Source organism: Promicromonospora sukumoe 327MFSha3.1 (genome assembly GCF_000385135.1).
Taxonomy (GTDB): domain Bacteria; phylum Actinomycetota; class Actinomycetes; order Actinomycetales; family Cellulomonadaceae; genus Promicromonospora; species Promicromonospora sukumoe_B.
In genome coordinates this window covers 1-56,560 of sequence record NZ_ARQM01000016.1, presented here as the reverse complement: position 1 = coordinate 56,560, position 56,560 = coordinate 1, and the positions used below count along the sequence as shown (strand labels likewise).

At 72.9% G+C, this 56,560-nt stretch carries 50 protein-coding genes, 1 rRNA gene and 1 riboswitch; of the genes, 16 read left to right on the top strand and 35 right to left on the bottom strand.

Annotated elements, in window-relative coordinates; genetic code table 11:
• Window positions 1-42: 42 nt before the first annotated feature.
• The 4 genes from H291_RS0125130 to dnaK all read right to left on the bottom strand — a co-directional run bounded on the left by H291_RS0125130 (window position 43) and on the right by dnaK (window position 4,197).
• Window positions 43-495 carry a heat shock protein transcriptional repressor HspR gene (locus tag H291_RS0125130; protein ID WP_020017794.1) on the bottom strand — a complete coding sequence of 151 codons (453 nt, stop codon included), beginning with the start codon at window positions 493-495 and terminating at the stop codon, window positions 43-45.
• Window positions 496-583: 88 nt separating this feature from the next.
• Window positions 584-1,591, bottom strand: coding sequence for a DnaJ C-terminal domain-containing protein (locus H291_RS0125125; protein WP_020017793.1), 1,008 nt, complete (start codon window positions 1,589-1,591; stop codon window positions 584-586).
• A gap of 78 nt (window positions 1,592-1,669) precedes the next feature.
• Complete coding sequence (gene grpE / locus H291_RS0125120) at window positions 1,670-2,335, bottom strand: nucleotide exchange factor GrpE (protein WP_020017792.1); 666 nt, start codon at window positions 2,333-2,335, stop codon at window positions 1,670-1,672.
• The gene (gene dnaK, locus H291_RS0125115; RefSeq protein WP_026366118.1) at window positions 2,332-4,197 is read right to left on the bottom strand and encodes a molecular chaperone DnaK; all 1,866 of its coding nucleotides are present in this window, start codon (window positions 4,195-4,197) and stop codon (window positions 2,332-2,334) included. The genes grpE and dnaK overlap by 4 nt, the downstream gene beginning before the upstream one ends.
• Before the next feature lie 149 nt (window positions 4,198-4,346).
• Between dnaK and H291_RS0125110 the strand changes: the two genes are divergently transcribed.
• A complete protein-coding gene (locus H291_RS0125110) occupies window positions 4,347-4,889 on the top strand; it encodes a GNAT family N-acetyltransferase (protein WP_020017790.1) in 543 nt (180 codons plus the stop codon).
• Between the two features lie 165 nt (window positions 4,890-5,054).
• A complete protein-coding gene (locus H291_RS0125105; RefSeq protein WP_026366117.1) occupies window positions 5,055-5,327 on the top strand; it encodes a hypothetical protein in 273 nt (90 codons plus the stop codon).
• A gap of 1 nt (window position 5,328) precedes the next feature.
• On the opposite strand, the gene H291_RS0125100 is transcribed toward H291_RS0125105, so the two are convergent.
• The 12 genes from H291_RS0125100 to H291_RS0125045 form a co-directional block, all read right to left on the bottom strand.
• Window positions 5,329-6,468, bottom strand: coding sequence for a dipeptidase (locus H291_RS0125100; protein ID WP_020017788.1), 1,140 nt, complete (start codon window positions 6,466-6,468; stop codon window positions 5,329-5,331).
• A gap of 10 nt (window positions 6,469-6,478) precedes the next feature.
• The gene (locus tag H291_RS0125095) at window positions 6,479-6,874 is read right to left on the bottom strand and encodes a hypothetical protein (RefSeq protein WP_157237340.1); all 396 of its coding nucleotides are present in this window, start codon (window positions 6,872-6,874) and stop codon (window positions 6,479-6,481) included.
• Between the two features lie 103 nt (window positions 6,875-6,977).
• Window positions 6,978-8,390 (bottom strand): hypothetical protein, encoded by a 1,413-nt coding sequence (locus tag H291_RS33000; RefSeq protein ID WP_020017786.1) that lies wholly within the window; start codon window positions 8,388-8,390, stop codon window positions 6,978-6,980.
• A gap of 189 nt (window positions 8,391-8,579) precedes the next feature.
• Entirely contained in the window at window positions 8,580-11,714 is a 3,135-nt protein-coding gene (locus tag H291_RS32995; protein WP_026366116.1) for a S8 family serine peptidase, read from the bottom strand.
• 221 nt (window positions 11,715-11,935) lie between these two features.
• Complete coding sequence (locus H291_RS0125080; protein WP_020017785.1) at window positions 11,936-13,411, bottom strand: hypothetical protein; 1,476 nt, start codon at window positions 13,409-13,411, stop codon at window positions 11,936-11,938.
• A 193-nt stretch (window positions 13,412-13,604) separates the two neighbouring features.
• Window positions 13,605-16,700 (bottom strand): S8 family serine peptidase, encoded by a 3,096-nt coding sequence (locus H291_RS32990; RefSeq protein WP_157237338.1) that lies wholly within the window; start codon window positions 16,698-16,700, stop codon window positions 13,605-13,607.
• Window positions 16,701-16,829: 129 nt separating this feature from the next.
• The gene (locus H291_RS0125070) at window positions 16,830-17,192 is read right to left on the bottom strand and encodes an RNA-binding S4 domain-containing protein (RefSeq protein ID WP_020017784.1); all 363 of its coding nucleotides are present in this window, start codon (window positions 17,190-17,192) and stop codon (window positions 16,830-16,832) included.
• A gap of 26 nt (window positions 17,193-17,218) precedes the next feature.
• A complete protein-coding gene (locus H291_RS0125065) occupies window positions 17,219-18,823 on the bottom strand; it encodes a glycoside hydrolase family 43 protein (RefSeq protein ID WP_020017783.1) in 1,605 nt (534 codons plus the stop codon).
• Complete coding sequence (locus H291_RS0125060) at window positions 18,796-21,219, bottom strand: beta-glucosidase family protein (protein WP_020017782.1); 2,424 nt, start codon at window positions 21,217-21,219, stop codon at window positions 18,796-18,798. The genes H291_RS0125065 and H291_RS0125060 overlap by 28 nt, the downstream gene beginning before the upstream one ends.
• A gap of 78 nt (window positions 21,220-21,297) precedes the next feature.
• A complete protein-coding gene (locus H291_RS0125055) occupies window positions 21,298-22,173 on the bottom strand; it encodes a carbohydrate ABC transporter permease (RefSeq protein ID WP_020017781.1) in 876 nt (291 codons plus the stop codon).
• Entirely contained in the window at window positions 22,173-23,195 is a 1,023-nt protein-coding gene (locus tag H291_RS0125050) for a carbohydrate ABC transporter permease (protein ID WP_026366114.1), read from the bottom strand. Before H291_RS0125050 ends, H291_RS0125055 begins: the two co-directional genes overlap by 1 nt.
• Window positions 23,196-23,203: 8 nt before the next feature.
• Complete coding sequence (locus tag H291_RS0125045; RefSeq protein WP_020017779.1) at window positions 23,204-24,493, bottom strand: extracellular solute-binding protein; 1,290 nt, start codon at window positions 24,491-24,493, stop codon at window positions 23,204-23,206.
• Window positions 24,494-24,675: 182 nt separating this feature from the next.
• On the opposite strand from H291_RS0125045, the gene H291_RS0125040 reads away from it, so the two are divergent.
• Both H291_RS0125040 and H291_RS0125035 read left to right on the top strand, forming a co-directional pair.
• Window positions 24,676-25,779: a LacI family DNA-binding transcriptional regulator gene (locus H291_RS0125040; RefSeq protein WP_020017778.1), complete on the top strand. Its 1,104-nt coding sequence runs from the start codon at window positions 24,676-24,678 to the stop codon at window positions 25,777-25,779.
• 121 nt (window positions 25,780-25,900) lie between these two features.
• Window positions 25,901-27,037, top strand: coding sequence for a GNAT family N-acetyltransferase (locus H291_RS0125035; protein WP_020017777.1), 1,137 nt, complete (start codon window positions 25,901-25,903; stop codon window positions 27,035-27,037).
• 216 nt (window positions 27,038-27,253) lie between these two features.
• Here the strand turns inward: H291_RS0125035 and H291_RS0125030 are convergent, their stop codons facing one another.
• Window positions 27,254-29,761 carry a glycoside hydrolase family 3 C-terminal domain-containing protein gene (locus H291_RS0125030; RefSeq protein WP_020017776.1) on the bottom strand — a complete coding sequence of 836 codons (2,508 nt, stop codon included), beginning with the start codon at window positions 29,759-29,761 and terminating at the stop codon, window positions 27,254-27,256.
• A 66-nt stretch (window positions 29,762-29,827) separates the two neighbouring features.
• On the opposite strand from H291_RS0125030, the gene H291_RS0125025 reads away from it, so the two are divergent.
• Window positions 29,828-30,952, top strand: a complete 1,125-nt coding sequence (locus H291_RS0125025) for a GNAT family N-acetyltransferase (protein WP_020017775.1) — start codon at window positions 29,828-29,830, stop codon at window positions 30,950-30,952.
• A gap of 15 nt (window positions 30,953-30,967) precedes the next feature.
• On the opposite strand, the gene H291_RS0125020 is transcribed toward H291_RS0125025, so the two are convergent.
• From H291_RS0125020 to H291_RS0124990, 7 genes are all read right to left on the bottom strand, one after another.
• A complete protein-coding gene (locus H291_RS0125020) occupies window positions 30,968-32,461 on the bottom strand; it encodes a M81 family metallopeptidase (RefSeq protein ID WP_026366111.1) in 1,494 nt (497 codons plus the stop codon).
• A 139-nt stretch (window positions 32,462-32,600) separates the two neighbouring features.
• Window positions 32,601-33,023: a hypothetical protein gene (locus H291_RS0125015; RefSeq protein WP_020017773.1), complete on the bottom strand. Its 423-nt coding sequence runs from the start codon at window positions 33,021-33,023 to the stop codon at window positions 32,601-32,603.
• 125 nt (window positions 33,024-33,148) lie between these two features.
• The gene (locus H291_RS0125010) at window positions 33,149-33,814 is read right to left on the bottom strand and encodes a response regulator transcription factor (protein ID WP_020017772.1); all 666 of its coding nucleotides are present in this window, start codon (window positions 33,812-33,814) and stop codon (window positions 33,149-33,151) included.
• On the bottom strand, window positions 33,811-35,292 hold the full coding sequence (locus tag H291_RS31620) for a sensor histidine kinase (RefSeq protein ID WP_020017771.1): 1,482 nt from the start codon (window positions 35,290-35,292) through the stop codon (window positions 33,811-33,813). Before H291_RS31620 ends, H291_RS0125010 begins: the two co-directional genes overlap by 4 nt.
• Window positions 35,289-36,542: a phosphotransferase gene (locus tag H291_RS31615; RefSeq protein WP_020017770.1), complete on the bottom strand. Its 1,254-nt coding sequence runs from the start codon at window positions 36,540-36,542 to the stop codon at window positions 35,289-35,291. The genes H291_RS31620 and H291_RS31615 overlap by 4 nt, the downstream gene beginning before the upstream one ends.
• Window positions 36,543-36,636: 94 nt before the next feature.
• A complete protein-coding gene (gene pgi / locus H291_RS0124995) occupies window positions 36,637-38,352 on the bottom strand; it encodes a glucose-6-phosphate isomerase (RefSeq protein WP_026366110.1) in 1,716 nt (571 codons plus the stop codon).
• Window positions 38,349-39,113: a copper homeostasis protein CutC gene (locus H291_RS0124990; RefSeq protein ID WP_026366109.1), complete on the bottom strand. Its 765-nt coding sequence runs from the start codon at window positions 39,111-39,113 to the stop codon at window positions 38,349-38,351. The genes pgi and H291_RS0124990 overlap by 4 nt, the downstream gene beginning before the upstream one ends.
• Window positions 39,114-39,188: 75 nt before the next feature.
• Between H291_RS0124990 and H291_RS0124985 the strand changes: the two genes are divergently transcribed.
• Window positions 39,189-40,373 (top strand): PrsW family intramembrane metalloprotease, encoded by a 1,185-nt coding sequence (locus H291_RS0124985; RefSeq protein WP_026366108.1) that lies wholly within the window; start codon window positions 39,189-39,191, stop codon window positions 40,371-40,373.
• Between the two features lie 51 nt (window positions 40,374-40,424).
• On the opposite strand, the gene H291_RS0124980 is transcribed toward H291_RS0124985, so the two are convergent.
• On the bottom strand, window positions 40,425-41,537 hold the full coding sequence (locus H291_RS0124980) for a M20 family metallopeptidase (protein ID WP_020017766.1): 1,113 nt from the start codon (window positions 41,535-41,537) through the stop codon (window positions 40,425-40,427).
• A 55-nt stretch (window positions 41,538-41,592) separates the two neighbouring features.
• Window positions 41,593-41,946 carry a DoxX family protein gene (locus H291_RS0124975; RefSeq protein WP_020017765.1) on the bottom strand — a complete coding sequence of 118 codons (354 nt, stop codon included), beginning with the start codon at window positions 41,944-41,946 and terminating at the stop codon, window positions 41,593-41,595.
• Window positions 41,947-42,087: 141 nt separating this feature from the next.
• On the opposite strand from H291_RS0124975, the gene H291_RS0124970 reads away from it, so the two are divergent.
• Window positions 42,088-42,474, top strand: coding sequence for a winged helix-turn-helix transcriptional regulator (locus tag H291_RS0124970; RefSeq protein WP_020017764.1), 387 nt, complete (start codon window positions 42,088-42,090; stop codon window positions 42,472-42,474).
• On the opposite strand, the gene H291_RS0124965 is transcribed toward H291_RS0124970, so the two are convergent.
• On the bottom strand, window positions 42,471-42,905 hold the full coding sequence (locus tag H291_RS0124965; protein ID WP_020017763.1) for a DUF6069 family protein: 435 nt from the start codon (window positions 42,903-42,905) through the stop codon (window positions 42,471-42,473). The genes H291_RS0124970 and H291_RS0124965 overlap by 4 nt on opposite strands.
• Window positions 42,906-43,071: 166 nt before the next feature.
• On the opposite strand from H291_RS0124965, the gene H291_RS0124960 reads away from it, so the two are divergent.
• Window positions 43,072-44,256, top strand: coding sequence for a sensor histidine kinase (locus H291_RS0124960; protein ID WP_232216175.1), 1,185 nt, complete (start codon window positions 43,072-43,074; stop codon window positions 44,254-44,256).
• Entirely contained in the window at window positions 44,256-44,903 is a 648-nt protein-coding gene (locus H291_RS0124955) for a response regulator transcription factor (protein ID WP_033328024.1), read from the top strand. Before H291_RS0124960 ends, H291_RS0124955 begins: the two co-directional genes overlap by 1 nt.
• Before the next feature lie 15 nt (window positions 44,904-44,918).
• Here the strand turns inward: H291_RS0124955 and H291_RS0124950 are convergent, their stop codons facing one another.
• The 3 genes from H291_RS0124950 to H291_RS0124940 all read right to left on the bottom strand — a co-directional run bounded on the left by H291_RS0124950 (window position 44,919) and on the right by H291_RS0124940 (window position 48,408).
• The gene (locus H291_RS0124950; protein WP_020017760.1) at window positions 44,919-45,635 is read right to left on the bottom strand and encodes an ABC transporter ATP-binding protein; all 717 of its coding nucleotides are present in this window, start codon (window positions 45,633-45,635) and stop codon (window positions 44,919-44,921) included.
• On the bottom strand, window positions 45,635-47,332 hold the full coding sequence (locus H291_RS0124945) for an ABC transporter permease (protein ID WP_020017759.1): 1,698 nt from the start codon (window positions 47,330-47,332) through the stop codon (window positions 45,635-45,637). The genes H291_RS0124950 and H291_RS0124945 overlap by 1 nt, the downstream gene beginning before the upstream one ends.
• Window positions 47,329-48,408, bottom strand: coding sequence for a thiamine ABC transporter substrate-binding protein (locus H291_RS0124940; protein WP_020017758.1), 1,080 nt, complete (start codon window positions 48,406-48,408; stop codon window positions 47,329-47,331). Before H291_RS0124940 ends, H291_RS0124945 begins: the two co-directional genes overlap by 4 nt.
• Window positions 48,404-48,509, bottom strand: a riboswitch (TPP riboswitch). (Overlaps the previous gene by 5 nt.)
• A 37-nt stretch (window positions 48,510-48,546) precedes the next feature.
• On the opposite strand from H291_RS0124940, the gene H291_RS0124935 reads away from it, so the two are divergent.
• Genes H291_RS0124935 through H291_RS0124925 form a run of 3 tightly spaced genes read left to right on the top strand, consistent with a single transcriptional unit; the run spans window position 48,547 to window position 49,555 of the window.
• Window positions 48,547-48,828 carry a DUF4235 domain-containing protein gene (locus H291_RS0124935; RefSeq protein WP_020017757.1) on the top strand — a complete coding sequence of 94 codons (282 nt, stop codon included), beginning with the start codon at window positions 48,547-48,549 and terminating at the stop codon, window positions 48,826-48,828.
• 20 nt (window positions 48,829-48,848) lie between these two features.
• Window positions 48,849-49,319, top strand: coding sequence for a cyclic pyranopterin monophosphate synthase MoaC (gene moaC, locus H291_RS0124930; protein WP_020017756.1), 471 nt, complete (start codon window positions 48,849-48,851; stop codon window positions 49,317-49,319).
• On the top strand, window positions 49,316-49,555 hold the full coding sequence (locus H291_RS0124925; protein WP_020017755.1) for a MoaD/ThiS family protein: 240 nt from the start codon (window positions 49,316-49,318) through the stop codon (window positions 49,553-49,555). Before moaC ends, H291_RS0124925 begins: the two co-directional genes overlap by 4 nt.
• Window positions 49,556-49,593: 38 nt before the next feature.
• Here H291_RS0124925 and H291_RS0124920 read toward each other — a convergent pair whose 3' ends face one another.
• From H291_RS0124920 to H291_RS0124910, 3 genes are all read right to left on the bottom strand, one after another.
• Complete coding sequence (locus H291_RS0124920) at window positions 49,594-50,106, bottom strand: MogA/MoaB family molybdenum cofactor biosynthesis protein (protein WP_020017754.1); 513 nt, start codon at window positions 50,104-50,106, stop codon at window positions 49,594-49,596.
• Window positions 50,103-51,023, bottom strand: a complete 921-nt coding sequence (locus tag H291_RS0124915; protein WP_020017753.1) for a sulfite exporter TauE/SafE family protein — start codon at window positions 51,021-51,023, stop codon at window positions 50,103-50,105. The genes H291_RS0124920 and H291_RS0124915 overlap by 4 nt, the downstream gene beginning before the upstream one ends.
• A gap of 208 nt (window positions 51,024-51,231) precedes the next feature.
• Window positions 51,232-51,690, bottom strand: coding sequence for an RrF2 family transcriptional regulator (locus H291_RS0124910; protein ID WP_020017752.1), 459 nt, complete (start codon window positions 51,688-51,690; stop codon window positions 51,232-51,234).
• Between the two features lie 102 nt (window positions 51,691-51,792).
• Between H291_RS0124910 and H291_RS0124905 the strand changes: the two genes are divergently transcribed.
• The 4 genes from H291_RS0124905 to H291_RS0124890 are packed head-to-tail and all read left to right on the top strand — an operon-like array spanning window position 51,793 to window position 54,867.
• A complete protein-coding gene (locus H291_RS0124905; RefSeq protein WP_026366107.1) occupies window positions 51,793-52,203 on the top strand; it encodes a TOBE domain-containing protein in 411 nt (136 codons plus the stop codon).
• Window positions 52,200-53,015 carry a molybdate ABC transporter substrate-binding protein gene (gene modA, locus H291_RS0124900; protein ID WP_020017750.1) on the top strand — a complete coding sequence of 272 codons (816 nt, stop codon included), beginning with the start codon at window positions 52,200-52,202 and terminating at the stop codon, window positions 53,013-53,015. The genes H291_RS0124905 and modA overlap by 4 nt, the downstream gene beginning before the upstream one ends.
• Window positions 53,012-53,779, top strand: a complete 768-nt coding sequence (locus tag H291_RS0124895; RefSeq protein ID WP_020017749.1) for an ABC transporter permease — start codon at window positions 53,012-53,014, stop codon at window positions 53,777-53,779. Before modA ends, H291_RS0124895 begins: the two co-directional genes overlap by 4 nt.
• Window positions 53,776-54,867, top strand: a complete 1,092-nt coding sequence (locus H291_RS0124890) for a sulfate/molybdate ABC transporter ATP-binding protein (RefSeq protein WP_020017748.1) — start codon at window positions 53,776-53,778, stop codon at window positions 54,865-54,867. The genes H291_RS0124895 and H291_RS0124890 overlap by 4 nt, the downstream gene beginning before the upstream one ends.
• A 105-nt stretch (window positions 54,868-54,972) precedes the next feature.
• On the opposite strand, the gene H291_RS0124885 is transcribed toward H291_RS0124890, so the two are convergent.
• Both H291_RS0124885 and rrf read right to left on the bottom strand, forming a co-directional pair.
• Complete coding sequence (locus H291_RS0124885) at window positions 54,973-56,232, bottom strand: AGE family epimerase/isomerase (RefSeq protein ID WP_020017747.1); 1,260 nt, start codon at window positions 56,230-56,232, stop codon at window positions 54,973-54,975.
• 187 nt (window positions 56,233-56,419) lie between these two features.
• Window positions 56,420-56,536 (bottom strand): 5S ribosomal RNA (gene rrf, locus H291_RS0124880).
• Window positions 56,537-56,560: the final 24 nt, after the last annotated feature.

The window sequence follows — 56,560 nt, the reverse complement described above, 5'->3', positions numbered from 1 at the left end:
AGAATTGCGTCACTGAAATGCCGCGCGGGGCCACCGGCGTGGCTACTCCTCGCGGCGCGGGGCAGGGCGCCAGAGCACCACGGCTCCCCCGCCGCCGGCGCGGTGCTCCAGGTCCACGCGCATGGCGGCACTGCGGACGCGCTGGCCGCGCTGCACCACCACGACGTCGCCCGCGGCAGGCCCGGCCGCGAACACCCGGCCCTCCTCCTGGACGCGCATGAGCAGGTCACCGAGGCGTTCCTCGAGCACGGAGACGTGCGCCTCCAGGTCGAGGATGCGCTTGATCCCGGCGAGATTGATGCCCTCGCCCTGGGCGAGGCGCTGCACCTGGAGCAGGCGCGCCACGTCGCGGCGTGAGTAGCGGCGGCCGCGGCCGCGGGTGCGCCGCGGGACCACCAGTCCGAGGCGATCGTACTGGCGCAGCGTCTGCGGGTGCATGCCCGCGAGCTCCGCGGCCTTGGACACGGTGAGCACGGGCGTGTCGTCGTCGACCATGTGCTCCTCCGAAGTCTCTTTTGTGCGTTTGCGTGCGGGCAGGTTACCGAACGCGGTGCGGTGGGGCATATGCCTCACCGCACCGGCGTCATTCTGCGGCCCGTGCGGCCAGGCCTGCGCGCACGTCCTCGCCGTCGTTCTCGGCGGCGAAGGTCTCGAGCGCCTGCTTGGCCTTCCTGCTGAGCTTCTGCGGCACGGCCACCTGCACGGTGACGAGCAGGTCTCCGGTCGCCTTGGCCCCCTGAACACCGCGGCCCTTCACGCGCAGCGCCCGGCCCGACGGCGTCCCCGCCGGCACCTTGAGCCGCACCGTGGCGCCGTCCAGCGTGGGCACCTCCAGCGTGGTGCCGAGCGCGGCCTCCGCGAACGTGACGGGCACTGTCATGCGCAGGTCCACGCCGTCCAGGGTCCACACCGGGTGCGGCGTGACGTGCACGGTGACCACGAGGTCACCCGCCGGGCCGCCGGCGACCCCCGGGCGGCCCTTGCCACGCAGGCGGATCTTCTTGCCGTCGTTGATCCCCGCGGGGATGCGTGCGGTGATGGTGCGGCCGTTGACCTCGAGCTCGGCCGTGGTGCCCTCCACGGCTGCCCGGAACGGCAGCGTGACCTGGGCGACGACGTCCGCGCCCGCGGTCGGCGCGGCGTAGCCGGTCGTGCCCTGGCCGTAGGCCGTGCGGCCCCCGCCGAACATCGAGCCGAGGATGTCCTCGAAGCCCGCGCCGCCGTTGCCGCCCTGGGTGTAGCGGACACGCGGCCCGCTCCGGCCGCCACCCTGGGCGCCGCCGAACATGGCGCCCATGATGTCCTCGAACCCGCCGGCACCGGCACCGCCGGCCCCCGCCGAGAAGCGGGCACCGCCCGCCATGGCGCGCACGGCGTCGTACTGGCGGCGCTGCTCCGGGTCGGAGAGCACCGCGTAGGCCTCGCCGATCTCCTTGAACTTGGACTCCGCCGCCGCGTTCCCCTGGTTCTGGTCGGGGTGGTACTGGCGCGCGAGCTTGCGGTAGGCCTTCTTCACGGCCGCGTCGTCGGCGTCCTTGGACACGCCCAGCACGGCGTAGAAGTCCTTCTCCATCCAGTCCTGACCGGTCATGGCACCTCACTTCGCGTCGATACCGGTGGCCGAGCTCGCCGAGACCTGGGTCCCGGCAAGCTCGACCACCGGGGACTACTACTCCGGTCCGACGACGCCCACGCGTGCCGCCCGGACCACCTTGTCGCCGATCTTGTACCCGGGCTCGACCACGAGGTTCACCGTGGCAGCCGTCGCGTCCGCGTCGGTCGAGTGCATGAGCGCCTCGTGCAGGTTGGGGTCGAACTCCTCCCCCACCTTGCCGAACCGCTCGACGCCGAACTTCTGCAGGCTCTGGTCGAGCTTCTCGGCGATCGCGGCCATCGGGCCGGTCAGCTCGCCGTGCTGCTTGGCGCGCTCGACGTCGTCGAGCACGGGCAGCAGCGCCGCCAGCACGTCCTGCACGCCCCGGTCGCGCGCGGCGTCCTGGTCGCGCAGCGCCCGGTTGCGGTAGTTCGTGAAGCTGGCCCGCTCGCGCTGCAGCGCGTCCAGGTGCTCCGCCGCCTCCGCCTTGGCCTTCAGCACCTCGGACGCCTCTGCGGCATCACCCGAGGGCTCGAAGTCCAGGCCGGCCAGCGGGTCGCCCGACGCGTCCCCCTGGGCGGGGGTCGCGGCGGAGTCGTCCGCGGCGTCGTCCGCCGGAGCGGGCTCGGCCGGGCGGGCCTCGTCGCCGGAGGCGTTCACCTTGCGCTTGTCCGTGAACTGGAAGGGGTGCTCCCCCGAGCCCTCGGGCTCGGGGGGTCCCTGCTGGTGCTCGTCCGTCACTTGCGCTCGTCCTCGTCGTCCACGATCTCGGCGTCGACGACGTCCTCGTCCTTGGCGGACTGGGCGTTCGCCGGCTGCGGGTTGCCGTCGGCACCCTGGGCCGCGGGCTGCTCGGCCGCGTACAGCGCCTCGCCGATCTTCTGCGACGACGCGCCGAGCTTCTCGTACGAGCTCTTCACGGCGTCGGCGTCCTCGCCCTCCAGCGCGGACTTCACGGCGGCGATGTCGGCCTCGACCTCGGTGACGACCTCCGCCGGGAGCTTGTCGCGGTTGTCCGCGATCTGCTTCTCCATGGAGTACGCGAAGGCCTCGGCCTGGTTGCGGGTGTCCGCCTCCTCGCGCCGCTTCTTGTCCTCCTCGGCGTGCGTCTCGGCGTCCTTGACCATGCGGTCGATGTCGTCCTTGGGGAGCGCGGAGCCGCCCGTGATCTTCATCGACTGCTCCATGCCCGTACCGCGGTCCTTGGCGGACACGTGCACGATGCCGTTCGCGTCGATGTCGAAGGTGACCTCGATCTGCGGCACGCCACGCGGCGCCGGCGCGATGCCGGTGAGCTCGAAGACGCCTAGCGGCTTGTTGTCGCGCGTGAACTCGCGCTCGCCCTGGAACACCTGGATCGCCACGGACGGCTGGTTGTCGTCGGCCGTGGAGAAGACCTCGCTGCGCTTGGTCGGGATCGCGGTGTTGCGCTCGATGAGCTTGGTCATCACGCCACCCTTGGTCTCGATACCGAGGGACAGCGGGGTGACGTCGATCAGCAGCACGTCCTTGCGGTCACCGGAGATGACACCGGCCTGCAGCACGGCGCCGACGGCGACGACCTCGTCCGGGTTCACGCCCTTGTTGGGCTCGCGGCCACCGGTGAGCTCCTTGACGACCTCGGTCACGGCGGGCATGCGGGTGGAACCACCCACGAGCACCACGTGGTCGATGTCGGACACCGAGATGCCGGCGTCACGGATCACGGCGTGGAACGGCGCCTTGGTGCGGTCGATGAGGTCCTGCGTCATCTGCTGGAACTGAGCGCGCGTGAGCTTCTCGTCCAGGTGGATGGGGCCGTTCTCGCTCATCGACAGGTACTGCATCGAGATGTTGGTGCTCGTCGCGGACGAGAGCTCCTTCTTGGCCTGCTCGGCGGCCTCGCGGAGGCGCTGCAGGGCGATCTTGTCCTTCGACAGGTCGACGCCCGAGGAGTTCTTCACCTGCTTGATCAGGTGCTCCACGACGCGCTGGTCCCAGTCGTCACCACCGAGGCGGTTGTCACCGGAGGTGGCGCGCACCTGGATGGTCGAGAAGTCGTCCTCGTCCTTGCCCACCTCGAGCAGGGAGACGTCGAACGTACCGCCACCGAGGTCGAAGACGAGGATGAGCTCGTCCTCCTTGCCCTTCTCCAGGCCGTAGGCGAGCGCGGCCGCGGTGGGCTCGTTGACGATGCGCTTGACGTCGAGGCCGGCGATCTGGCCGGCGTCCTTGGTCGCCTGGCGCTCGGCGTCGTTGAAGTACGCCGGGACCGTGATGACGGCCTCGGTGACGGGCTCGCCCAGGTACTCCTCGGCGTCGCGCTTGAGCTTGCCCAGGATGCGGGCCGAGATCTCCTGCGCGGTGTACTTCTTGTCGTCGATGTCGACGGTCCAGTCCGTGCCCATGTGGCGCTTGACCGAGGAGATGGTGCGGTCCACGTTGGTGACGGCCTGCCGCTTGGCGACCTCACCGACCAGGACCTCGCCGGTCTTGGAGAACGCAACCACCGAGGGGGTGGTCCGCGAGCCCTCCGCGTTGGCGATGACGGTGGGCTCCCCACCCTCGAGGACCGCCACCACCGAGTTCGTCGTTCCGAGGTCGATACCTACTGCGCGTGCCATGTCTGCTGCCTTCCTACGACAGATTGAGTCTGCTGCACTCAACTTAAGCCGGAGCTCGCGAGGAAGCAAGCTGACGCTCGTAAAGTTGAGCCTACTTCACTCAACTATGGCGAGGGCGAAATAGTTCCCGGCGGGATTATCGTGACGCCATGCCCTTCGAGACCCTCCTGACGGACGACGTCACGCTGCGCGAGCTCAGCAAGGACGACGCCGACGCGCTCGCCGACGCCTACGTCCGCAACCGCGAGCACCTCGCACCCTGGGAGCCCGAGCGGCCCGCGGAGTTCTACACCGCGGACTGGCACCGGGAGCGGCTGTGGACGCAGGTCCTGGACAACTCGACCGGCCGCGCGCTGCACACCGTGCTGGAGTCGGACGGGCGGATCGTGGGCCGGCTGAACCTCACCGACGTCGTCCACGGGGCCTTCGAGAACGGGCACCTCGGCTACTGGCTGGACGCCGGCTACACCGGGCGCGGCCTGATGACCCGGGCCGTCGAGGCGATGGTGGCCCACTCCCGGGACGAGCTCGGCCTGCACCGGCTCCAGGCGGCGACGCTGCCGCACAACACGGCGTCGCAGGCCGTGCTGACCCAGGTCGGGTTCGAGCGGATCGGGTTCGCGCCCAGCTACCTCAAGATCGCCGGCGAGTGGCAGGACCACGTCGTGTTCCAGCTCATCCTGCACGGCTGACCCGGGCTGTTTCACCCCTGTCAACAGGCGCGACGCCCTGACCTGCGGTACACAAGGGTGCACGGCCGAGGCCACAGGGGGTGGGGCATCGGACGAGTACCCCGCGGGCCAGCCCGCGGGTGCCTGATGCCCGGGACTCCCGGGCCCCGACCGGGGGAGACCACCATGGCAAGCATCCACGGGAGCTCGTTGTCGATCGCGCTCCTGACAGCGCTGCTCGATCCCGAAGAAGACGGCCTCAGATCACCTCACGTCCAGGACCTGCTGCAGGAGGCGCTCGAGACGCGCGAGGACGCACGCGACGTGATCGTCGCGCTGCTCGCGTCGTCCGGGTCGATGCTGCGGCAGATCAGCTACCACAACGAGCAGGAGCCGCTGGAGTCCCTGCAGAAGGTGGCCCTGGGCTTCCAGCGCAAGGTGGTTCAGCTCCCCAGCTGAGTCAGCCCTCGGCGGCCCGGGCCGCCACCTGCTCGGCATCCCGGAGCACCCGCAGCACGTTGCCGCTGGTGAGCTTGCCGAGGTCGGCGTCCGACCAGCCCCTGTCGGCCAGCGCCGCCAGCAGCCGGGGATAGCCCGTCACGTCCTCCAGCCCCTCGGGCAGGTTCGGCGTGCCGTCGTAGTCCCCGCCGAGGCCCACGTGGTCGACGCCGGCGACCTCGCGCACGTGCTCGACGTGCGCGACGACCTCCGCCAGCGTGCTGCGCGGCTGCGGGTGGTCGGCGCGCCAGCGTGCCATGAACGGCTCGAACGCGACGACGTCGGTGTTCCTGATGCCCTCTGCCGCGGCCGCACGTGCGCCCTCCGCCCGCCACTCCGCGACGGCCGGCGACACGAACTGCGGCACGAACGTCACCATGCAGACGCCGCCGTTGGCCGCGAGGGCGCCGAGGACGTCGTCGGGCACGTTGCGCGGGACGTCGCAGACGGCGCGGGCGCTGGAGTGGCTGAAGATCACCGGGGCCGACGTGACCCGCAGTGCGTGCCGCATGGTGCCCGCCGAGGTGTGCGACAGGTCCACCAGCATGCCGATGCGGTTCATCTCCCGCACCACGTCCTCGCCGAACGGCGAGAGGCCGCCGAGCACCTCCTCGTCGGTGGCGGAGTCCGCCCACGGCACGTTGTCGTTGTGCGTGAGGGTCATGTAGCGCACGCCGAGCGCGTGGAGCATGCGCAGCACGCCCAGGGACTCGTCGATCGAGTGGCCGCCCTCGGCGCCCATCAGGCTCGCGATGCGGCCCTCGCTCCACGCCTGCTCGACGTCGGCGGCGGTCCGGGCGAGCCGCAGGCTGTCCGGGTACTTCTCGACCATGCGGTGCACGCAGTCGATCTGCTCGAGCGTGGCGGTCACGGCCGCGCCCACCGCGAGGTCGGACGGCACGAAGACGGACCAGAACTGGGCGCCGACCCCGCCCTCGCGCAGGCGCGGCAGGTCGGTGTGGGTGGTGGTGAGCCGCTGCGCGATGTCGACCGCGTCCAGGTCGTAGGACGACTGCATGCGCAGCTCCCACGGGAGGTCGTTGTGCCCGTCCCAGACGGGGTGCTTCTGGAGGAGCGCGGTGATGCGGTCTGCGGTCGTCATGCGGGCGACGCTACCGCGCCTCTCGGACGCGCCTGAGCCGGAGACGAACCTCGTGGACCGTGAGCGGCTCCCCCGCTCGGCGCACCAGCCGGGCGGTCCGGTCGTCCACGAAGTCCAGGTCGGTCGACTCGGTGAGGACCGTCGTGTACCCGGCCCGCGCCTCGTCCACCTGCCGTGCCGCGGCGGCGCTGTCCAGGAACCCGCCCGTGGCGATGCAGGCGACGGCGACCGCGGCGGGCGCGAGCGCCCAGACCCAGAGCATCGGTTCCACGAACAGCACGGCGAGGACGACGACCGCGGCAACGATCCCGGTCAGCGTGCAGGCGAGGGAGCGGTTGGACAGCACGACCTCGGACGGTCCGGGGAGCAGCTCACGCCTGATGTCGGGGTGCCAAGCATCGGACAAGGTGCCTCCAGGTCGCCGGACGCCAGAGTACCCAGTACCGGGAAACGTGTCAGACGTGCAGATCACCGGGGTGACCTGCACGTCTGAGACGTCCCGGGGACGGTCAGTCGATCCGCTGCCACGCGCAGCCGGCGGTCGCGAATCCGTACGCGTGGCCGGAGCCGTCCAGGCGGATGGTCGTGGGCTCCGTCACCACGCCGCTGCTCACCACGGAGGGTTCCCCGTAGAAGCCCTCGGAGAGGGTGTACGTGCACGGCTCGCCGGCGACGACCGGGCCGGTCGTGGAGTACGTGCCGTACTCGAGGTGGTCGCCGAGGACGTAGACGCCGTGGGCGGCCGTCGAGTAGCTGGTCCTGACCATCCCTGGGTAGTACTTGACCCAGACGCCGCAGAGGTGGTTCGTCCACACGGAGTGGTCGATGGGAAGAACCGTGAACAGGCGCTGGCCCGATCCCTCGTCCCGGGCGAGCTCGGTCCCGTCGCTTCGCTGGCGCACCCACACGCACGGCCCGGAGCCCGCCTGCGCGATGTAGGTCGTCGGGACCACGCCGTTCGGCTCCTCCCCCACGGAGAGGGGCCTGCCGAGATCGTCGGCCTGCCACCGCACGGCCGACGCCAGCACCTCGACGGTAGCCGCGCTGCGCCGCGCCGCGGTACCCCAGCCCGCCCGGTAGGTGCGCACGATCACGGTGATCTTCTTCTGGTAGTCGCTGCCCGTCAGCGTGTACTTCGACGTCGTGGCCCCGGAGATCGGCCGCCCGTCGGAGTACCACTGGAAGGAGAACGACGACGGCGTGGGCGACCAGGTGCCGCGCGTCGCCGTGAGCGTGGAGCCCACCCGCTTGGTGCCGAAGATCACCGGGTTCGGGGACATCGAGTACGCGCCCCCGACCCGCACGCCCGCGGACGGCGGGACCAACCGCCCCAGGTACCCGGGCTTCGTCAGGTACATCCGGACCGAGATGAGGTGACCTCTCCACTCGGGCCTGACGGTCAGCGTGGTCCGCGTCGCGCCCCGGATGCGCTCCCCGTCGAGCCACCACCGGTACTCGACGGAGTCGGGCGCGGGCACGGCCGACGGGCGGAAGACGGTCAGCGTGGCACCGGGCGTCGCGACGCCGAGGATCCTCGGGGGCGCCTGGGCGAACCTCCCCCATTCGACGGCGTCCGTGGCCCCGCTGGTCCGGCTCACCGAGGTGTAGCCCTCCCGGGAGCCCTCGAGCCGGACGGTGAGTCGCTTGGCGCGCTCCGCCGCGGTCGGTCTGAAGTCGAACTCGGTCGCGCCGCTGATCGGCTCGCCGTCCGCGAACCACTGGTAGGTGAAGGTGGTGCCGGAGGTCCACGTTCCCGCGCGCGCCCTGAGCGTCTCGCCCACCCGGACCAGTTCGCTGATGTTCGGGTCGATCGTCGGGGTGGACGACTCCAGGGGGTCGTCGGTCGCGGCGACCGCGACCACGGGCGTCACGAGGAGCGTCAGAGCGGCGGCCGAGGCCAGGGCTCTGGAGAGGCGTCGCATGAGTGGGTGCATGGCTACTCCCGGGGCTGGAGCGCCCAGGATGCCCAGGCGCGCTGGGCCTGCACCTGGCAGGACTTTGTCAAGAACGTAGCCCTCCCAGCCGGTCGCGGCGCCGCAAGTCCGAGGAGATCACCCGGTGCGGCCGGGCGCGCAGGGTCTCCCCCGCACGCCCGGCACCCGGGTGACGGCTCAGTTGATCCGCTGCCACTCGCAGCCGACGGTCTCGAAGCCGGTCGCGGAGTCCGGCGTCGTGATGGTCGTGGCCTCCGGCACCACGCCGCGGCTGATCACCGAGGAGGCCCTGCCGTGGAAGTCCTTGTAGAAGAAGTACCTGCACGGGATGTCGGCGTCGGCCGGGCCCGAGGTGGAGTACTCCCCGCGCCCGAGATGGTCGCCGAGGACGTAGACGCCGTTCACGGCGGTCGAGTCGCTCGGCCTGACCATGCCGGGGTGGTACTTGATCCAGAGCCCGCAGCTCTCGCTCGCCATGACGTTGGTGGCGTTGGGCAGCAGGGTGAGCAGGCGCTGTCCCGATCCGGCACTGGAACCGAGCTGTCCGCCGAACTGGTTCTGCTGCCAGAAGCACTCGGCCGAGCCCGCCTGGGCGATGTAGGTCGTCCTCGGCAGCCCGTCCGGCCCCACCGAGATGGGTTGTCCCTCGCCCTCGCCTCGCCACCGCACGGCCGACGCCAGCACCTCGGCGGTCGCCGCGCTGCGCCGCACCGTGGTGCCCCAGCCTGCCCGGTAGGCGCGCACGGACACGGTGATCTTCTTCTGGTAGTCGCTGCCCGTCAGCGTGTACTTGAAGGTCGTGGCCCCGGAGATCGGCCGGCCGTCCGCGTACCACTGGAACGAGAACGTCGTCGGCGTGGGCGACCAGGTGCCCCGCGTCGCCGTGAGCGTGGACCCCACCCGCTTGGTACCGGAGATCACCGGGTTCGGGGACTTCGTGTAGGCACCCCCGACCCTCGAACCCGCGGACGTGACGGTCGTGTCCTTGTACGCGGACGCCTTCACGATCACGCGGACCGTGATGACCTGGCCCTTCCAGGCGGACTGCACGGTCAGCGTGCTCTTGGTCGCGTCCCGGATGGGCTGCCCGTCGAGCATCCACTGGTAGTAGACCCAGTTCGCCGCGGGCACGGATGGAGGCCGGGAGGCCGTCAGCGTGGCACCCGGCGTCGCGCGGCCGAGGATCACCGGATCGGGCTGAGAGATGAGCCCCGATGTGACGGTGGGGATTCCGTCACCCTCGCTGGTTGCGAGCGTCGGGAGGTAGCCTCGCCGGAACGCGTTGAGCTGAACGGTGATCTGCATACCGAGCTGATCCCTGGTCGGCGTGAAGGTGGGCCCGTTGGCGCCCTCGATCTCCCCGCTGCTCGCCAGCCACTGGTAGGTGAAGGTGGTGCCGGGCGTCCATGAGCCCGCGTGCGCGCGGAGCGTCGAGCCCACGCGATGGGTGCCGCTGATCGTCGGGGTCGACCATTCCAGGAGGCCTTCGGAGATCTCGCGCGTCTCCGCGCTCGTCACGGTGGTGGGGATGCGGCCGTCGGCCGTGCCCGTGACGGTCACCGTGAGACGCGTGTCGGCGTCCGCGGCGGTCGGCGTGTAGGTCGTCTCCGTGGCGCCGGAGATCGCCCTGCCGTCCCTGCGCCACTGGTAGCCGAACGAGGCGGCGGGCGTCCAGGCGGGGGTGGTCACGGTCAGGGGCACGCCCACCCGGTAGTCGTCGCCCGAGACGACAGGTGCGGGCGTGGCCTCGAACTCCTCCTCGTCCTGGGTCAGCCGGTACGCGGCCAGGACGTCGAGCCTGCCCTCGCCCCAGACGTTGTTGTCGTCGGCCGTGCCGCCGCAGCTCGTGTCGTCCTCGTCGTGGGCGGAGGCGTCGAGGATCGCCCGGGTCGCCGGCACGTCGCCGACGAGCTCGGGGACGGCGTCCCAGAGCAGCGCGACCGCGCCCGCGACGTGCGGTGCCGCCATCGACGTGCCGTTCAGGTACGCCGTGCCGGTCCGGGTGGTCGACAGCACGTGGACGCCGGGCGCCGCGATGTCGGGCTTGACGGTGCCGCTCTGGCCGGGGCCCCGCGACGAGAAGGGCGCGATCGCGCCCTCCATGTCGAACGCGCCGACGCCGTAGTTGACCAGCCGCGAGGCCGGGCTGCCCGCCGAGGAGCAGCCCGCCTTACCGGCGTTGCCGTTGGAGAAGGTCGAGAAGATGCCCGCCGCCTCCCAGGCGGTGATGAGGTTCTCCATGAAGGGGTCCGTCGAGAACTCGGCACCCCAGGAGTTGTTGACCACGTGCGGCCGGCGGGCCGGGTCGGGCGTGGGCTCCGAGGAGGCCTGGTCGTAGGGCGCGAGGAGCCACTGGCCGGCCGCGACCAGGTTCTCGTCGGACAGGTCGTCCCCGACCCCTGCGGCGATCCACTGCGCGCCCGGCGCGACGCCGACCGCCCGCTCCACGTCCTCACGGACGACCGTGCCGCCCACCATGGTGCCCATGGTGTGGGTGCCGTGGCTCACCGCGTTGGTGTCGTGCGGGTAGATCAGGCCGTCGGCGGAGAAGTAGTTGTAGGCGTTCGGGTTGCTCGCCCCGGCGCCGCGGTACTGCTCCGACAGGGCGCTGTGCGGGGCGACGCCCGAGTCCAGGTTGGCGACGACGACGCCGTCGCCCGTGAAGCCCTGCGCCCACATGTCGTCCGCGTTGATGGCGCCGACGCCCCACGTCGTCAGGGTGTCCGCCGCTGCTTCGACGTCCACCTCGTCGGCGACCTCGACGGGCTCCGGGGCGCTGTACCGCACCGTGGGGCGGACCTCGACGACGTCCTTGTCCGCCGCGAGCTCGACCGCCTGGTCGAGCGTCCCGTCCTCGACGAGGATCGCGTTGGCGGCCCAGTACGAGGTGTACTCCGCACCCGCCTTCTCCAGCTCAGCGATCGTGCCCGCCTGGGACTTCTCGGCCGCCGCCGTGAGCGCGTCGTAGACGTACCGGCCGCGCTCGGACCAGACGGTGATCCCGTCGGCCGGCTCCAGGTCCGGCTGCTCGCCGAACCGGAGCCAGAAGTCGGTGGTGCCGCGCGCCGCGAAGGTCTTCTCCGCGGCGCGGCTGATCTTGTCCGCCGGGTCCGCCGGATCCGCCGAATCCCCCGAATCCCCCGAATCCGTAACGGGGACGACGTCGGCGGTGCCGTCGAGGGGCGTCGCGACGACGGTGCCTCGCACCTCTCCGCCGGGCTCCGGCGCGGCGATCGCCGCCGGGGGAACCAGGAGCGCCAGGGCGGTGGCCGAGGCGAGCGTTCCGGACAGATAGCGGATGCGTCGCTGCATGGGTTCTCCAGACTGAGGCGCCCGGGGTGCCGGGCGTGCCGGACGTGCTGGGCCTGCGCTCGGCAGGATTTATGCCGAGAACGTACGCTCCGGCACGGTCAAAGTCCCCGTAACTCCCAAGAAATCACCCAGGCAGGTCTCAGCCTCCGCGACACCGAAGGCCTGGGAACCGCGCCGAGACAGGCTCCGCGCGGCTCCCAGGCCCCTGGGCGATCTTCCGGTCAGTTGATCCGCTGCCACGCGCAACCGGCGGTCGCGAAGCCGTACGCGGTATCGGGCAACGTGATGGTCGTGGGCTCCGTCACCTCGCCGCTGCTGATCACCCCGGACTCGCCGTAGAAGCCCTCGTACAAGGCGTACGTGCATGGCGTGCCCGCGTCGGCCGGACCGGTGGTGGAGTAGTCGCCGCGGTTGAGATGGTCGCCGAGGACGTAGTTGCCGTCAGTAGCAGTCGAGTCGCTCGCCTTGACCATCCCCGAGTAGTACTTGATCCAGATGCCGCAGGCCTCGTTCGTCCAGACGGCGTGGTCGGTGGGCAGGATCGTGAACATGCGCTGGCCCGATCCGGTGTCGCGGCCGAGCTCGGTCCCGGCAGAGCCCTGGCGTCCCCAGGTGCACTCGCCGGTACCCGCCTGCGCGATGTAGGTCGTCGCGACCACGCCGCGCTCGTCCGCCCCCACGTAGAACGACTCGTCCTTCCCGTCGTCCTTCCACCGCACGGCCGACGCCAGCACCTCGGCGGTCGCCGCGCTGCGCCGCAGCACCGTGCCGTAGCCCGCCCGGTAGGTGCGCGCGGTAACGGTGATCTCCTTCTTGTAGTCGGTGCCCCTCAGCGTGTACTTCGACGCCGTGGCCCCGGCGATCGCCCGGCCGTCGGCGTACCACTGGAAGGAGAACGAGGACGGCGAGGGCGACCAGGTGCCGCGCGTGACCGTGAGCGTGGAACCCACACGCTTGGTGCCGGAGATCACCGGGGTCGGGGACTTCGTGTACGCGGCTCCGACCCGTGCAGCCGGCGACGTGAGCGTCGCGTCAAGGTACCCGGGCTCCTTCACGGTCGTGCTGACCGTGATCTCGTGGCCCTTCCACTCGGACCTCATCGTCAGCGTGCTCCGCGTCGCGCCCCGGATGGACTCCCCGTCGAGCCTCCACCGGTAGGTGACGGAGTCGGGCGTGGGCACGGCCGGCGGCCGGGAGGCGGTCAGCGTGGCACCAGGTGTAGCGCTGCCGACGATCGCCGGCCGCGGCTGGGAGATGTGCCCGCGGGAGACGAAGCTCGTGCGCCCGCTGGTCCGGCTCACCGGGGCGTAGCCCTCCCGGGAGCCGTCGAGCCGGACGGTGAGCCGCTTGGCGTGTTGCGCGACGGTCGGGGTGAAGGCGAACCCGGTAGCGCCGCTGATCGGCTCGCCGTCCGCGAACCACTGGTAGGTGAAGGTGGTGCCGGAGGTCCACGCGCCTGCGTGCGCCTTGGCCGTCTTGCCGACCTGGACGGCGCCGACGATCGTCGGGGTCGATGCCTCCAGCGGGGGATCGTCGACGACCGCGGGCATCTCCGCTCTCGTCACGCTGGTCGGGACGCGACCGCCGGCGTTCCCGTCGAGGACCGGCGCGGCGACGGCGACCGCGGGCGTCGCGAGGAGCGTCAGAGCGGTGGCCGAGGCCAGGGTCCTGGAGAGACGTCGTATGAGCGGGTGCATGGTTACTCCTTCTCGGGGACGTTCGGGGTGGTGCGCTCGCTGGGCCTGCGTTCGGCAGGACTCCTTTCGAGAACGTAGACCCCCTCACCGCTCGACGCCCCCGAAAGTCCGGGGAGTTCACCCGGTGACAGGTCCGGGAGCCGCCCCGAGACAGGCTCGGCGCGACTCCCGGATCCCCCGGTCTATCCCCAGGTCAGCCGATGCGCTTCCAGGAGCAGCCGTCCGTCTCGAACCCGGTGGCGGACGACGGCATCGTGATGGTGTGCGCCGACGACACCTCGCCCTGGCTGATCACCGCGTCCAGGCCCGAGAAGCCCTTGGAGAAGGTGTAGCGGCACGAGGTCTCGGCGTCCGTCGGCCCCGTCGTGGAGTAGACACCGCGCTCGAGGTGGTCGCCGATGACGTACATGCCGTTCGCAGCCGTCGAGGTACCCGTCTTGGCCATGCCGGCGTAGTACTTGATCCAGATGCCGCAGCTCTCGCTCGACCACACGCTGTCGTCGGTGCCCACCACCCGGAACAGGCGCTGACCCGATCCGAGGTTGTGGCCGATCACCTTGGTGGTGGACTGCCGCCCCCATTCGCAGTAGGCCGAGCCCGCCTGCGCGATGTAGGTCGTCGGAGCCACGCCGCCCGTACCCACCGGCAGTGCCCACTCGTCGTCGCCGACCCACCGCACGCCCGACGCGAGCACCTCGCCGGTCGCCGCGCTGCGCCGCAGCACGGTGCCGTACCCCGCACGGTAGGTGCGCGCGGACACGGTGATCTTCTTCCCGTAGTCGCTGCCCGTGAGCGTGTACTTCGACGCCGTGGCCCCCGAGATCGGCTGCCCGTTGGCGTACCACTGGTAGGAGAACGACGACGGCGTGGGCGACCAGGTGCCACGCGTCGCCGTGAGCGTCGAGCCCACCCGCTGCGTGCCGGAGATCACCGGGTTCGGGGACTTCGAGTACTTCCCGCCGACCCGCACGCTCGGAGTCGTGACGGCCTTGGTCGTGTACCCGGACTGGCTCACGGTCACGCCGACCGTGATGAGGTGGCCCTTCCACTCCGACCGCATGGTCAGCGTGCTCCGCGTCGCGCCCCGGATGGCCGTGCCGTCGAGCCGCCACCGGTAGGTGACCGTGCTCGGCGCGGGCGTGGACTGGGGCCGGGAGACGCTGAGCGTGGCACCCGGCGTCGCCGGACCCACGATCACGGGTGCGGACTGTGAGATCACGCCCGTGGCGACGGCGGCGGTGGCCGCGCTGGTGCGGGTCGCCGCGGTGTAGCCCGCCCGGGAGCCGTTGAGCCGGACCGTGAGCTTCTTGCCCCGCTGGGACGCCGTCGGCGTGAAGGAGAACCCGGTGGCGCCGCTGATCGCCGCGCCGTCCGCGTACCACTGGTACGTGAAGCGGGCGCCCGACGTCCACGAGCCCGCGAGCGCCCGGAGCGTGGAGCCCACGCGGACGGTGCCGTCGATGGTCGGGGTCGTCGCCGCCAGGGCGCCGCCGGTGATCGCGGGCGTCCTGGCGCTGGTCGTGGAGGTGGGCGTGCGGCCGGCGGCGGTGCCGACGACCGTGACCGACAGCTCGGCCCCGAGATCCGCGTCGTCCGGGGTGTAGGTCGGCTTGGTCGCTCCCGCGATCATGTCGTCGTCCCGGCGCCACTGGTAGGTGAAGGCCGCGGCAGGGCTCCAGGGAGCGACCGTGGCGGTCAGCGGCTTGCCCACCTGGAAGTCGCCCGAGATGCTCGGCACGGTCGTGGTCTCGAACTGCTGGTCCTGCGCCAGCTCGTAGGCCGCGAGGACGTCGAGCTTGCCCTCGCCCCACACGTTGTTGTCGTCGGCGGTGCCGCCGCAGGTCGTGTCGTTCACGTCCCGCGCCGTCCCGTCCAGGATGGCGCGGGTCGCCGGCACGTTGCCGACCAGTGCCGGGACGGCGTCCCACAGCAGCGCGACGGCGCCCGCTACGTGCGGGGCGGCCATGGAGGTGCCGTTCAGGTAGGCCGAGCTCGGCGACGTATAGGTCGACAGGACGTTGGCCCCCGGCGCGGCGATGTCCGGCTTGACCGTCCCGCTCTGGCCGGGGCCGCGTGCGGAGAACTCCGCGATGGAGCCGTTCTGGCTGAAGGCGCCGACGGAGTAGTTGACGGTCCGCGAGCCCGGGCTGCCGGACGACTGGCAGCCGGCCTCGCCGGCGTTCCCGTTGGCGAAGGTCGCGAAGATGCCCGCGGCCTCCCACGCCGTCATGACGTCCTCCATGAACGGGTCCGTCGAGAAGTCCGCGCCCCAGGAGTTGTTGACCACGTGCGGCCGCATGGCCGGGTCGGGGGCCGGGTCGGTCCAGCCCTGGCGGTACGGGGCCAGGATCCACTGGCCGGAGGCGATCAGGTCCTCGTCCTGCCACCCGTCGCCACCGCCCGCGGCGGCGATCCACTCGGCGCCAGGGGCGACGCCGACGGCGTGGTCCACGCTGCCGACGCGCACCGTGCCGCCGACCATGGTGCCCATCGTGTGGGTGCCGTGCCCGTCGACGTCGTGCGGGTAGAGGCCGCCGTCGACCGAGAAGTAGCTGTACGCGTCGAGCTCGCTGGAGCCCTGGCCGCGGTACTGCCCGGCCAGCGCGGCGTTGTCACCGTCGACACCGGTGTCGATGTTGGACACCACGATGCCCTCGCCCGTGAAGCCCTGGTTCCACATGTCGTCCGCGTTGATCGCGCTGATGCCCCAGGTCGGGGTGCCCGCCGCCGACGGCGTGACGTCCGCGGCGTCGACCACCTCGACCGGCTCGGGCGCCTCGTAGTGCGCCGTCGGCCGGATCTCCAGGACCTCGTTGTCGGCGGCCAGGTCCGTGGCCAGGCCGAGCGAGGCGTCCTCGACGAGGATCGCGTTCGTGGCCCAGTAGGAGGTGTACTCCGTGCCCGACTTCTCGAGCTCCGCCACGGCGTCCTTCTGGGCGGCCTCCGCCGTCGCGCGGAGCGTCTCGTACACGTACTCGCCGCGCTCGGACCAGCTCGTGATGCCCTGGGCCGCGGACAGGTCGGGGGTGTCGGCGAACCGCAGCCAGAAGGTCGTGTCGCCGGGAGCGGCGAACGCCTTGCGGGCGGCGGGCGTGAACTTGTCCGCCGGGTCGGCGGGGACGATCCTGGGCGCCCGCTGCGCGGCGTCCGGCAGGGGCCGTACGGCGACGCTGCCGGTGCCCTCCGGGTCGGGGTCGGGAGCGGCGAACGCCGTTCCGGGTACTGCCAGCAGTGCCAGCACGGTGGCCGAGGCCAGGGTCCTGGTGCGTGCTCGGGTGCGACGAGGCATGTGCTCTCCGGGCTGAGGCGCCCGGGGTACCGGGGCGCGCGGGACCTGCGCAGGGCAGGGATGTGTCGCGAAAGTACCGTTATCGCGGTGCAAAAACCGGAAGAATCCCAGATCTCACCCGGGTGATTCTCAGCCTTCGCGCCGCCCCCGCAGCCGGTCGATCTCGCGCCGCTCGCGCTTGGTCGGCCGCCCGGTGCCGCGGTCGCGCAGGCCGACCGCCTCCCGCTCCACGCGTGTGGGCAGCGCGGGGCTGTGGTCCAGGTAGGCCTTGGCCGCGATCGGCGCGCCGACGCGCTTGGGCAGCAGCTCGACCACCTCGACGATCCGGTCCCGGAGCGGGTCGCGCCAGGTCACGCGGTCACCCACCGCCACGGACGACGACGGCTTGGCCACCTTGTCGTTGATCCGTACCCGGCCGCTGCGGCACAGCTCGGCGGCGACCGAACGGCTCTTGGTCAGCCGGACCGCCCACAGCCAGACGTCGATGCGCATCGGCCCATCCTCCCACCCCGCCGTCGTCAGGCGGACGGCTGGTACTCGAACCTCTCCACGGTCACGACGCTGTCCGACGGCGCGCCGTTGCTGGTCGCGACCAGGCCCAGCCACACACCCAGGAACCCCCCGGCCGACACGCTGTCGAGGGTGCGCCCGTCGGCGGTCGCGACCGGCGTCGGCGCCTCGTCCCCGACCCCCGCGAGCAGCAGGTAGTCCTGCCCGCGCGCCCGCACTGCCAGGGTGACCGGGTCGTCGCCATCCGGCAGGTGCCGTTCCCCGAGCACGGTGGCCACGCCCGCCCGACGGTGCACCGCGACCACGCGGCGGCCGGTGGCGTCAGCCCCACCCGCCACCACCAGCAGCACGTGGTCCTTCTCGGACTGCCGCACCGCGAGCCCCGCCTGCTCGCCGGGCCCCGCCGGGTCGAACCGCAGCGTGGTCCGCACCGTGACGTCCTGGTGCTGCTGGCGTACACCGAGGAACGCGGGCGTCGCCGCGTCCGTGAGGTTCTCGGGACGCACGCGCAGCAGCCAGCCGCTGCCGTGCGGCTCGGCGAAGCCGGCGGGCCCGCGCAGGCCGGTCCACCGCAGGTCATCGGGCAGCACCAGCCCCGCGGGGGGCCACGCCGCAGCCTCGCCCGGGTCCTGAGCCTCGACATCCGTCCGGGCGGTGTCCGGCACCTCCACCACCATGGGCACCCTGCCCTGGCCGGGCGCGAAGACCGGCCACCCGTCCTCCCACGTCACCGGCACCAGGAACGTCTCCCTGCCGAGGTTGTAGTGGTAGCCACCGTACGGGCGCATGGCGAGCAGCACGGCCCACCAGGATCCGTCGGGTGCCTCAACCAGGTCGGCATGCCCCACACCGACGACGTCCACGTCCCGCCCGAGGTGCCGGTGGGTCAGCACGGGGTTGGCCCTGTTGCCGACGTACGGGCCGGTCACCGAGTCCGACCGGGCCACGGAGATCGCGTGGTGGAACTCGGTGCCGCCCTCCGCGGCGAGCAGGTAGTACGTCCCGTCCACCCGGTAGAGGTGCGGCCCCTCGGCCCACACCGCGCCGAGCACGGCGCCTCGCCACAGCACGTGCTCCGGTCCGGTCAGCCGCATCGTGACCGGGTCGAGCTCACGCAGCCAGACCTCGGTCTGGTCGTGCCACTCCGGCTCGCGGGCGAGCCGGGTGCCGTGCAGCCAGACCCGGCCGTCGTCGTCGAAGAACAGGGACGGGTCGATGCCGTCCTCGCCCAACCACACCGGGTCGGACCACGGCCCCGCCGGGTCGGTCGCGGTGAGCACGAAGTTGCCGCCGCGCGAGCTGTCCTGCTGGTCCACGAGCGTGCAGACCAGCCAGAACGTCCCGTCGTGGTGCCGCAGGGTCGGCGCGTACAGCCCGCCCGACGACGCGATGCCCTGCATGTCGAGCTGCCCCGGCCGGTCCAGCGCGTGACCGATCTGCTCCCAGTGCGCCAGGTCGCGGCTGCGGAACACCGGTAGGCCGGGAAAGTACTCGAACGTCGAGGTGACGAGGTAGTACTCCGCCCCGACCCGACAGATCGTCGGGTCGGGGTAGCAGCCCGGCAGGATCGGGTTGCCGACGTACGTCACGGAGTCGCCGTGGTGTCGACCCACCGCTTGTCCGCGGTCGTGACCTCGTGCACGTCACCGGTGATGGTGACGATCCGGCGGACCGGCACTGCGCCGGCCCGCGACGTCGCGCCGACCGTGTCGTTCGGCTCGTCCAGGTCGGCGATGCCCTCGGCGACGACTCTGACAACGTTGTCAGCCGCGTGCGCGCCGACCCATACCTCGACGTCCCCCGGCTCGACGACCCGCACCATCCTGCGGTCGCTGAACGCGAACCGGGTGGTCGGCACCTCGAACGAGATGGTCGTCGACTCCCCCGGCTGCAGGTCCACCCGGTGGTAGCCGAGCAGCTGCGCGGTGGGCCGCGCCACCGAGCTCACCACGTCGTGCCCGTACAGCTGCACGACGTCGGAGCCGGCCACCTGACCCGAGTTGGTCACCACGACGACGGCGCGGAACGTGCCACCCGCCTCGACCGACCGCTCGACGTCCACGAGCTCACGCTCGAACGTCGTGTACGAGAGACCGAAGCCGAAGGACCGCACCGGCGTCGAGTCGGTCGAGGTCACCTCGGACGCCCCACCCAGGATCGGGTGCAGGTACGAGTACGGCTGTGCCCCCGCGGAGCGCGGGAGCGAGACGGGCAGGCGCCCCGACGGGTTCACCCGGCCGGAGAGCACGCCCGCGAGCGCCGAGCCGCCCTCCTCACCGGGGAAGAACGCCTGGAGGACGGCGCCCGGGGTGCGGTCGCCGTCCAGCGCCCAGTCGATCGCGTAGGGACGGCCGGTGAGCAGCACCATGACGACGGGCTTGCCGGCCGCCAGCACGGCCTCGACCAGCTCGCGCTGCACGCCGGGCAGGTCGAGCGACTCGCTGTCGTTGCCCTCGCCCACGGTGCCGCGGCCGAACAGACCGGCCTGGTCACCCACGACGACGACCGCGACGTCGGCGGCTGCTGCGGCGGCGACAGCCTCCGCGAAGCCGGAGGTGTCGTCACCCTCGACGGCGCAGCCCTGGGCGAAGGTGAGCTCCGGCGTCGGCAGCCCCGCGCGGTCGAACTCGGCCGTGAGGGCCTCCGCCACGGACGGGATCTCGAACCCGTTGGGCACGCCGGGGTGGTGCGCCAGCACGTGGTTGGCGAACGAGTAGCAGCCCATGAGGGCCTCGGGCCGGTCGGCGTTGGGGCCGATGACGGCCACGCGGGCCGGCTTGTCGTGCCACGCCCCGAGCGGCAGCACGCCGTCGTTGGACAACAGCACCACGGACTCCTCGGCCAGGCGCCGGGCCACGTCCCGGTGCGCGGGCGAGTCGACGTCCACGACGGCAGGCGCCTCGTCCTCGTACACGTCCGGGTCGAGGAGGCCGAGCTCCTCCTTCTGCGCCAGGGCGCGCAGCACGGCCCGGTCCACCACCTCGACCGGCACGTCGCCGTCCTTGACCAGCGCGGCCAGCGGTTCGAGGTACGCGTCGCCCGAGGGCAGCTCGACGTCGACGCCGGCCTGCAGGGCCGCCGCTGCGGCGGCGCCGCGGTCGGCGGCGATCGCGTGCATCACGCTGAGGAACGCGACGCCGAAGTAGTCGGCGACCACGACGCCGTCGAACCCCCACTTCTCGCGGAGGATGCCCGTGAGGTACTCGTCCGACGAGTGCATCGGCACGCCGTCGACGTCGTTGTACGACGCCATGACGGAGCGGACGTTGCCGTCGAGCACGGCCATCTCGAACGGCGGGAGGTAGACGTCGGCGATCTCGCGCGGGCCGGCGCTCACCGGGGCGTGGTTGCGCCCCGCCTTGGACCCGGAGTAGGCGACGAAGTGCTTGAGCGTGGCGTGCACGCCGGCGTCCTGCATGCCGCGCACGTACGAGGTGCCGACCGTGCCGACGAGGTACGGGTCCTCGGCGATGCACTCGTCGACACGGCCCCAGCGGGGGTCGCGGACGACGTCGAGCACCGGCGCCAGGCCCTGGTGGATGCCCAGCTCCCGCATGGACTCGCCGATGAGGCGGCCCATCTCCTCGACGAGCTCCGGGTCGAACGAGGCACCCCAGGCGAGCGGCGTCGGGAAGGTCGCCGCCTTCCAGGCCGCCAGGCCCGTGAGGCACTCCTCGTGGACGAGCGCGGGGATGCCGAGGCGCGTCTCGCGCTTGATCCGCCGCTGCTCGGCCCAGAGCCAGGCCGCACGCTCGGCCGGATCCACCGGCCGCGTGCCGTACACGCGGGTGTAGTGCCCCAGCCCGTTCCGGGTGATGTCGGGGAGCGCGGTGCTGCCCTGGCCGCCCGCCATCTCGCCCTGCATCGGGGCCACGACGTTGCCGCCCTGGTCCAGCCAGTACCCGACGAGCTGGGCCAGCTTCTCCTCGAGCGTCATCTGGGCGTGCAGCTCACGCACACGTTCCGACACCTCGGGCATCGCCCGAAGCGCCACCGGCAGCTCCGTCATGAATTTCCTTCCTCGACCTGCTTGTACGACCTGCTTGTACGACCCTGTGCGGAGATGGCGCGGCGCGACCGCGCCCGGTCAGCCCTTCACGGCTCCGGTGAGGCCGCCGACGATGCGGCGCTCGAACAACGAGAAGAAGATGAGCGCGGGGATCATCGACAGCGACGTGAAGGCCAGCACGCGCGCCGTGTCGACCGAGTACTGCGACGCGAACGCCTGGACACCCAGCGGCAGCGTGTACGACAGCTCGTCGTTCAGGATGAACAGCGGCAGCATGTACGAGTTCCACGACGCGACGAACGCCAGGATCCCGACCGTGATGACGCCGGGCAGCGACAGCGGCACGACCATCCGGAAGAAGAACCCGATGCGGCTCGCACCGTCGATCGAGGCCGCTTCCTCGATCTCCTTCGGGATGGCGCGCAGGAACGGCACCAGGATGATGATCGTGGTCGGGAGCGCGAACGCGATCTGCGGCAGCACGATGCCGCCGACGGTGTTCATGAGGCCCAGGTCGCGGATCAGGATGTACAGCGGGGTGATCGCGACCGTCATGGGAAACATGAGGCCGGCGGCGAACAGCGAGTACATGGCCCCGTTGAGCTTGAAGTCGTACCGCGCCAGCACGAAGCTCACCATGAGCCCGAGCGCCACCACGCCGACGGTGGTCAGGATGCCGGCCACCGCCGAGTTGGCGACCTGCCGCCAGAACACGTCGCTCACGAGCACGCTGACGTAGTTGTCGATCACCCACGGGCTGGGCAGGCCCGACGGGCTGTTGGTGATCTGCGCGTTGGTGCGGAACCCGCCGACGATGATGTACAGCACGGGGGCGATGCAGATGCCGACGAACAGGAAGGCGATGACGTACGTCATCGGGCTCCCCCAGGCGACCTTCGGCGCCCGGCGCAGCGTCTGCGAGGACTTCGTGGGAGCTTCGAGGAGCGTCGCCATCACTTCTTCCCTTCCGTGAGCGCGCCCTCGGTGTCCCGGCGCAGCACGTACCGCTGGTAGACCAGCGCGATGACGAGCGAGATGACGAACAGCACGACGGCGACGGCGTTGCCGTAGCCGAAGTTCCCGGCCAGGCGCCCGTTCAGGACCATGTAGGTCGCCATCGTCGACGTCCCCGCGGTCGCGGAGATGTACTGGCCCCAGATGATGTAGACGAGGTCGAACAGCTGGAGCGAGCCGATGATCGACAGGAACGCCCAGATGCGGAGCGTCGGGCCGAGCAGCGGCAGCGTGATCGTCCGCTGGATCTGCCAGTAGGACGCACCGTCGATCGAGGCCGCCTCGGACAGCTCCTCGGGGATGCTCTGCAGGCCCGCGAGGAACAGGATCACGGCGAAGCCGATGTACTTCCAGCTGATGATGATCATCAGCGACCAGAGCGCGATCTTGGGATCGGACAGCCAGTCGACGGCCAGGAAGCCGAGGCCCAGCTTCTCCAGCAGGTCGTTCACGGCACCGGCGCTCTGGAGCATCAGGCTCCAGCCGGTGCCGACGATGACCTCGGAGATCACGTAAGGCACGAAGATCAGGACACGGATGATCGAGCGCCCGCGGATCTTCTGGTTCAGCAGGAGCGCGAGCGCCACGGCGGCCGGCCCCTGCAGGATCAGGGACAGCACGACGATGTAGCCGTTGTGCAGGAGCGCCTCGTGGAAGGCGGTGTCCTGGAAGATGGTCAGGTAGTTGTCGATCCCGACGAACTCCGTCGGCGGCCCGTAGCCCTTCCACTTGAAGAACCCGTAGTACGCCGCCAGGAAGACGGGAAAGATGACGAACGCGAGGAACACGATGATGGCGGGCGCCGAGAGCACGGTGATCTCGAACGTCTTGCGCCAGTCGGTTCGCTTGCCTCGCCGCGGCCGGGGGGCCGGGGACGACGTCTGCACGCCGCCCCCGGCCTCCGTGGGACCCTCAGGCGAGGCCGTCCGGGTTGCTGAGTTCTCGCCCAGGGAGTGAGTCATCTGGCTCGTTACTCCATTGCGGCCGCGGCGTTCACGGCGTCGACGATGGTCTGCGGGGTGCCGTCGCCGGCCAGCATCTCCACGACGCCGGCGTTGAGCGCGTTGCCCACGTTCTGGCCGTAGAGGGTGTCCAGCCAGACGGACACGTACGGGGCCTCGTTGTAGGCCTCGAGGATGGACTGCAGCGCGGGCTCGGTCACGACACCCTGCGCCTCCTTGCTGGCGGGGAGCGTCACGAAGGCTTCGGCGTAGGCCTCCTGGTGCTCCTTCTGCATGAAGAAGTTCAGGAAGTCGGCACACTCCGGCGGCGCCTCGACGAAGCAGGAGTAGCCGTCGACGCCGCCCATGAACGCGGCCGGGTCGCCCTGACCGTCACCGGTGGCCGGGAACGGGAACCAGTTGAGGTCCTTCAGCGGCTTCTCGTCGGGGGTCAGACCAGCGATGACGCCCGGGTTCCAGGCGCCCATGAGCTCCATGGCGGCCTTGTGGTTCGCGATGAGACCGGCCGAGGAGCCGGCACCCTGCTGGGCCGTCGCGGTGAGGTAGCCCTTCTGGAACGGCTCGGTCTCAGCGAGGGCCTGCAGCTTCTCACCTGCGGCCAGCCAGCACGGGTCGTCGAAGCTGCGGGACGCGGCGGCCGACTCGAGGGTGTCCTGCGAGCACTCGCGCAGCGCGAAGAAGTAGTACCAGTGCGCGGCGGGCCACGCGTCCTTGCCGCCCAGGGCGATCGGGGAGATGTCGGCGCTCTTGAGGGCCGACACCGCGTCGTCGAGCTCGTCGATCGTGGTGGGCGTCTCGGTGATGCCGGCCTCGTCGAAGAGGTCCTGGCTGTAGAAGATGCCGCCGGGGAGCACCGCGGTCGGCATGCCGTAGATCTTGCCGTCCACGGTGAAGGCGTCGAAGCCGGCGCCCACGTTGGTCTTCGTGGCCTCGTCCACCGTGTCGGTGAGGTCCATGATCTGGCCGGCCTCGACGACGTCGGCGAGCTTGCCGCCGCCGCGCGCCATGAAGATGTCCGGTGCGTCGCCCGAGTTGAGGGCGGTCTGCAGCTTGCCGTCCATGTCCTCGTTCTGGATGGACTGGACGTCGATCGTCACCCCGGGGTTGGCCTCCTCGAAGGCGGCGACCGTGTCTTCCCAGTACGCCTTGCCCGGCCCGGTGGTGGAGTTGTGCCAGAAGGTCATCGAGACCTCGCCGTCCGAACCCCCCTCGCTGCCGCCGCCGGAACAAGCCGTGGCCAGCAGGGCAACGGTGGCACCCAGGGCAAGGATGCCCGTGGCCCGCGTCTTCCTCATCATTGTGGAACCCCTTGTAGTCGTCATCGACGGTCGGCAGGAGCCTGCCGGTTCGACGGACCACGGAGTCCGTCGATCAGGAGACTGGCAGTCGGGTCATGGTTTAGTCAAACGGTTTCGATATCGATTTCGAAACGGATGGGCCCGTCGCACGCACTGCGTTGCCCGGATGTACTGTCTCTTCCGTGCACAGTGGGACAGACTCACCCGGGTCCACTGCCGGACCGGGTGGCGGCACGACGGGCGGTCCGGGGTTCCCGGAACCGACCGCCGACGAGCGCGCGACCGGCCGCGCCACCATCACCGACGTCGCGCGCGTCGCCGGAGTCTCGGTCGCCACCGTGTCGAAGGTCGTCAACGGCCGGTACGGCGTGGCGGCCGCCACCGCCGAGCGGGTGCTCGCCGTCGTGGCCGACCTGGGGTACGAGTCGTCCCTGGTCGCGCGCAGCCTGCGCCGTCGGCAGACCAACGTGATCGGCGTGCTCGTGGCCGAGTTCGAGCCGTTCAGCACCGAGCTCCTCAAGGGCATCTCCGCCGCGATCGCCGGCACGGGCTACGAGCTGCTCGCCTACTGCGGCGACGCCGGCCGCTCGGACCACGTGGGCTGGGAGCGCCGCTCGCTGTCGCGCCTCGCCGGCACGTTGATCGACGGCGTGGTCATCGTGACGCCCACGCTCGCCCTCCCGCAGCAGGACGGCGTGCCCATCGTCGCGATCGACCCGCACACAGGGCCCACCGGGCCGGCCACCGTGGACTCCGACAACCTGGGCGGCGCCCGCACCGCGACCGAGCACCTCATCGGCCTGGGCCACACGCGCATCGGCTACCTGGGCGGACGCTCCGACCTGGAGTCGGCCCGCCTGCGCGAGCTCGGCTTCTTCGAGGCGATGAAGGCGGCGGGCCTGACGCCGGACCCGAGCCTGGTGCTGGAGGGCGGCTACCGCCCCGACCGCTCCGACCGGCCCACGCACGACCTGCTCGAACGCCCCGACCGGCCCACGGCCGTCTTCGCCGCGAACGACCTGTCCGCGATCCACGTCATCCAGGTGGCCCAGGAGCTGGGCCTGCGCGTGCCGGAGGACCTCTCGGTCATCGGCTTCGACGACGTCCCCGAGGCCGCCGGCTGCACTCCGCCCCTGACCACGGTGGCGCAGTCCCTGCACGAGATGGGCGCCGAGGCGCTCCGCATGGTCATCTCGATGCTGGAGTCCGGCCCGTCAGCCGGCCACCACACCCGGCTGCCCACGCGCCTGGTGCAACGTTCGAGCACGGCTCCCCCGCCCGCCTGACCCCCGATGTGTCAGACGTACAGGTCACCCGGGTGATCTGTACCTCTGACACGGTGCTCCGGTGCCCGCACGCCCGCGAAAATCTCTCGCCGCCCGACGGCGTGCGGGGCACCCTGGTCGTATGACCTCCCCGACCGGCTACGCGCCCGAGCCGACGACGTGGCGCATCCTCGACGTGGCCCCCGCACCCGCGGCTGACCACCCGGACGCCTGGGCCTTTCACGGCATCGCCGCCGTGGACCGCGCGATCGAGACGGCGAACCTCGGTTACGACGACCTCGCCCGCACCGAGCAGCAGCTCGTCAGCGGCATGCTGCACCAGGAGTACGCGGAGAAGCGCCGGTTCGTCGCGGTCCTCGACCGCGCGGACGACGCCGCGCCCACCGCCGCAGACGTCGTCGGCTTCGGGCTGCTGGCGATGAACCGCGAGCAGAACACCCACACCGCCGACCTCTACGTGGGCGTGCACCCCGACCACCGCCGGCGCGGCATCGGCAGCGCCCTCGCCGAGCAGGCGGAACGGGTGGCCGCGGACGCCGGCCGCACCACGTTCTTCGGCTGGTCGCTGTCGGCCCGCGAGGCGGCCGAGGGCGAGGAGGCACTGGTACCCGCCACCGGCGCGGGCCGCCTGCCGGCCGACGCCGCGGGGGTGCAGTTCGGGCTCGGCCGCGGGTACACGCTGGAGCAGGTGGAGCGCGTGTCGCGCCTGGACCTGCCGGTGGACCCGGAGGCGCTGGCAGCCTTCGAGGCGGAGGCGCGGGAGAAGGCCGGGGCCGACTACGTGACCCACACCTGGTCGGGCATCCCCGAGGAGTGGTACGAGGGATACGCCCGGCTCATGACGCGGATGTCGACGGACGTGCCGCAGGGCGACCTCGACTTCGGCGAGGAGACCTGGGACGCCGAGCGCGTGCGGGTCTACCTCCGGGACCGGGCCGACAGCGGCCAGCGGCTGCTGACCACCGTGGCGGTGCACGCCCCGTCGGGCGAGATCGCGGCGGGCACCTCGTTCCTGCTGCAGGACGGTCTGCCGGCGTTCGTGTTCCAGGAGGAGACCATCGCGCTCAAGGAGCACCGCGGGCACCGGCTCGGGATGCTCGTCAAGGCCGTGAACCTCCGCGAGCTCGTGACCCGGTACCCGGACACGGAGCGCGTGCACACGTTCAACGCGGAGGAGAACGCGCACATGCTGGGCATCAACGTGGCCCTGGGCTTCCGCCCCTCGGGCGCGGAGGCGGCCCTGCAGAAGCGCCTCTGACGGACCCGAACGCAGGAGTCCTGCTCAGGGAACGAGCAGCGCCGCAGGAATGGAGAAGTGTGCCGTCCCGTGGCACGTCAGGCCCAGCAGGACGTCCCGCGAGCAGTCCGTTCTCATTGGCACCGAGCAGCCGCGCGGCCGCCAGGTGTGGCCGCATCGAGTAGACCACGCCGGCCGACTACTGAGGTTCTGTTCAAGCCACGACGTTGCAACGTTTCAGACCCGTTCCCGCGGGCAGAAATTCGTGGCCTGAACAGAGCCTTTGCTACCGCGCAGGCGAGCGGCCAGCCGGCCGTTCGCGATCCTCAGCAGCTGGCGGACCCGCCTGTGCGTGATGCCCGAGCCCGGCTGGTACGGGAGGCGCTCCAGGGGCATCGCCATGGTCATGATCATGACGTCGTCGGACAGCCGGGCCGCCCGCAGCAGCGCCGTCACCGCGGGTCCGATCACCGGGTGCGCCATCGCCTCGCCCACCGAGGACTCGGGGGTGAGCGGCGCGACGAACACGTCGCCCGCCACCTCCACCTCGGCGGCGACGCGCAGGTCGCGGCTGGAGGCGCCCACCTCGATGCGGTAGGCGCCGCCCTCCACGTGCCACCGGCCGGCGCGGACGTCCCAGTACGCGAGGTCCGCCCGGTCCACGACCAGCTCGACCTCCTGTGACTCCCCCGGCTCCAGGTCGACGACGGCGAACGCCGCCAGCCCGCGCGGCGCCCGCGGGACGGCGGAGCCGGGCAGGGACACGTAGCACTGCACCACCTCGCGCCCGGCCACGCCGCCCGTGTTGGTGACGGTCACGCGCACGCCCAGCCCACCGGCCGAACCTCCCCCACCGGCCGAGACTGTCCCACGGGCCGAGCCTCCCCCGCTGGTCGAGCCTGTCGAGACCCCCAACCCCGAGTACCCGAACGTCGTGTACGACAGCCCGTGCCCGAACGGGTACTGCACGGCCAGGTCCCGCGCGTCGTACCAGCGATAACCCACGAAGATGCCCTCGCCGTAGGTCACGCGCAGCCCGGTGCCCGGAAAGCTCGTCCACGCGGGGGTGTCCTCGATGCGCAGCGGGACCGTCTCGGCCAGCCGCCCGGAGGGGTTGACCCGCCCGAAGAGGACGTCGGCGAGCGCACCGCCGCCGGCCTGGCCCAGCAGCCAGCCCTCGACGATCGCGGGCACCCGGTCGGCGAACCCGGACAGCCGCACCACCGACCCGTTGGACAGCACCACGACCACGCGGGGGTTGACCGCGAGCACCCGGTCCAGCAGGTCGAGCTGGTCCGCCGGGAGCTCGATGTGCGCGCGGTCGCGGCCCTCGGCCTCGGCCGACTGCGGCAGCCCCGCGAAGAACAGGACCACGTCCGTGTCCCGGGCCGCGGCGACGGCCTCGTCCGCCAGCGCGGCGGCGGCACGCGCGCGGCGGCGGGCGGTCGGGCCCGGCAAGCCCCTTGCCCGGCGGCCCGTCGGCGTGGGCACGTCCCCCGGCCCCAGCTCGTAGCCCGGCGCGAACACGATGTCGGCCGCGGAGTCGCGGATCGCCGAGAGGGCGTCGTCGACCCGCGTGGGCACGATCTGGGACGAGCCCGCGCCCTGGTAGCGCGGCGTCCGGGCGAGCTCGCCGACCACGGCCAGCCGGGTGGGCGCGGCCAGGGGCAGCAGGCCGTCGTCGTTCTTGAGCAGCACGACCGCGCGGCCCGCCGCCTCCCGGGCGAGCGCGTGGTGCGCGGCGTCGTGCCAGGCCTCGGGGTCGTCGCCCCGGTCCGCGAGGTCCGCCGGCGACGCGGCCGCACCGTCGTCCGCCCCGGGTGCCGCACCCCGCGCCGCGTGCGCCGCGAGCGCCAGCGCGACCACCCGTGCGGCCGAGCGGTCGACGTCGGCCACGTCGAGGCTGCCGGTCCGGACGGCCGCGACGATCTCCTTGACCCGGGCCTCGCCCGCGCCGGGCATCTCCAGGTCCAGTCCCGCGCGGATGCCGGCGAGGCGGTCGTGGACGGCGCCCCAGTCGGACATGACCAGGCCCTCGAAGCCCCACTCGCCGCGCAGCACGTCGGTGGTCAGGCGGCGGTCCTCGCCGGTGTGGGTGCCGTTGACCCGGTTGTAGGACGACATGAGCGTGGCGGGCCGCGCCCTGGTCACCACCCGCTGGAACGCGCGCAGGTAGATCTCGCGCAGGGTGCGCTCGTCGACGTCGGCGGAGACGCGCATGCGCTCGGTCTCCTGGTTGTTCGCGGCGTAGTGCTTGACGCAGGCGGCCACACCCTGGCCCTGGATGCCGGTGACCAGGGCGGCGCCGATCTCGCCGGCGAGCAGCGGGTCCTCCGCGACGTACTCGAAGTTGCGCCCGCACAGCGGGCTGCGCTTGATGTTCACGCCGGGGCCGAGCACGACGTCGACGGCGCGCGCCCGGGCCTCCGCGCCGACGGCCGCGCCGACGCGGCGCACGAGGTCGACGTCGAACGTGCTGCCCAGGGCCACGGCGGGCGGGAAGCAGGTGGCGGGGAGCGCACCATCGATGTCGCCGACGTCGGCCGCGAGCCGCCGCACGCCGTGCGGTCCGTCGGCGAGGTAGACGGGCGGGACGCCGGGCGCCTCGGCGGTGGTCCAGAACGAGGCCCCGGACAGCAGCCGGGCCTTCTGCCGCAGGGTGAGCCGCCGGACGACGTCGGCGGGATCCGCCGGCGCGGCGGCCGTACGGGCCGAGCCGGCCCGGGCACGCGACCTCTTCGTCATGCGGTCACGCTATCGGGCCGGCAATAAAGCCGTGCGCCCCCGCACCGCCCGGAGCACCCTGGGTCCATGACCACTTCCTCGGCAGTACCCGCCCCGGCGACGTCGGCGTGGCGGCTCCTGACCCCGCCCCATCCGGCGTCGCTCGACGACGCCGACGCGTGGGCGTACCGCGGCATCGCGGAGCTGCACGTCACGGCGAACAAGGCCGACCTGGGAAACGCTGACGGCAGCCCGACCCCGATCGGGATCCTGGTCGGGATGAACAACCAGGACTACATGCGCAAGCTGCGGCAGATCGCCGTGGTGGACACGCCCGCCGGGCCGCAGGTCGTGGGCACCGCCCTCGTGTTCCTCCACGTGCACTCGAACCCCGAGCTCGCGATCAGCTTCGTCGTGGTCCACCCGGAGCACCGGCGCCAGGGCATCGGCGCCGCGCTGGCGCGGTGGGTGCAGGGCTCCGCCCGGGCGGAGGGCCGGACCACGCTCCTGGCATCCATCGACTTCGGTCCGGACCGGCCGGCGGGCGAGACGCTGACCCCGGCGTCGGGCAGCGGCGAGATCGCGGCGGACCTGCCGGGAGTCCTGCTCGCGCAGAAGCTGGGCCTGACGCTCCAGCTCGTGGAGCGCCGGTCCCGGGTGGACCTGCCCGTCCTGCCGGAGGCGGTGTCGCGGTTCGAGGCCGAGGCGCGCGCCGTCGCGGGCGACGCGTACCGCGTGCACACCTGGACGGCGCCGATGCCGGAGGAGTGGATCGAGCAGTACGCGGCCCTGGAGCAGGCGCTGTCGGACGACGAGCCGCGGGGCGGCCTGGAGGTCGAGTCGGACGTCTGGGACGCGGACCGGATCCGCACCGAGGACGCGACGATCGCCGCGAAGGGCGACCAGTACGTGGTGACGGCGGCCGAGCACGTGGCCACGGGCAAGCTGGTCGCGATGACCATGCTGCAGTGGAACGACCTCCAGCCCGAGCACACCAACCAGCAGTCGACGGTGGTGCTCAAGGCGCACCGCGGGCACCGGCTCGGGATGCTCGTCAAGGCCGTCAACCTGCGCGAGCACGCGCGGCTGCGCCCGGGGGCGCAGCGCATCTACACCTGGAACAACGAGGAGAACCCGCACATGCTCGCGATCAACATCGCGCTCGGGTTCGTCCCCGCGGGCGGCAGCGCGGACTTCCAGGGCCCGCTGTAACCCGCACGGCGCTCGTCAGAGCAGCTCCGGCGTGAGGTCGGGGCCGTCGCCGAAGGCGGCGTCGTCGTCGAAGGGCCACACCGGCCCGCCCAGGCCGGTGTGGCGCAGGCGGCGCAGGTCCTGGTCCACCCCACCGGGCGTGAGCACGAGCATCCAGTCCTCGGCCATGTCGTGGAGCTCGGTCTCCAGGTTGCCGATCTTCACCACCACGACGTCGGTACCGCGCGGGTCCAGGCCGATCGCCGTGAAGTCGGACTCCAGGTGGTACGGCCGGCGGCGCTCGGTCAGGACCACGCGCAGCCCGCTGGCGGCCACGACGCACACGATCCCCGCCAGCGGGTCGTCCGTGCGCACGTGCTCGACCACGCCGCGCAGCGTGACCGGCCCGTGCGGACCGGCGTCGACCCGGGCCCCGGCCTCCACCTCGACGGTGGCGCCCACACCGGCGTCCGCGACCGCGCGGGCGGCGTCGGCGTCGGGCAGGGCGGCGTAGATCGCGGTGCGGCCGCCCAGGGCGGGCTCGGCAGCGAAGGCGGGCTCCGCGAGGAGCCGCGCGAGGGTCCAGGTGACGTCGCCCGCCCCGCCGGCCATGGGGTTGTCGCCGGAGTCCGACAGGACGAACGGCCGCGCGTCGCTCGCCAGGACCGCCCGCAGGCACTCCTCGTACGTGCCGGCCGGGGCGACGAGCTCGAACTCGTCGCGCGCGTCCCAGTACCGGCGCGCCAGGCGCGCGGCCTCCCGGGTGATGACGGCGTCGTCGTCGCCCATGACCACGACGGCGGCCCGGCAGCGCGGCTCGTCCGCCCACGCGTACCCGACCCAGAGCGAGGCGTCGAGGACGCCGTCGAGCTCGCCGACCCGCGCGACGTCCTCGTAGATGCCCTTCGCGGGCTCCAGCCGGGTGCTCGTCCGCTCCCCCGGCAGCAGCACGGGCACCTGCACCCAGGCCTTGCGCGGCCGGCCCGCCCCGTGGACGCGCCGCAGCAGGTCGGTGGCGGCGCGCTCGCGCGCCTCGTCCTCGTCCTCGTGCGGGGCCGTGCGGTGGCAGGCGATGAGGTCGACGGTCGCCGCGAGCTCCCGCGACACGTTGCCGTGCAGGTCCATGGACGCCGAGACCAGGCAGTCCGGCCCGACGGCGGCGCGCACCGCCCGCGCGAGGTCCGCCTCCGCGTCGGTGTACCCGAGCACGGCCATGGCCCCGTGGATCTCGAGCAGCACGCCGTCGAACGGGCCCTGTGCCTCCAGCGCCAGGCCGATCTCGGTGCGGACCGTCTCGTAGACGTCCGTGAGGACGGCGCCGCCCGGGAGCGCCCCGGCGCGCAGGATCCCCACCCACTCGGCCTCGCGGCGCAGGGCCGTGCCGTCGCGCAGGAACGGGTACCGCCGGACGAGCTCGTTGCCACGCAGCAGGGTGAACGCCTCCCAGCCCGAGCGGTGCGGGGAGAACGTGCTGGACTCGATGGCCATGCCGCAGATCGCGATCCGCGGTCTCTGGTGGGTACGGGTCACGCGCGCAGTGTAGGCGGGGCGGGTTACCGGTTCGTACCCGTTCGTCCCTGGCGAAACCAGCCCGTACCCGTCCGGACGCGACAGGACCTCGGGTCACCGGGGTGACCCGAGGTCCTGTCGGGGTGCCTGCGCGACGGGGTCAGTCGTCGCCGCGGTCGTCGTCGGCGTCGTCCGGCGTGTTGTCGGCCGGGCTCTGGTAGTTCGCGTCGTCCGGCGAGTCGGCCGACTGCGCCGAGCCCGCCGTGTCCACCGCCGACTCGTTCGGCGAGTCCGCCGACTCCGGCGACGGGTCGTAGTTGGCGTCGCCCGGCGAGTCCGCGGACTGCGCGGAGCCAGGGGTGTCGACGGCAGACTCGTTCGGCGAGTCCGCCGACTCGGGCGACGGATCGGCGGCGGCCGCGCCGTCGTCGGCCCCGGTGCCGCCCGACAGTGCGACGGCGTCGGAGGACGCGGTGTGCGGGGCCGGGTCGTTCAGCGCGGCGGCGGTGCTCGCGCCGGCGATGCCGAGCACGGCGGCCGTCCCGACGACGACCCAGCGCTTCTTCATGGACGAGGGGTTCATCTGAGTGCCTCCCGGTTTCTCCTGGCACCTCGGTCGGGTGCCTGCTGACCACGAGTCTGCCCCGCCCGGATGAGGCGACGAGGAGACGAGGATGAGACGGTTCTCATGTCCTGACCGACCCCGGGTCAGCCGCGGAACCGGTAGCCGGCGCCCCGCACGGTCTCGATGTGGTCGGCGCCGAGCTTCTTGCGCAGGTACCGCACGTACACGTCCACCACGTTGGACCCGGGGTCGAAGTCGTACCCCCACACGCGCGACAGGAGCTGCTCCCGGGACATGACCTGGCCCGGGTGCTGCAGGAACACCTCCGCGAGCGCGAACTCACGCGCGGACAGCTCCACCTCCCGCCCGGCCACGGTGGCGGTGCGGGTACGCAGGTCGAGCCCCACGCCCCCGTGCTCCAGCCGGTCGGACGGCGCGGCCTCCCCCGCCGCCTTGCGCAGCCGCAGCCGGATCCGCGCGAGCAGCTCGTCGAAGCCGAACGGCTTGGACATGTAGTCGTCCGCCCCGCCCTCCAGGCCCGCGACCCGGTCCGACAGCGAGTCCCGCGCCGTGAGGATCACCACGGGGAGCGTGGAGCCGACGTCGCGCAGGCGCTGCAGCACGGTGAACCCGTCCAGCACGGGCAGCCCGATGTCCAGCACCATCAGGTCGTAGCCGCCCGACATGGCGTGGCCGAGCGCCGAGGCGCCGTCCGCGACCACCGTGGGCTGGAAGCCGTGCGCCTTGAGGCCCTTGCGCACGAACTGCGCGATGCGCTCCTCGTCCTCCGCGATCAGGATCTGGTTCACGCCGCCTCCTCCGCCGTCTCGCGCCTGGTCTCGGGCGGGACCGCCCGCTGCCCGGGCCCGCCGAGGGGCCACGTCATCACGAAGCGCGCCCCACCGCCATCAGACCGTTCCACCACGACGTCGCCGCCGTGCCCCTGCGCGATGGCCCGCACGATCGCCAGCCCCAGGCCCGAGCCCGAGGCGCCGCCCGTGTCGCTCCCCCGCGCGAACCGGTCGAAGATGCGCTCCGCCTCCTCGGGCGGCACGCCCGGCCCGGTGTCGCGCACCCAGAGCCGCACGGTGCGGCCGGACGGGCCGTCGTACACCTGCGTGCCGATGCCCACCTCGTCGTCGGCGCCGGTGAACTTCACGGCGTTGTCCGCGAGCTGGAGCACCGCCTGGGTGAGCCGGTGCGCGTCGCCGGCCACCTCGACGTCGGCCCGCGCGTCCACCACCCAGCGGCGGGCGCCCAGCGCCCGCGCCTTGTCGTGCACGTCGTCCGTGAACCGGCCCAGGTCCACGGGGGCCAGGGTCACGAAGTCGGACCGCTCCGCCTTGGCGAGCAGCACGAGCTCCTCCACGATCTGCCCCATCCGCGAGGTCTCGTCCAGCAGCAGGTCCCGCGTCTCGCGGACGTCGGCCGGGTCGTCGGGGTCGAGCACCTCCAGGTGGCCGCGCAGCACGGTCAGCGGCGTGCGCAGCTCGTGGCCGGCGTCGTCCAGGAACCGGCGCTGGGTCTCGATGGCCGTCGACAGCCGGTCGAGCATGGTGTTGAACGCGCCCGCCAGCTCGCCCAGGTCGTCGTCGGTCGCGACGGGGACGCGCTGCGACAGGTCCGTCTCGGTCACCCGCGTCGCGGTGGCGCTGAGCTGGCGCAGGGGCCGCAGCAGGCGGCTGACCACGAGCCAGGCGAACAGCCCCAGCAGCACCAGCGCCACGGAGCAGACGATCGCGTAGGTGCGCATCACGGCGGTCTCGGCGGCGAGCGACCGGTCCAGCGCGGACGCCATGACGTACGCGCCCACCTCCTGCCGGTCGGCCACGGTCACCGGCACGACGACGAACCACACCCGGCCGATCTCGGTCTCGATCTCCTGCTCGACGGTCGTGGCCGAATCCGGCGTCAGCCCGGCGACGACCTCCTGGACCACCGGGTCGTCCGCGACCACCCGGCTGAACGTGGGCGGGCTGGACTGCTGGTGCTGGCCGTCGAGGTAGCTCACGAACATCTCGTTGGTGCCCGGGACGTTGCGCTCCATGGCGACGCTCATCAGCCGCCCGGCGCCGCGGAAGTCCTCGCCGGTCTCCGGGTCCACGCCTTCTTTCGCGAGCCGCTGCAGCTCGCCGATCTCCTGGTCGAAGTCCTCGGAGATGTCGTCCATGATCTGCTGGGACTGGATGGCGTGGGTGAGCAGCCCGGCCGCGAGCAGCCCGATCGCGGTCACCGCCACGACCACCGCGACCACCTTGGCCCGGACCGAGGGCCGGCGCAGGCTCATGCGTGGCCCACGCCGGCGGCCGCGAGGCGCGAGCCGTCGAGCCAGGCGGCGACGACGTCGAGGCGGCGCGAGGTGGCCGCCTGCCAATGCCGCTCCTGCACGCGGTGCGGGCCGGTGGCCAGCGAGAGCAGCACGCCCGCGACGCGCGCGGCCAGGTCGCTCCGGTCGGCGCCCCGGCTGCCGGGTGCGGTCACGAACCCGGCCGCGTAGTCGGCTGCGAGCCGGTGCATCCGCGCCGCGCGGGCCACCTGCTCGGCGTCGGAGCCGCCCACGAGCGAGAGCACGTCCAGGTGGGCCACCAGGCAGGCGAGGTCGTCGGCCCGGTGCCCCGGACCCGCGGAGTCGACGTCGAGCAGGCCGGTGACGTGCCCGTCGGTGAGCATGATCTGCGCCTCGTACAGGTCGCCGTGCGTCGGGTCGGCCCCGACGCCGCGCTCCGCGAGGCGCTCCGCCACGGCGCCGGCCAGGTCGCTCGCGCGCCCGGCCTCGGCCGGCAGGGCCGCGCCGATCACGCCCGCGTAGTGCTGCGCCGACTCGCTCCAGGCCGGGCGGCGCGGCAGGTCGCGCACCTCGGCGGGCAGCCGGTCGAGCAGGTTCAGGATCTCCGGCGGGGAGGGGATGCGGCCGCCGTCGCGGACGGCGGTGCGCATCTCGGTGCCGCGCAGCGGGGACAGCACCAGCAGGCCGTCGTCGGACCAGCCGAGCGGGCGCGGCACCGGCAGCCCGGCCCGGGACAGCAGCGCGTGCCGCTGGTGCAGGTCCGCGACCTTGCGGGGCCGCAGCACCTTGAGGAACACCCGGGACGACGCCGCCGTGGCCTCCAGCACCGCGCGCCGGGTGGGCCGGTACGCGCGGACCTTGAGCTCGGGGTGGGCGCGCTCGCGTGGGCCCACGCCCAGCCCCGCCAGCAGCTCCTCGACGGCGGCCGGGTCGAACGCGCGCGGCAGGGCCGGCAGCGCGGGGTCGCCGGGGAACCGCCAGACGGCGACCGTCGCGTCGCCGTCCGACAGCGTGACCACGCCCGGCTTGCGCCCGTCCCGCGCCCGTCCCACGCTCGCGCCCAGCGTCTCGGAGCGCTCCACGCCGTTCCAGCGCACGGTGGCGCGGTAGGCGACGGTCGTGGTCGAGCCGGGGCGGTGGTCCACCTGCCGCACCCGCCAGTCGACCAGCTCCCCGCCCGCCGTCGCCACGGCGGCGTCGAGGAGCCCCGCGGCGGACTCGCCGGTCAGCAGATCGAGGTGCGTGGTCATCACGTCATCCTCGCAGCCGCTACCGGCGAAAGCCCTTCGATTCGGATGAGAATCCTCTAACCGACGGGCCGCGGGGCTCCTCGTACGGGTGTCGTCAGGCGCGCAGCTCGCGGTACTTCGCGATCAGCGCCGCCGTCGACGGGTCCTGCGCGGCGAGCGCGGCCTCGTCGCCGGCGACCGCCGGGGCGATCTCCAGCGCGAGCTTCTTGCCGAGCTCCACGCCCCACTGGTCGAACGAGTCGATGCCCCACACGACGCCCTGCACGAACGTGATGTGCTCGTACAGCGCCACGAGCTGGCCCAGCACGGACGGGGTCAGCGCGGGCGCCAGGATCGACGTCGTCGGCCGGTTGCCGCTGAACACCTTGGCCGAGACCAGGTCCTCGGCGACGCCCTCGGCGCGCACCTCGTCGGCCGTCTTGCCGAACGCGAGCGCCTTGGTCTGCGCGAAGAAGTTCGCGAGGAACAGGCCGTGCACGTCCGCCCCCGCGGCGACGGCGCCGCCGTCGCCCACGGCGTCGGCCAGCGGGTAGGCCGGGTTGGCCACGGCGATGAAGTCGGCCGGGATGAGCCGCGTGCCCTGGTGGATGAGCTGGTAGAACGCGTGCTGGCCGTTGGTGCCGGGCTCACCCCAGAAGACCTCGCCGGTCTCGGACGTGACGGGCGTGCCGTCCCAGCGCACGGACTTGCCGTTGGACTCCATGGTGAGCTGCTGCAGGTACGCCGGGAACCGGTGGAGCTGCTGCGCGTAGGGCAGGACGGCGTGCGTGTGCGCGTCGCGGAAGTTCACGTACCAGACGTTGAGCAGGCCCATCAGCGCCGGCACGTTCTGCTCGAACGGCGTGGTGCGGAAGTGCTCGTCCATGGCGTGGAAGCCCGCGAGGAAGTCGGCGAAGGCGTCCGGCCCGATCGCCACGGCGAGCGAGGTGCCGATGGCCGAGTCCACGGAGTAGCGGCCGCCCACCCAGTCCCAGAACCCGAAGGCGTTGGCGGGGTCGATGCCGAACGCCTCGACCTTGTCCAGGGCCGTGGAGACGGCGACGAAGTGCTTGGCGACGGCGTCCGCGCGCCCGTCCTCGGAGTCCTCGATGGCGCCGGCGGCGACCAGCGAGCGCCACAGCCAGTCGCGGGCGAGCCGCGCGTTGGTGAGGGTCTCCAGCGTGCCGAAGGTCTTGGACGCGACGATGAACAGCGTGGTGGTCGGGTCCAGGTCGGCGGTCTTCTGCGCGACGTCGGTCGGGTCGATGTTGGAGACGAACCGCACCTCCAGGCCGTCCTGGACGTAGGGCTCGAGCGCCTCGTACGCCATGACGGGGCCGAGGTCGGAGCCGCCGATGCCGATGTTCACGATGGTCCGGACGGCCTCGCCGGTGACACCGGTCCACTCGCCGGAGCGCACCTGCTCGGCGAACGCGTAGACCTTGGCGAGCTCGTCGGCGACGTCGGCCGTGACGTCCTGGCCGTCCACGGTGAAGGGCTCGTCCGAGGGGCGGCGCAGCGCGGTGTGCAGCACGGCGCGGTCCTCGGTGACGTTGATGTGCCGGCCGGCGAACATCGCGTCGCGGTGCTCCGCGAGGCCCACCTCGTCGGCGAGCGCGAGCAGCGCGGCGAGCACGTCGTCGGTGACCAGGTTCTTCGACAGGTCGACGTGCAGGTCGCCGGCCTGGTGGCTCAGCCGGGCTGCCCGCTCGGGGTCGGCCGCGAACCAGCCGCGCAGGTCGGGGTCGAGGTTCTTGGAGAGCTCGGTGAGCGAGCCCCAGGCGTTGGTGGTGGTGGCGTCGACAGGCACACGGGCCGGCTCTGAGGTCATGGCTCAACCGTAGTGCGGAGGGCGCCGGCCGCAGCCTCGGCCAGTGTCTGATCCGTCACCTCGTAGCCGGCGTCGCCCCCGCCGCCGGGCCCGCCGGCGTCGGCCACGGTCCTCTTCGCGGACAGGTGCACCGCGTCCACGCCCACGCCGACCAGGGCGGGGATGTCGGCGGCCGTCACGCCGCCGCCGGCCATGATCTCGATGCCCAGCTCCGCGCTGCGCTCCACCAGGGCCGCCAGCCGGTCCAGGCCGTCGGCCGCGCGGGCGGCGCCGCCGGAGGTCAGGACGCGCGCGACGCCCAGCTCGGCCAGCACGTCCAGCGCCGCGAGCGGGTCGGGCACCACGTCGAGCGCGCGGTGGAAGGTCACCTCGGCGTCCTCGGCGGCGGCGACCAGGTCGCGCGTGCGTGCGACGTCCACCGTGCCGGACGGCGTCAGCGCGCCCACCACGACGCCGTCAGCGCCCGCGTCGACCGCGAGCACCACCTCGCGGAGCATGAGCTCGTGCTCGGCGGGCGAGTAGACGAAGCCACCCGGCCGCGGGCGCACCAGCACGTGCACCTCGAGGATCGGGGCGCTGTCCGACGACGGCACCACCGCGGCGGCGTCGATCACCGCCTCGAGCAGCGCGGCGCTGGGCGTGATGCCGCCGGTGGCGCCGAGCGCGGTGCAGAGCTCGACGCGCCGGGCGCCGACGTCGGCTGCGATCACCGCCCCGGCCGGGTCCTGGACAGCGAGCTCGAGAGCGACACGTGAGGGCACGTGCGAAAGCGTAGCCGGGCGCGGCGCGGCCGTTCGCCCGCCGTCCCGGGTGCGCAGTGGGTAGGGTCCCATGGCATGGCCATCGATCCCAGTGCGATCCTCCAGGGTCGCGCCCCCGGGCGTGCCCCTGTCGGAGTGATCGTCGGGATCGTCTTCGCGTCCGTCTGCCTGCTCGTGATCCTCGCGTTCGACGCGGTGACGGGCGGGGGCTCGTTCGTCGTCGGGCTGCTGCTGGCGCTGCTGCCGGTCGCCGTCTGGCTGCCGCTCGTGCTGGCGCTGGACCGCCTGGAGCCCGAGCCGCCGAACGCCCTGATCTTCGCGTTCCTGTGGGGCGCGGGCGTCGCGGCGCTGTTCGCGAGCATCCTCAACACGCTCGGGCTGTCGCTGCTCACCGAGACCGAGCTCACGGGCGAGGAGGAGGGCTGGTACGTCGTCGCGACGTTCGGCGCCCCCGTGGTCGAGGAGCTGCTCAAGGGCGCCGTCCTGTTCGGCATGCTCTGGTGGCGGCGGCAGGAGCTGAACGGCCCCACGGACGGCGTCATCTACGCCGCGATGGTGGGGCTCGGCTTCGCCGCGACCGAGAACGTGCAGTACTTCATCGACGCCCTGGACTCGGACCAGCTCGGGTACGTATTCGTGCTGCGGGCGGTCGTCTCGCCGCTGCTGCACCCGTTGTGCACCGCGATGACGGGTATCGGCGTGGCGGTCGCCGCGCTGGCGGGGCCGGGTCGGCTGCGCCGCACGGCGCCCCTGTACGGGCTGCTCGGCGCGATCGCCCTCCACAGCCTGTGGAACGGCTCCACGAAGTTCGGGCTGGTCGGCCTCGGGTTCGCCTACCTGGTCGGGTTCGTCGTGCTGATCGTGCTGATCGTGATCCTGGCCCGCGACCGGCGCCGGATCGTCCAGCTCATCGAGCACTACCTGCCCCTGTACGGACCCGTCGGCATCATCACGCCCGACGACCTGCGCATGCTGTCCAGCCTGCCGGGCCGCCGCGCGGCCCGCGGCTGGGCCCGGGCGGCGGGCGGCCGCCCGGCCGAGCGCGCGATGACCGACTACCAGCAGGCCGCGACCGAGCTCGCGCTGCTGCACCAGCGGGCCGGCGCACAGCGCGACCTGGACCCGCACGGCCTGGAGCAGCAGCGGCAGTACCTCGTGTGGGTCATGCAGCAGGCACGGGCCGCGTTCATGGCGCGGCTGCCGCACCCGCCGGCGTCGCCGTGGGGCGCGACGGGCTTCCGCCCGCCCGGCCAGGCCTGACGTGTCAGACGTACAGATCCCTCGGGTGACCTGTACGTCTGACACGGGGTGTCAGGCCCCGACGAGGTCCACGATCACCGCGCGGAGCAGCGCCGTGCGGTCGGCGATCCGGTCGACCAGCACGTGCTCGTCGTCGGCGTGCGCGCCGCCACCCACCGCGCCCAGCCCGTCGAGGGTCGGCGTGCCGACGCCGGCGGCGAAGTTGCCGTCGGACGCCCCGCCCACGGCCACGCCGGTGAGCTCCGGCAGGCCCGCCTCCCGCGCCAGCCGCGAGGCCCGCTCGAACAGGTCAGCGGACAGCGCGCGCTCCAGCGGCGGCCGGTTGATGCCGCCCTCGATCTCCAGCGCGGCGCCGGGGAGCACGGGCGCCAGCGCGCGCAGGGCGGCGTCGACCCGCTCCTGCTCGGCGATCGTGCGGGCCCGCACGTCCACCGCGAACGACGCCTCGGCCGGCACGGTGTTGCGCGTGGTGCCCGCCGCGGCGACCGTCGGCACCACGGTGGTGCCGAGCTCCGGGTCGCCCAGCGCGGCGACCGCGAGCACCTGGTGCGCCAGCTCGACCACCGCGTTCACGCCCTTCTCGGGCTCCAGCCCGGCGTGCGCGGCCCGGCCCTTGACCAGCACCTCGTAGATCGAGGTGCCCTTCCGCTCCACCTTGAGGGCGCCGCCGTCGGCCGAGGCCTCCAGGACCAGCGCGGCCGCGGCCCCGCGCGCCTCGTCCTCGATCAGCGCCTGGGACGACGGCGAGCCGAGCTCCTCGTCGCCCGTGACCAGCAGGGTGACGCCGGTGCGGTCCGGCAGGGAGCCCAGCACGTGCAGCGCCATGGCCAGGCCGGTCTTCATGTCGAAGCTGCCGGGGCCGCGCAGCACGCCGTCCGCGATGCCGAACGGGTGCGTCCGGAGCGAGCCCAGCGGCCACACCGTGTCGTGGTGCGCGAGCACCAGCACACGGGTCGGCCCGCCGAGCCGCCACCGCAGGTGGATGCCGAGCCGCTCGGGCTCGACGCCGAGGTGCGCCGTGCCGAGCCGGGCCACCAGGTCGGCGGACCGGGCCAGCGCGGCCGGGTCCGACGACGGCGACTCGCACTCGACCAGCGTCCGCAGGTCCGCGATCAGGGCGTCGGTGTCGGTGTCCGGGCGGGCGGGGGTCTCGTGGAAGGGCATGGGGGCACGGTATCCGGCCAACCCGACGTGTCAGACGCTCGATCGCGAGACGTGGTCAGAGCGAGAGCAGCCGCAGCACCAGGGCAGCCGCCGAGAGCAGCATCAGGGCACCCGTCGGGCCCACCCCGGCCCAGTCCTTGGCGCGGACGTGCGTGACGACGGCGCCGAGGAAGTACAGGACGAAGCACGCGGTCGCGGCGATGCCGATCGGCGCCCACCAGATCCCGGCGAGGGTGCCGAGCGCGCCGGCGACGAGCAGGGAGCCGAGCACGGGGATGAACCGCCGGGGCACACCGAGCTTCGTGGTGAGCGGCTCGACGACCTGCGGGTTGCCCGTCAGCTTGCCGTATCCGCTGAACGCGGTGGCCAGGATCAGGAGCGACGAGACGATGACAGATGCGACGAACACGGGTCCTCCGGGGACGAGAGCCGGGCGGGGCATCACGAGACACGACCGGCGAGAGAGTGCGCCCCGTCCGGGGCGCCCCCGGAATCGTGCGGCACCCGCCACGCCTTGCCAAGTGGCGGGTTAGCAACTCACTATTGGTAAGTGACTTCCAGGACGACGGCGGCGGACGCCGCGGGCTCCCCGTACGAGGCGCCGGTCGACGAGCAGGAGTGCCAGGAGTTCCGGCAGACCATGGAGCTCGCCGGCCGGCGCTGGTCCGCCGCGATCCTCTACGCGGCCGTGGCCGGCGCCCGCCGGTTCGTCGAGTACCGCCGCGCCGTCCGCGGCATCTCCGACCGGCTGCTGACCCTGCGCCTGCGCGAGCTGGAGCAGCAGGGGTTCATCGCCCGGGAGGTGGTGCCGACCATGCCGGTGCAGATCCTGTACTCGCCCACCCCGGCGGGCGCCGAGCTGGTCGCCGCCATGCAGCCACTCGGCGAGTGGGGCCGCCGGCACCGCGACGTGCTGGAGCGGCGGCTGCCCGACTAGGCCGCGCGCGACGAGGCCGCGCGCGACGAGGCCCGGCTCGGCCGGGCCCGGCGCAGCCCCAGCGCGACGATCACGCCGACCACCAGGTGCTCGGTCATCAGCAGTGCGACCGCCGCCGGCGTGGTGCCGCTCGCGGCCCCGGTGAGCGACACGAGCAGGGCCACGCCGCACAGCACGAGCCACGCCACCTCGCCGCCGCCCTTGGTCAGGCGCGCCACGATCGCTCGCACGCCCCAGCCGGCGAACCCGGCCACGAGCGCGGCGACCGCCGCCGCGACGACGGTCACGGGCTGGGTGGTCGCCCCGGCCTGCGCCTGCGGGTCGACGCCGAGCGCCGCGCCGACGAGCCAGACCGCCACGGCGGCGACGGCGGCGGCGAGCGGTACCGCCCAAGCGGGCCACGGGCTACGGGTCACCAGGTTCTCGGCCATGAGTCCTTCTCCTTCTCGGCGCGTCCGTCGCGCCTGGTCACAGCCTCCTGGCCCGACGGCGTCCGGGGCATCCGTCCGGGGTACCGGGCCGGGTCACCCTTCGGTAGCGGCACCCCCGACCAAGGTCGGTGTCCGAACCCGGGACGCCGTGCGTAGTGTCACCGGCATGACAGGTGACCCGCGGGACTGCCCGCCCGACGACGCCGTGCGCACGCGTCCCCCGCGCAGCACGGTGGTGGTGGCGATGGTGCTGCTCGGGGTGCTGACCCTCGCGACGGTGCTGAGCCGTCAGGCCACCGGCGGCGACGCGCTCCCCCTGGACGTCCTGGACCTGGTGGTCGCGGTGGTGTCGCTGGCGCTGCTGCCCGTGATGTGGGCCCGCCGGTCGGTGCCCGTGGCGCTCGTGCTGGCCGCGCTGTCCGCGCTCTCGCCGGGCGCGACGCCGGCCGCGACGTCCGGGGTGCTGCAGATCGCGCGGTGGTCGCCGCTGCGCACCGCCGTCCTCGTCGCGGCGGCGAGCGCCGTGGCGCACGCGGTGCAGGGCCTGTGGCGACCCCCGGCCTTTCCCTACGGCTGGTGGATCCTGTGCGACGTCGCCGTCCACGCCGCGCTCCTCGGCTGGGGCGCCTACCTGCAGGCCCGCACCCAGCTCCTCGCCGACCTGCGGGCCCGCGCCCGCCGCGCCGAGGCCGACCGGGAGCAGGCGCTGGAGACCGCCCGGTCCGGGGAGCGCAACCGGATCGCCGCCGAGATGCACGACGCGCTGGGGCACCGGCTGTCCCTGCTGGCCGCGACCGCGGGCGCCGTCGAGTACCGGCCCGACGCACCCCCGGAGCAGCTCGCGGCGGCGGCCGGGCGGGTGCGCAGCGGCGCCGCCGAGGCGCTGGAGGACCTGCGCCGGCTCGTACGGCTCCTGCGCGGCGGGGTGGACCAGCTCGCCCCGCCGCCCACGCTCCGCGACATCCCCGGGCTCGTGGACGCCGCCCGCTCCGTGGGCACCACCGTGGTGCTGGAGCGGTCCGGCGACAGGTCCGGCGACCGGGCGGCCGCCGGGCACGACGAGCCCGAGCCGTCGCCTCCCGTCGCGACGGCCGCCTACCGCGTGGTCCAGGAGGGCCTGACCAACGCCCGCCGGCACGCGCCGGGCGCCGCCGTCCGGGTCACGGTGACCACGACGACGGACGAGGTCCGGGTGGTCGTGGCCGACGACGGCCCCGCGCGCGCCGCGACCGGCGAGCCCGGCACCGGGCTGGTCGGCCTGCGCGAACGTGTGGAGCTGCTCGACGGCGCGCTCGAGGCGGGCCGCTCACCTGCTGGTTTCGTTCTGGAGGCGCGGATACCGTGGGCCTGATGGAGACCCGCCTCGTGATCGTCGACGACGACGCCCTGGTCCGCGCGGGCCTGCGCCTCATGCTCGACGGCGCGGAAGGGATCCGCGTGGTCGGCGAGGCCGCCGACGGCGGGGACGTGGCGCAGGTGCTCGACGCGCACCCGGCCGACGTGGTGCTGATGGACCTGCGGATGCCCGGCGTCGACGGCATCGAGGCCACCCGCCGGGTGCGCGCCCGGCCGACGCCGCCCGCCGTCGTCGTGCTCACCACGTTCGACACCGACACCGAGGTGGTGGGCGCGCTGCGTGCCGGGGCGGCCGGTTACCTGCTCAAGGACATGCCGCCGGCGCGGATCGCCGCGGCGGTCCGCGCGGCCGCGGGCGGCGAGCCGGTGCTCGCGCCCGACATCGCCCGCCGTCTCATGGACACGGTCGCTGCCGGGGGCGGTGAGGCCCGGGCGGCCCGCCAGGCCCTCGACCGGCTCACGGGCCGGGAGCGCGACGTCGCGGTCGAGATCGGCCGCGGTTCGTCCAACGCGGAGATCGGACGGCGCCTCTACCTCAGCGTCCCGACCGTGAAGGCGCACGTCTCCAGCGTGCTGGTGAAGCTCGGCGTGGAGAACCGCACCCAGGTGGCGCTGCTGGTCCAGCAGGCCGGCGCGGCCTGAGGCCACAGGGTCAACCTAGGCCCGCAGCCCCAGGAACTCGGCCACCCGGTCCGACGCCGGCGCGGTGCGCAGCTCCTGCGGCGCCGCCACCTGGAGCAGCCGGCCCTGGTCCATGACGCCGACCCGGTCGGCCACCGCGGAGGCCTCGGCGTGGTCGTGCGTCACGAACACCGCCGTCGTCCCGGTCTCCACGAGCGCGGCCCGCACCTCGCCGGCCAGGCGTTCGCGGAGCTGCCGGTCGAGGGCCGACAGCGGCTCGTCGAGGAGCAGCAGCCGGGGCCGCGGCGCCAGGGCGCGCGCGAGGGCCACCCGCTGCTGCTCGCCGCCGGACAGGGTGGGCACCGACCGCTGCTCGTACCCGGCGAGCCCCACGAGGTCCAGCAGGGCGGTCACCCGCTCGTCCCGCTCCTGGCGGGTGAGCGGCAGGGTCTCCAGCCCGTAGGCCACGTTGCGCCGCACGTCCCGGTGCGGGAAGAGCTGCCCGTCCTGGAACATCAGCCCGAACCGGCGCTTGTGCACCGGCAGCCCGGCCAGGTCGGCGCCGTCGTACAGCACACGCCCGCCGGCCAGCGGCTCCAGCCCGGCCACGGCCCGCAGCAGGGAGGACTTGCCGCAGCCGCTCGGCCCGAGCAGCGCCACCACCTCGCCGGGCTCGACGGCCAGCGTGACGCCGTCCACCGCCGTCGTGCCGCCGTACCGGACCGAGACGTCCCGGACCTCCAGCCCCGCCATCAGAACTCCCCTCCCGCGCGGTCGTCGCGCAGTCGCTCCGCCACCATCATGACCGTCGCGGTCAGCGCCGCCAGCACCACGGACGCCGCGAGCGCCATCCCGTAGTTCTCCGCCCCGGGCCGCCCGATGAGCCGGTAGATCACGACCGGCAGGGTGGCGCCGTCGGGCCGCGCGAGGAACGACGTGGCGCCGAACTCGCCGAGCGACACCGCGAACGCGAACCCGGTCGCCAGCCCCACCGACCGCAGGGCGATCGGCAGGTCCACCGTGCGCAGCACGCGGCCGGGCCCGGAGCCGAGCACGGCGGCGACCTCGCGCAGGCGGGGGTCGATGGCCCGGAGCACCGGCAGCACGGTGCGCACCACGAGCGGCACGGCCACGACGGCCTGGGCCACCGGCACGAGCAGCCCGGAGGTGCGCAGGTCGAGGCCGAGCACGGGCTGGTCCATGGTGATCAGGAAGCCGAAGCCGACGGTCACCGCGGACACGCCCAGGGGCAGCATGAACAGGCCGTCGAGCGTCCCGACGGCGCGGCGTGCCCCCACGGACCGGGGCCGGCGGGACACGACGAGGGCCACGAGCCCGCCCACGACCAGCGCGATCACGGTGGCGGCCAGCGCGATCCGCAGCGATGTCGCCGTCGCCTCCCAGACCGTGACGACCAGGGCGTTGCGCTCGCCGGTGGTGCCGAGCGCGAGGTAGTTGCCCGGTCCCCAGGAACCGTCGGGCTCGCGGAACGAGCGGGCCACCAGGCCGGCCAGCGGCAGCACGATCAGCCCGGCGACGATCGCGACGCCCGCGAGCGCAGCGGCGACGTCGGCGGGCGAGCGCCAGGACAGGGGGCGTGCCGCGCGGCGCGCCGAGACGAGGTGCAGCGCGGCCTCGCGGCGCCGCCGGGCACGCGCGGAGACGGCGAGGGCGCCCGAAATGACCACGAGCTGCAGGATCGAGAGCACGGACGCCGCCCGCAGGTCCAGGAACTGGGTGGTGCGGGTCCAGATCTCGGTCTCGATGGTCCCGTACCGCACGCCGCCGAGCACGAGCACCACCCCGAACGCGGTGGCGCAGAACAGGAAGACCACCGAGGCCGCGGACGTGATCGCGGGCGCGAGGGAGGGCAGGGTGACGGTGCGGAACACCCGGGCAGGCCCCGCGCCGAGGGAGGCGGCGGCCTCCTCTGCGCGGGGGTCGAGCCGTTCCCACAGCCCGCCCACGGTGCGCACCACCACGGACACGTTGAAGAACACGAGCGCCACGACGATCCCGGCGAGCGACTCCTCGAGCCCGAGGAACCCGAGGGTGCCACCGGGCGCGAACAGGGCGCGGAACGCGACACCGACCACCACGGCCGGCAGCACGAACGGCACCGTCACGAGCCCGCGCGCCAGGGTGCGCCCGGGGAACGCCCGCCGGTACAGGAGGTAGGCGAGCGGCAGCCCGAGCAGCACGGAGAACACCGTGCCCAGCACCGCCTGGGTGAGCGTGAGCCCCACGAGCCGCCAGGTGCGGGGCCGGGACAGCACCTCGGCGAAGCCGGTGAGGTCGAGCACGCCGTCGGGCACGAAGCCCCGCACGACGAGCGCGGCCACCGGCCACGCGAAGAAGACCGCGAGGAAGGCGACGGGGACGACGACGGCCGCTCCCCACAGGAACGGTGCGAGCCGCGGCCCGTGCCCGGGCCGGTTGGTCGGCGTCAACCGACCACTGTCTCGGTCCACCGTTCGATCCACTCGTCGCGGTGCTCGCTCACCTGGGCCGGGTCGACCTCGAACGGGGCCTCGGCCTGTGGCGCGAACTTCTGCCAGTCGCCGGGGAGCTCCACGGCGGAGTCGGCGGGGTACATGTACATCGACTCCGGCAGGGCGGCCTGGACGTCATGGGTGAGCAGGAAGTCCACCAGCGCCCGGGCGCCCTCCTGGTTGTCGGTGCCCGCGAGCACGCCCGCGTACTCGACCTGCCGGAAGCAGGTGTCCAGGAGCGCGCTGGTGGTCGACTCCGCACCGTCCTCGCTCACCGTGAAGGCCGGCGACGTCGCGTACGACAGCGCGAGCGGACGCTCGCCGCCCTCGCCCGCACCCGAGAAGTCCACGTAGTAGGCGTCCTCCCAGGAGTCGGCGACCTTGACGCCGTTGTCCACCAGGGACGTCCAGTAGTCCTCGAACCCGTCCTCGCCGAACGCCCCGACGGTCGCCAGCAGGAACGCGAGGCCCGGGGACGACGTCGCCGGGTTGGTCACCACGAGCAGGTCCTCGTACTGCGGGTCGGCGAGGTCCTCCAGGGTCTTCGGGACCTCGAGACCGGACTTCTCGAACCAGGCCTCGTCGGCGTTCACGCACACGTCGCCCTGGTCGACGGGCGTGAGCGCACCGCCGAATTGCTCGGCGCCGTCGGGCAGGTCGGCGGGCGTGTACTCCTCGACCACCCCGGCGTCCAGGGCGCGGGAGGCGAAGGTGTTGTCGATGCCGAAGACGGCGTCGCCCAGCGGCGCGTCCTTGGTCAGCACGAGCTGGTTCACCAGCGTGCCGGCGTCGCCCGCGGCGCTGACCTCCACCGTGGTGCCGGTCTCCTGCTCGAACTGGTCGATCAGCTTGTCGTCGAGCGCCCACGAGTCGTGGGTCACGAGCGTGACGGTCGCGGCGTCGTCGCCCGAGCCGGACGCGTCGTCGCCGGAGCCCGTGCCCGAGCAGCCCGCGAGCAGCAGCGCCGCCGACAGCGTGCCCGCGATCGTACCGGTGGTGATGGTGCCCCTGTGGGCACCGGAAAGACGCAACATCGTGCCTCCGACTTCCTCCGCCGGTGTCAACCGGATCAGGTTCAAGGGTCTGCGGCTTTCCGCACTCTCAGCGCCGTGGGGGCGCTCCCCTGTCGTTTCCATGCAGCCTAGTCGGCCGCCGGGCGCTACGGTGAGGAGATGGCCCAGATTGAGACGGAACAGACACTCGGCGAGAAGGTCGGCACTCTCGCCCTGACGATCGCGGCCGGCTGGGTCGCGCAGAAGGCGGTCAGCATGATCTGGAAGGGCGTGACGGGTAACGACGCGCCCAACAAGCCCGACGACCCGGAGCTGGACCTGCTCCAGGCGACCGTGTTCGCGGCCGTCGCCGCCGGCACCGCGGTGTTCGCCAAGCGGATCGCCGCCAAGGGTGCGCACCGTGCGGCCCTGCGGATCGCCGCGCGCCGCTCCGCCGTGTGAGGGCATGACACCCTGGTGCCGTGAGCTTCACGCACCTTGACGACCGCGGCCAGGCCCGCATGGTCGACGTCACCGCCAAGCAGCCGACCATCCGCTCGGCCACGGCCTCCGGCCTGGTCCGCTGCACCCCTGCCGTGGTCCAGGCGCTGCGAGACAACACCGTGCCCAAGGGCGACGTGCTGGCCGTGGCCCGGATCGCGGGCATCGCCGCCGCCAAGCGGACGCCCGAGCTGCTGCCGCTGGCCCACGTGATCGGCGTGCACGGCGCGGCGGTCGACCTGGAGGTCACCGACGACGGCGTCGTCGTCACCGCGACCGTGCGCACCGCCGACCGCACCGGCGTCGAGATGGAGGCCCTGACCGCGGTGTCCGTGGCGGGCCTGGCCGTGATCGACATGGTCAAGGGCCTGGACAAGTCGGTCTCGCTCGCGGACGTGCGCCTGGAGCGCAAGACCGGCGGCAAGTCGGGCGACTGGGTGCGTGCCGAGTGATCACGGTCCGCTACTTCGCCGGCGCCCGTGAGGCCGCCGGGCGCGCCACCGAACAGCTCGACGGCCCGACGTCGGTCGCGGCCCTGCGCGGCGCCCTCACCGCCGCCCACCCGGGCCTGACCACGGTGCTCCCGCGGTGCGCGCTGCTGGTCGCGGGCGCCCGCACCACGGCGGACGACGCCCCGGTACCGGACGGCGTGACGGTCGACGTGCTGCCGCCCTTCGCAGGCGGCTGACGCTCCGGCGGCCACCTGAGCCGCCGCTGAACCCCTGGCTACGCCGCCGGGGCGGGGTGGTCGCCGCCCTCGAGCTGGGACCGCACGTGCGGCCACAGGGCGAGCACCACGTCGAGGCCGTCCTTGACTCCCCCGGACGAGCCGGGCAGGTTCACCACGAGCGCGCGCGTGCCCCCGGAACCGCGGGCCACGCCCACCAGCCCACGCGACAGCACGGCTGTGTGGATCCCCGCGGCGACCCCCCGCTGCCGGACGGCGTCGGCGACGCCCGGGACCTCGTAGTCCAGGACCTCGCGCGTGCCCTCGGGCGTGAGGTCCCGGGGCGTGATGCCCGTACCGCCGGTGGTGAGCACCAGACGCGCGCCGGCGTCGAGCGCGGTCCGCAGCACGTCACGGACCGGCTCGACGCCGTCGGGCACGAGGTGGGTGACCAGGTCGGTGAACCCCGCCTCCCGCAGGAGGCGCACCGCGGCGGGGCCGGAACGGTCGTCGGCCTCGCCGCGGGCACAGCGGTCGGAGACGGTGATCACCGCTACCTGGTCGGACGTCATGCCGACACGCTATCGGCCTCCGGCTCCTGCGCCTTCTCGGGCGCGGGCTCGAGGGCCGCGGCCTTGCGGTGCGCCCGCACCGACCAGGCGACGGCGGCGGCCCAGGCCAGCCAGATGACCACGTAGACCGGGATCTTCACGGCGTCGGAAGCGGCGATCCAGTCGCTGTTGAGCAGCGTGCGCGAGTTGGTCAGCACGATGACGCCGCCCACGAGCGAGCCCAGGATGCGCGGCGGAACCAGGCGCACCAGCCAGGCCGCGATCGGCGCCGCGATCAGACCGCCGATGAGCAGGGCGAGCACCCAGGTGAAGTCGATGCCCTCGCCGGACAGGCCGACGAAGAAGCCGACGCTGGCGGCCACGGCCACCAGGAACTCGCTGGTGTCGATCGAGCCGATCACCTTGCGTGGCTCGAGCCGGCCGCTCGCGAGGATGGCGGGTGTGCCGACCGGGCCCCAGCCGCCGCCACCGGTGGCGTCGAAGAAGCCGGCCACGAGGCCGAGGGGTGCGAGGAACCGCTTGCGCAGCGGCTTGTCCGAGCGGGTCGGCAGGCCCTGCACCGTGAAGCGCAGCAGCACGTAGAGGCCCAGTGCGAGCAGGATCACCGACATGACCGGCCCGGCGACCTCCGTCGACAGCGACGAGAGGAACGTGGCGCCCGCGAACGCGCCGATCGCGCCGGGGATGCCGATCTTGGCGACGACCTTCCAGTCCACGTTGCCGAAGCGCCAGTGAGAGGCGCCGGAAGCGAGCGTGGTGCCGATCTCGGCGAGGTGCACCGTGGCCGACGCCGCCGCGGGGTTGGTGCCGATGGCCAGCAGCAAGGTGGTGGAGGTGACGCCGTAGGCCATGCCCAGACTGCCGTCCACCAGCTGCGCGCCGAGGCCGACGAGCGCCAGCAGGATCAGGGTTCTCATGGTCGTGACCTTCCAGGTCCGGGGGGATACGACACGAGGCCCTGCACGATCGGGCCCCCTGCCAAGGTATCCACCTAACCCGGTCGGAAACAATGACCATCTCATAGGTCGGATAAGTGTGCATCGAAAGGGGGGGTGAAAGCCCTCCGTCCGATCAGAGTTCAGCCGGGCGCCGTCCGCCCTGCGAAATACCGGACGCCCTGCGAGATCAGGAGTTGGACCAGGCTGACTCGCCCTCGGTCAGCGCGCGCACCTCGTCCGGCAGCGAACCGCTGACCAGGTCCGCGAGGGTGACCGTCTCCAGCACCGCGCGGACGTTGGCCCGCAGGGCCACCCAGACGTGCAGCAGCGGCGCGGCCGCGCCCTGGAACTCCAGGTCGGACGGGCGGTTGCCGCGCACGAAGACCAGCGGCCCGTCCACCGCCCGCACGACGTCGGCGATGGTGATCGCGTCGGCGGGCCGGGCCAGGCGGTACCCGCCGCCGGCGCCGCGGTGGCTGGTCACGAGGCCGTCGCGACGCAGGTCGCTCAGGATCCCCTCCAGGAAGCGGTGCGGGATGTCCTGCGCCCGGGCCAGGGACTCGGCGCGGACGGGCCCGTCGTGATCGGCGGCCGCCAGCTCGGCAGCTGCCCGGACGGCGTAGTCGGCTCGTGCGGAGATCCTCATGGGTCCATTCTCCCCCGGCCGCCGGACCAGCCCGCCTCAGCTCCGCAGATCAGGGCTGAACATCGCTTAGCAATACGCGAACGCGGTGCTAACGTCTCGTTCGTGCCGCACATGAGGATTCGAGAGGCCGCCGCCTATCTCGGCGTCAGCGACGACACGGTACGTCGCTGGATCGACCGCGGCCTGCTGGGCGCCCGCACGGACGACGCCGGCCGCAAGGCGGTCGACGGTTACGAGGTCGCCATGGTGGCCCGGGAGCACGCGTCGCCACCGAGCCTGCCGCCGGGACTGCGCAGCTCGGCCCGCAACCGGTTCGTGGGCCTGGTCACCGACATCAAGGCCGACGCCGTCATAGCGCAGGTCGAGCTGCAGTGCGGCCCGTTCCGCGTGGTCTCGCTGATGAGCAGCGAGGCGGTGCGCGACCTCGGCCTGGAGCCGGGGTCGGTGGCGGTGGCAGTCATCAAGTCGACGAACGTCGTCATCGAGACCGAGAACCAGACGGGAACCGCATGACCGGGTACACGCACCGGGGCCGCGCGTCGGCCCGGATCGTCGCGGCCGGCGCCGTCGGCCTGCTGGCGGCCGGCGCGCTGACGGCGTGCGGCACGGGGCCCGGGACGGGTGGGACCGCCGACGCGGACGACGCCGCGGACCGCACGCTGACCGTCTACGCGGCCGCGTCGCTGACCAGCACGTTCGAGCAGATCGCCGAGGAGTTCGAGGCCACCCACGACGGCGTCGACGTGGAGCTGTCGTTCGCCGGCTCGTCGGACCTTGTGGCCCAGATCCAGCAGGGCGCCCCGGCCGACGTCTTCGCCTCCGCGGACACCGCGAACATGGACAAGATCGTTACGGACGACCTGCAGGCGGGGACGCCCACCGACTTCGCGTCGAACACCCTGATGATCGCGGTGCCGCCGGGCAACCCGGCCGGCGTCGCCTCGCTCGCCGGCCTGGCCGGCGACGACGTGCACCTGGTCGTCTGCGCGCCGGAGGTACCGTGCGGGGCCGCGACCGAGCGGGTCGAGGAGGCCGCCGGGCTGACGTTCTCCCCGGTCAGCGAGGAGCAGAGCGTCACCGACGTGCTGAACAAGGTGATCACCGGCGAGGCGGACGCGGGCCTGGTCTACGTCACCGACGTCCGCGGCGCGGGCGACAAGGTCGAGGGCATCGAGTTCCCCGAGTCGGAGAGCGCGGTCAACGTGTACCCGATCGCCGCCCTCGAGCGGAGCGCGGAGCCCGAGCTCGCCCAGGAGTTCGTCGACGCCGTGCTCGGCCAGGAGGGTCAGCAGGTGCTGGGCGACGCGGGCTTCGCGGCGCCATGATCCCCCGCTGGGTCGCCGCCGTCGCGGCGGTGGGGGCGCTCCTGGTGGTGCTCCCCCTCGCGGCGATGGCGGCCCGCGTCAACTGGGCCGACTTCTGGACCCTGATCACGAGCGAGTCGTCGGTGGCGGCGCTGCTGCTCAGCCTGCGCACGTCCGCGGTGAGCACGCTGCTCTGCCTGGTGGTCGGCGTGCCGCTGGCGCTGGTCCTGGCCCGGGCCCGCTTCGCGGGGATCGACCTCCTGCGGTCGCTGGTGCTGGTCCCGCTCGTGCTGCCGCCCGTCGTCGGCGGCATCGCGCTGCTGTACACGTTCGGGCGCCGTGGGCTGCTCGGCGAGTCCCTGGAGCTGGCGGGCATCCAGATCGCGTTCTCCACGGCCGCCGTCGTGCTGGCGCAGACGTTCGTGGCGCTACCATTCCTCGTGATCAGCCTGGAGGGCGCCATCCGCACGGCCGGCACGCGGTACGACGTCGTCGCGGCCACCCTGGGCGCGCGGCCCACGACTGTCCTGTTCCGCGTCACGCTGCCCCTGGTGTGGCCGGGCCTGCTGTCCGGCACCGTCCTCTCGTTCGCCCGGTGCCTCGGCGAGTTCGGCGCCACCATCACGTTCGCGGGCAGCCTGCAGGGCGTCACGCGCACCCTCCCGCTGGAGATCTACCTGCAGCGGGAGACCGACCCCGACGCCGCCGTCGCCCTGTCGTTCGTGCTGGTGGCGGTCGCCGTGCTCGTGATCGGCCTGACCCGGCGCAGCAGGAGCGCCCTGTGAGCCTCTCCCTGTCGGCACACCTGCCCGAACGCGACGTCCAGGTCGACCTCGAGGTCGCCGACGGCGAGACCGTCGCCCTGCTCGGCCCCAACGGCGCCGGCAAGTCCACGCTGCTCGCGATCGCCGCCGGGCTGCTGCGCCCGCAGGACGGCCGCGTCACCCTCGACGACCGCACCCTCACCCACGTCGAGGCCGGCCGCACCCGCGCCTGGGTGCCGCCGCACGCGCGCCAGGTGGCACTGCTGGCACAGGACCCGCTGCTCTTCCCCCACCTCTCGGTGCGGCACAACATCGCGTTCGGACCGCGTTCCCGCGGTGCCTCCCGCCGCACGGCTGCCCTCGAGGCCGACCGCTGGCTGGACCGCATCGGCCTGCCCGACCTCGGCGGACGCCGCCCGTCCGCCGTCTCCGGCGGACAGGCCCAGCGCGTTGCCGTGGCCCGGGCCCTGGCCGCGGAGCCGCGGCTGCTGCTGCTCGACGAGCCCATGGCCGCCCTGGACGTGGACGTCACGCCGGCGCTGCGGCACCTGCTCCGCGAGGTCCTCGCCGACCGCACGGTCGTCATCGCCACGCACGACGTGCTGGACGCTCTGCTGCTCGCCGACCGCGTCGTCGTGCTCGACGGCGGACGCGTCGTCGAGCACGGGCCCACCCGCGAGGTGCTGTCCCGGCCGCGCAGCGCCTTCGCAGCGCGCATCGCGGGCCTGAACATCACGCCGGGCACCTGGTCCGCCGACGACGACGCCGTCCGCACCACCGCGGGCGACCTGGTCCACGGCCGCCTGCACGACGACGGCGGGGGCGCCGAGCCGGCCGACCGGGCCGTCCCGGTCACGGGGACGCCGATGGTGGCCGCGTTCCGGCCCGCGACCGTGTCGGTGTTTCCCGCGCGCGCGACCGGTTCGCCGCGCAACTCCTGGCCTGTGACCGTCACGGCGCTCGAGCCGCAGGGTGACCTGGTCCGGGTTCGGGCGGGCCGGCTCAGCGCGGACATCACCCCGCAGGCCGCAGCCGACCTCGCGATCACTCCGGGCGACGAGGTGTGGTTCACGGTCAAGGCGACCGAGGTCGACCTGTACCCGGCGTGATCACTGGGCAGGTATTCCCTGGGCTCGTGTGCTCCGTTGCAGGTGTGCTTCGTTGCGAGCGTGCTGCCCGGGCCGGGCCTGACTCGCGGTCAGGCCCGGCCCGCGTCAGGCCAGGATCTGGCCGGCCTGCCGCGCCGAGGCGGCGAACGAGCCCGTCAGCGGAAGCTCCGGCAGGATCACGGCCTGCGCCGCGTGGTAGACGTCGGGCTTGCCCACCCAGGTGAGGCCGGACGGCTGGTTCTCGGTGTCGAGCTCGTGGTGCCAGGAGCCGTGCTCGCCGTCCACGAGGTACTCCCGGATCCAGGCCCACCACTCGCGCTCGAGCTCGGTGTAGCGGGCGTCCCCGGTGACACGGCCCAGCACGTTCGCCGTGGCAGCACCCTCGGCGGCGACCCAGTGGAAGCGACGGGGCTCGACGGGCGTGCCGGACCAGTCCGTCGTGTAGACGAAGCCGCCCCCGCCCTGCGCGTCCCAGCCGTCCTCGACCGCCCGGTCGAAGAGCGCGGCGGCAGCCGCGGTGCGCACGCCAGGAGTGTTCGCCTCTGCGTCGATCTGCAGCAGCAGCCGGGCCCACTCCAGCCCGTGGCCGGGCGTGGCGCCGTAGGGCTTGAACTGGTCGCGCGGTCGGTCCGCGTTGTACTCCAGCAGCGGGTTCCAGTCGGCGTCGAAGTGCTCGGGGATCCGCCAGTCGTTGGCCTCCGCCCAGGTCACGACCTGGTCGCCGATGGCGGACGCGCGCTCCAGCCACACGGCGTCCCCGGTCGCAGCGTGGGCCGCGAGGAGCGCCTCGACGGAGTGCATGTTCGCGTTCACGCCGCGGTAGTCCGACGCGGTGGACCAGTCGCGCGACCGCTCGTCGAGATGCAGGTTCCGCTCCGGCTCCCAGAACCGCGCGTCCAGCACCGTGAGGGCGTCGGTGAGCAGCTCGGCGGCGCCGGCGATACCGGCCACCTTGCCGGTCGACGCGGCCAGCACGACGAACGCGTGCGCGTACGCCTCCTTCTTCCCGACCAGCTCGTCACCCTCGCCGCGCGCGGCGAGCCAGCCCCCGAACTCGGCGTCGGCCAGCACCTCGCGGAGCCCGGCGATCGCGCGCGTCGCGTACTCCTCGGCCCCGCTCACCCCCAGCAGATGCCCGACGGCGAAGCTGTGCGCCATCCGGGCCGTGATCCAGGTCTCGACAGGGTGCGAGGTGTCGGGGCGGCCTTCGTCGTCGAGCCAGCACGCAGCGCCGTCCGTACGAATCGAGGCCTCGGCGAACCGCAGCAGCGACACGAAGTGCTCGCGACGCCACGCCGCCTCGGTGCTGCTTGCGGGCTGGGTGCTGGTGGAGCCCGCGGCAGTGCGGGTCGAGTCTGCGTTCACACCGCCACGATAGCCGCGGGCGCTGCGCGGCCGGCAACTGGCGCACATGCCGGACGCCGGCGCGGGCCGAGCTGTGGGGTAGCACGCCCCGGCTGCGAATGTCTGTTCCGGAAACTGTCCGGGAATGCAGGTAGGGGGTGGAGCCCAACCCTGACGGGTTAGGCTCCACCCCCTCCTGGGAATGGTTGTCCGGCGGCGTCCTACTCTCCCACCCCGTCACCAGGGCAGTACCATCGGCGCTGTGAGGCTAAGCTTCCGGGTTCGGAATGGGACCGGGCGTTTCCCCCACGCTATGACCACCGTAACACTATCGAGAACAAGCAAACCC

Bases quoted from the DNA above. Each gene is read 5' to 3' on its own strand.
- H291_RS0125055 (WP_020017781.1), bottom strand. From the start codon at position 22,173: ATGGCGACGCTCCTCGAAGCTCCCACGAAGTCCTCGCAGACGCTGCGC.
- H291_RS0124955 (WP_033328024.1), top strand. From the start codon at position 44,256: ATGGAGACCCGCCTCGTGATCGTCGACGACGACGCCCTGGTCCGCGCG.
- H291_RS0124935 (WP_020017757.1), top strand. From the start codon at position 48,547: ATGGCCCAGATTGAGACGGAACAGACACTCGGCGAGAAGGTCGGCACT.
- modA (WP_020017750.1), top strand. From the start codon at position 52,200: ATGACCGGGTACACGCACCGGGGCCGCGCGTCGGCCCGGATCGTCGCG.
- H291_RS0124920 (WP_020017754.1), bottom strand. From the start codon at position 50,106: ATGACGTCCGACCAGGTAGCGGTGATCACCGTCTCCGACCGCTGTGCC.
- H291_RS31620 (WP_020017771.1), bottom strand. From the start codon at position 35,292: ATGAGCCTGCGCCGGCCCTCGGTCCGGGCCAAGGTGGTCGCGGTGGTC.
- H291_RS0125100 (WP_020017788.1), bottom strand. From the start codon at position 6,468: ATGACGACCGCAGACCGCATCACCGCGCTCCTCCAGAAGCACCCCGTC.
- H291_RS32995 (WP_026366116.1), bottom strand. From the start codon at position 11,714: ATGCAGCGACGCATCCGCTATCTGTCCGGAACGCTCGCCTCGGCCACC.
- H291_RS31615 (WP_020017770.1), bottom strand. From the start codon at position 36,542: ATGACCACGCACCTCGATCTGCTGACCGGCGAGTCCGCCGCGGGGCTC.
- H291_RS0125125 (WP_020017793.1), bottom strand. From the start codon at position 1,591: ATGACCGGTCAGGACTGGATGGAGAAGGACTTCTACGCCGTGCTGGGC.
- H291_RS0124950 (WP_020017760.1), bottom strand. From the start codon at position 45,635: ATGGCGGGGCTGGAGGTCCGGGACGTCTCGGTCCGGTACGGCGGCACG.
- H291_RS0125130 (WP_020017794.1), bottom strand. From the start codon at position 495: ATGGTCGACGACGACACGCCCGTGCTCACCGTGTCCAAGGCCGCGGAG.
- H291_RS0124895 (WP_020017749.1), top strand. From the start codon at position 53,012: ATGATCCCCCGCTGGGTCGCCGCCGTCGCGGCGGTGGGGGCGCTCCTG.
- H291_RS0124910 (WP_020017752.1), bottom strand. From the start codon at position 51,690: ATGAGGATCTCCGCACGAGCCGACTACGCCGTCCGGGCAGCTGCCGAG.
- H291_RS0125080 (WP_020017785.1), bottom strand. From the start codon at position 13,411: ATGCACCCGCTCATACGACGTCTCTCCAGGACCCTGGCCTCGGCCACC.
- H291_RS0125070 (WP_020017784.1), bottom strand. From the start codon at position 17,192: ATGCGCATCGACGTCTGGCTGTGGGCGGTCCGGCTGACCAAGAGCCGT.
- pgi (WP_026366110.1), bottom strand. From the start codon at position 38,352: ATGACCTCAGAGCCGGCCCGTGTGCCTGTCGACGCCACCACCACCAAC.
- H291_RS0124915 (WP_020017753.1), bottom strand. From the start codon at position 51,023: ATGAGAACCCTGATCCTGCTGGCGCTCGTCGGCCTCGGCGCGCAGCTG.
- H291_RS0124940 (WP_020017758.1), bottom strand. From the start codon at position 48,408: ATGTTGCGTCTTTCCGGTGCCCACAGGGGCACCATCACCACCGGTACG.
- H291_RS0124980 (WP_020017766.1), bottom strand. From the start codon at position 41,537: ATGCCCTTCCACGAGACCCCCGCCCGCCCGGACACCGACACCGACGCC.
- H291_RS0125060 (WP_020017782.1), bottom strand. From the start codon at position 21,219: ATGACGGAGCTGCCGGTGGCGCTTCGGGCGATGCCCGAGGTGTCGGAA.
- H291_RS0125050 (WP_026366114.1), bottom strand. From the start codon at position 23,195: ATGACTCACTCCCTGGGCGAGAACTCAGCAACCCGGACGGCCTCGCCT.
- H291_RS0125045 (WP_020017779.1), bottom strand. From the start codon at position 24,493: ATGATGAGGAAGACGCGGGCCACGGGCATCCTTGCCCTGGGTGCCACC.
- H291_RS0125015 (WP_020017773.1), bottom strand. From the start codon at position 33,023: ATGAACCCCTCGTCCATGAAGAAGCGCTGGGTCGTCGTCGGGACGGCC.
- H291_RS0125105 (WP_026366117.1), top strand. From the start codon at position 5,055: ATGGCAAGCATCCACGGGAGCTCGTTGTCGATCGCGCTCCTGACAGCG.
- dnaK (WP_026366118.1), bottom strand. From the start codon at position 4,197: ATGGCACGCGCAGTAGGTATCGACCTCGGAACGACGAACTCGGTGGTG.
- H291_RS32990 (WP_157237338.1), bottom strand. From the start codon at position 16,700: ATGCCTCGTCGCACCCGAGCACGCACCAGGACCCTGGCCTCGGCCACC.
- H291_RS0124960 (WP_232216175.1), top strand. From the start codon at position 43,072: ATGACAGGTGACCCGCGGGACTGCCCGCCCGACGACGCCGTGCGCACG.
- H291_RS0125035 (WP_020017777.1), top strand. From the start codon at position 25,901: ATGACCTCCCCGACCGGCTACGCGCCCGAGCCGACGACGTGGCGCATC.
- H291_RS0125025 (WP_020017775.1), top strand. From the start codon at position 29,828: ATGACCACTTCCTCGGCAGTACCCGCCCCGGCGACGTCGGCGTGGCGG.
- H291_RS0125030 (WP_020017776.1), bottom strand. From the start codon at position 29,761: ATGACGAAGAGGTCGCGTGCCCGGGCCGGCTCGGCCCGTACGGCCGCC.
- H291_RS33000 (WP_020017786.1), bottom strand. From the start codon at position 8,390: ATGCGACGCCTCTCCAGAGCCCTGGCCTCGGCCGCCGCTCTGACGCTC.
- H291_RS0125110 (WP_020017790.1), top strand. From the start codon at position 4,347: ATGCCCTTCGAGACCCTCCTGACGGACGACGTCACGCTGCGCGAGCTC.
- H291_RS0124965 (WP_020017763.1), bottom strand. From the start codon at position 42,905: ATGGCCGAGAACCTGGTGACCCGTAGCCCGTGGCCCGCTTGGGCGGTA.
- H291_RS0124985 (WP_026366108.1), top strand. From the start codon at position 39,189: ATGGCCATCGATCCCAGTGCGATCCTCCAGGGTCGCGCCCCCGGGCGT.